This is a genomic window from Collinsella aerofaciens, from assembly GCF_040910245.1.
In the GTDB taxonomy this organism is placed as follows: Bacteria; Actinomycetota; Coriobacteriia; order Coriobacteriales; family Coriobacteriaceae; genus Collinsella.
Genome location: NZ_JBDGAY010000003.1, coordinates 1 through 51,187, shown reverse-complemented (window position 1 = coordinate 51,187; position 51,187 = coordinate 1). Strand labels below are relative to the sequence as shown.

Annotated in this window: 43 protein-coding genes, 1 pseudogene and 1 riboswitch; of the genes and pseudogenes, 9 read left to right on the top strand and 35 right to left on the bottom strand. The window is 61.2% G+C overall.

Features of this window, described 5'->3' with window-relative positions; translation table 11 throughout:
• Positions 1-367: 367 nt before the first annotated feature.
• From AB5Z20_RS01875 to AB5Z20_RS01820, 12 genes are all read right to left on the bottom strand, one after another.
• Entirely contained in the window at positions 368-1,609 is a 1,242-nt protein-coding gene (locus AB5Z20_RS01875; RefSeq protein ID WP_270226834.1) for an aminotransferase class III-fold pyridoxal phosphate-dependent enzyme, read from the bottom strand.
• Positions 1,610-1,719: 110 nt separating this feature from the next.
• Complete coding sequence (gene argB, locus AB5Z20_RS01870) at positions 1,720-2,700, bottom strand: acetylglutamate kinase (RefSeq protein ID WP_368149318.1); 981 nt, start codon at positions 2,698-2,700, stop codon at positions 1,720-1,722.
• An 81-nt stretch (positions 2,701-2,781) separates the two neighbouring features.
• Complete coding sequence (gene argJ / locus AB5Z20_RS01865) at positions 2,782-4,047, bottom strand: bifunctional glutamate N-acetyltransferase/amino-acid acetyltransferase ArgJ (protein ID WP_368145079.1); 1,266 nt, start codon at positions 4,045-4,047, stop codon at positions 2,782-2,784.
• Between the two features lie 134 nt (positions 4,048-4,181).
• The gene (gene argC, locus AB5Z20_RS01860; protein ID WP_368156080.1) at positions 4,182-5,252 is read right to left on the bottom strand and encodes an N-acetyl-gamma-glutamyl-phosphate reductase; all 1,071 of its coding nucleotides are present in this window, start codon (positions 5,250-5,252) and stop codon (positions 4,182-4,184) included.
• Positions 5,253-5,613: 361 nt separating this feature from the next.
• Positions 5,614-5,928, bottom strand: coding sequence for a pyridoxamine 5'-phosphate oxidase family protein (locus AB5Z20_RS01855; protein WP_368156079.1), 315 nt, complete (start codon positions 5,926-5,928; stop codon positions 5,614-5,616).
• Positions 5,929-5,982: 54 nt separating this feature from the next.
• Positions 5,983-6,429: a pyridoxamine 5'-phosphate oxidase family protein gene (locus AB5Z20_RS01850; protein WP_368156078.1), complete on the bottom strand. Its 447-nt coding sequence runs from the start codon at positions 6,427-6,429 to the stop codon at positions 5,983-5,985.
• Positions 6,430-6,459: 30 nt separating this feature from the next.
• Complete coding sequence (locus tag AB5Z20_RS01845; protein WP_368156077.1) at positions 6,460-7,260, bottom strand: energy-coupling factor transporter transmembrane protein EcfT; 801 nt, start codon at positions 7,258-7,260, stop codon at positions 6,460-6,462.
• Complete coding sequence (locus tag AB5Z20_RS01840) at positions 7,260-9,164, bottom strand: energy-coupling factor transporter ATPase (protein WP_006234940.1); 1,905 nt, start codon at positions 9,162-9,164, stop codon at positions 7,260-7,262. Before AB5Z20_RS01840 ends, AB5Z20_RS01845 begins: the two co-directional genes overlap by 1 nt.
• Positions 9,161-9,751 (bottom strand): ECF transporter S component, encoded by a 591-nt coding sequence (locus tag AB5Z20_RS01835; protein WP_040358991.1) that lies wholly within the window; start codon positions 9,749-9,751, stop codon positions 9,161-9,163. The genes AB5Z20_RS01840 and AB5Z20_RS01835 overlap by 4 nt, the downstream gene beginning before the upstream one ends.
• Positions 9,752-9,756: 5 nt before the next feature.
• A riboswitch (FMN riboswitch) is annotated at positions 9,757-9,949 on the bottom strand.
• A 367-nt stretch (positions 9,950-10,316) separates the two neighbouring features.
• On the bottom strand, positions 10,317-11,954 hold the full coding sequence (gene groL / locus AB5Z20_RS01830; protein WP_006234938.1) for a chaperonin GroEL: 1,638 nt from the start codon (positions 11,952-11,954) through the stop codon (positions 10,317-10,319).
• A 96-nt stretch (positions 11,955-12,050) separates the two neighbouring features.
• Complete coding sequence (gene groES, locus AB5Z20_RS01825) at positions 12,051-12,344, bottom strand: co-chaperone GroES (RefSeq protein ID WP_040358989.1); 294 nt, start codon at positions 12,342-12,344, stop codon at positions 12,051-12,053.
• A gap of 907 nt (positions 12,345-13,251) precedes the next feature.
• Entirely contained in the window at positions 13,252-14,889 is a 1,638-nt protein-coding gene (locus AB5Z20_RS01820; protein ID WP_368156076.1) for an amidohydrolase, read from the bottom strand.
• Between the two features lie 168 nt (positions 14,890-15,057).
• Between AB5Z20_RS01820 and AB5Z20_RS01815 the strand changes: the two genes are divergently transcribed.
• Entirely contained in the window at positions 15,058-16,521 is a 1,464-nt protein-coding gene (locus AB5Z20_RS01815) for a M20 family metallopeptidase (RefSeq protein ID WP_138113177.1), read from the top strand.
• A gap of 106 nt (positions 16,522-16,627) precedes the next feature.
• Here AB5Z20_RS01815 and AB5Z20_RS01810 read toward each other — a convergent pair whose 3' ends face one another.
• From AB5Z20_RS01810 to AB5Z20_RS01750, 13 genes are all read right to left on the bottom strand, one after another.
• Complete coding sequence (locus tag AB5Z20_RS01810; protein WP_368149284.1) at positions 16,628-17,104, bottom strand: DUF2752 domain-containing protein; 477 nt, start codon at positions 17,102-17,104, stop codon at positions 16,628-16,630.
• 13 nt (positions 17,105-17,117) lie between these two features.
• Positions 17,118-17,816, bottom strand: a complete 699-nt coding sequence (locus AB5Z20_RS01805) for a DUF4234 domain-containing protein (RefSeq protein ID WP_368149286.1) — start codon at positions 17,814-17,816, stop codon at positions 17,118-17,120.
• A gap of 195 nt (positions 17,817-18,011) precedes the next feature.
• Positions 18,012-19,388 carry a zinc-ribbon domain-containing protein gene (locus tag AB5Z20_RS01800; protein ID WP_368149287.1) on the bottom strand — a complete coding sequence of 459 codons (1,377 nt, stop codon included), beginning with the start codon at positions 19,386-19,388 and terminating at the stop codon, positions 18,012-18,014.
• Between the two features lie 149 nt (positions 19,389-19,537).
• Positions 19,538-20,560, bottom strand: coding sequence for a YitT family protein (locus tag AB5Z20_RS01795; RefSeq protein ID WP_368149288.1), 1,023 nt, complete (start codon positions 20,558-20,560; stop codon positions 19,538-19,540).
• A gap of 205 nt (positions 20,561-20,765) precedes the next feature.
• Entirely contained in the window at positions 20,766-21,293 is a 528-nt protein-coding gene (locus AB5Z20_RS01790) for an Asp23/Gls24 family envelope stress response protein (RefSeq protein WP_368149289.1), read from the bottom strand.
• Between the two features lie 44 nt (positions 21,294-21,337).
• Positions 21,338-21,715, bottom strand: coding sequence for a DUF2273 domain-containing protein (locus AB5Z20_RS01785; protein ID WP_368149290.1), 378 nt, complete (start codon positions 21,713-21,715; stop codon positions 21,338-21,340).
• Positions 21,708-22,253: a hypothetical protein gene (locus AB5Z20_RS01780; RefSeq protein WP_368149292.1), complete on the bottom strand. Its 546-nt coding sequence runs from the start codon at positions 22,251-22,253 to the stop codon at positions 21,708-21,710. Before AB5Z20_RS01780 ends, AB5Z20_RS01785 begins: the two co-directional genes overlap by 8 nt.
• A gap of 165 nt (positions 22,254-22,418) precedes the next feature.
• A complete protein-coding gene (locus AB5Z20_RS01775; RefSeq protein ID WP_368149294.1) occupies positions 22,419-23,225 on the bottom strand; it encodes a YebC/PmpR family DNA-binding transcriptional regulator in 807 nt (268 codons plus the stop codon).
• A 165-nt stretch (positions 23,226-23,390) separates the two neighbouring features.
• The gene (locus tag AB5Z20_RS01770) at positions 23,391-25,574 is read right to left on the bottom strand and encodes a DUF6020 family protein (protein ID WP_368149295.1); all 2,184 of its coding nucleotides are present in this window, start codon (positions 25,572-25,574) and stop codon (positions 23,391-23,393) included.
• 80 nt (positions 25,575-25,654) lie between these two features.
• A complete protein-coding gene (gene lgt / locus AB5Z20_RS01765; protein WP_346964179.1) occupies positions 25,655-26,476 on the bottom strand; it encodes a prolipoprotein diacylglyceryl transferase in 822 nt (273 codons plus the stop codon).
• A 108-nt stretch (positions 26,477-26,584) separates the two neighbouring features.
• The gene (locus tag AB5Z20_RS01760) at positions 26,585-26,863 is read right to left on the bottom strand and encodes a NifU family protein (RefSeq protein ID WP_035137589.1); all 279 of its coding nucleotides are present in this window, start codon (positions 26,861-26,863) and stop codon (positions 26,585-26,587) included.
• Between the two features lie 171 nt (positions 26,864-27,034).
• Positions 27,035-27,559 (bottom strand): deoxycytidylate deaminase, encoded by a 525-nt coding sequence (locus tag AB5Z20_RS01755; RefSeq protein WP_089572276.1) that lies wholly within the window; start codon positions 27,557-27,559, stop codon positions 27,035-27,037.
• 83 nt (positions 27,560-27,642) lie between these two features.
• On the bottom strand, positions 27,643-28,494 hold the full coding sequence (locus AB5Z20_RS01750; protein ID WP_368149297.1) for a type III pantothenate kinase: 852 nt from the start codon (positions 28,492-28,494) through the stop codon (positions 27,643-27,645).
• A gap of 192 nt (positions 28,495-28,686) precedes the next feature.
• On the opposite strand from AB5Z20_RS01750, the gene AB5Z20_RS01745 reads away from it, so the two are divergent.
• Entirely contained in the window at positions 28,687-30,390 is a 1,704-nt protein-coding gene (locus AB5Z20_RS01745) for an OPT/YSL family transporter (RefSeq protein WP_349115250.1), read from the top strand.
• 214 nt (positions 30,391-30,604) lie between these two features.
• Entirely contained in the window at positions 30,605-31,744 is a 1,140-nt protein-coding gene (locus tag AB5Z20_RS01740; protein ID WP_368145096.1) for a DUF389 domain-containing protein, read from the top strand.
• Between the two features lie 14 nt (positions 31,745-31,758).
• Here AB5Z20_RS01740 and AB5Z20_RS01735 read toward each other — a convergent pair.
• The 10 genes and pseudogenes from AB5Z20_RS01735 to AB5Z20_RS01690 all read right to left on the bottom strand — a co-directional run.
• Positions 31,759-32,220, bottom strand: a pseudogene (locus AB5Z20_RS01735) (aryl-sulfate sulfotransferase); the annotation flags it as partial.
• 96 nt (positions 32,221-32,316) lie between these two features.
• A complete protein-coding gene (locus tag AB5Z20_RS01730; RefSeq protein WP_368156075.1) occupies positions 32,317-33,276 on the bottom strand; it encodes a 3-hydroxyacyl-CoA dehydrogenase in 960 nt (319 codons plus the stop codon).
• Positions 33,277-33,693: 417 nt separating this feature from the next.
• Complete coding sequence (locus AB5Z20_RS01725) at positions 33,694-38,484, bottom strand: acyl-CoA dehydratase activase-related protein (RefSeq protein WP_368156074.1); 4,791 nt, start codon at positions 38,482-38,484, stop codon at positions 33,694-33,696.
• An 11-nt stretch (positions 38,485-38,495) separates the two neighbouring features.
• Complete coding sequence (locus AB5Z20_RS01720; RefSeq protein ID WP_368156073.1) at positions 38,496-39,206, bottom strand: TetR/AcrR family transcriptional regulator C-terminal domain-containing protein; 711 nt, start codon at positions 39,204-39,206, stop codon at positions 38,496-38,498.
• Between the two features lie 275 nt (positions 39,207-39,481).
• Positions 39,482-39,607: a hypothetical protein gene (locus AB5Z20_RS01715; protein WP_022094649.1), complete on the bottom strand. Its 126-nt coding sequence runs from the start codon at positions 39,605-39,607 to the stop codon at positions 39,482-39,484.
• Between the two features lie 155 nt (positions 39,608-39,762).
• Entirely contained in the window at positions 39,763-40,620 is an 858-nt protein-coding gene (locus tag AB5Z20_RS01710) for an HAD family hydrolase (protein WP_349074667.1), read from the bottom strand.
• Positions 40,621-40,707: 87 nt separating this feature from the next.
• Positions 40,708-41,046, bottom strand: coding sequence for a P-II family nitrogen regulator (locus AB5Z20_RS01705; RefSeq protein ID WP_089572298.1), 339 nt, complete (start codon positions 41,044-41,046; stop codon positions 40,708-40,710).
• 146 nt (positions 41,047-41,192) lie between these two features.
• Positions 41,193-42,470 (bottom strand): ammonium transporter, encoded by a 1,278-nt coding sequence (locus AB5Z20_RS01700; RefSeq protein WP_368156072.1) that lies wholly within the window; start codon positions 42,468-42,470, stop codon positions 41,193-41,195.
• 198 nt (positions 42,471-42,668) lie between these two features.
• Positions 42,669-43,688 (bottom strand): putative ABC transporter permease, encoded by a 1,020-nt coding sequence (locus AB5Z20_RS01695; protein WP_368156071.1) that lies wholly within the window; start codon positions 43,686-43,688, stop codon positions 42,669-42,671.
• A 3-nt stretch (positions 43,689-43,691) separates the two neighbouring features.
• Positions 43,692-44,228: an HD domain-containing protein gene (locus AB5Z20_RS01690; protein ID WP_368156070.1), complete on the bottom strand. Its 537-nt coding sequence runs from the start codon at positions 44,226-44,228 to the stop codon at positions 43,692-43,694.
• A 227-nt stretch (positions 44,229-44,455) separates the two neighbouring features.
• Between AB5Z20_RS01690 and AB5Z20_RS01685 the strand changes: the two genes are divergently transcribed.
• The 6 genes from AB5Z20_RS01685 (at position 44,456) to AB5Z20_RS01660 (ending at position 51,013) form a co-directional block, all read left to right on the top strand.
• Positions 44,456-46,237, top strand: a complete 1,782-nt coding sequence (locus tag AB5Z20_RS01685) for a 1-deoxy-D-xylulose-5-phosphate synthase (protein WP_368156069.1) — start codon at positions 44,456-44,458, stop codon at positions 46,235-46,237.
• Between the two features lie 455 nt (positions 46,238-46,692).
• Complete coding sequence (locus tag AB5Z20_RS01680) at positions 46,693-47,688, top strand: glutamate ABC transporter substrate-binding protein (protein WP_368156068.1); 996 nt, start codon at positions 46,693-46,695, stop codon at positions 47,686-47,688.
• Positions 47,689-47,826: 138 nt separating this feature from the next.
• A complete protein-coding gene (locus tag AB5Z20_RS01675) occupies positions 47,827-48,486 on the top strand; it encodes an amino acid ABC transporter permease (RefSeq protein WP_368156067.1) in 660 nt (219 codons plus the stop codon).
• A complete protein-coding gene (locus tag AB5Z20_RS01670; protein WP_368156066.1) occupies positions 48,483-49,316 on the top strand; it encodes an amino acid ABC transporter permease in 834 nt (277 codons plus the stop codon). Before AB5Z20_RS01675 ends, AB5Z20_RS01670 begins: the two co-directional genes overlap by 4 nt.
• Before the next feature lie 36 nt (positions 49,317-49,352).
• Positions 49,353-50,117: an amino acid ABC transporter ATP-binding protein gene (locus AB5Z20_RS01665; RefSeq protein ID WP_368156065.1), complete on the top strand. Its 765-nt coding sequence runs from the start codon at positions 49,353-49,355 to the stop codon at positions 50,115-50,117.
• Positions 50,118-50,203: 86 nt separating this feature from the next.
• Positions 50,204-51,013, top strand: a complete 810-nt coding sequence (locus AB5Z20_RS01660) for a gamma-glutamyl-gamma-aminobutyrate hydrolase family protein (RefSeq protein WP_368156064.1) — start codon at positions 50,204-50,206, stop codon at positions 51,011-51,013.
• Positions 51,014-51,187: the final 174 nt, after the last annotated feature.

Sequence of the window (51,187 nt, the reverse complement as noted above, 5' to 3'; positions counted from 1 at the left end):
TCGAACCCGCCAGCACGTCTGCCACAAAGGCCGTGGCCAAAAAATGGCAAAAATGAGTACTGCTACTTTGTTTGCAACATATAATAAGATAGTATTTGCCTAAGTTACGCAACATGTGTCCATTATAAGGACTAACAGTTGGATTAAAATCGTGTATTCATCGCCATTTCGTCTTGCTATCTAGCCTTATTAGTCCAAAATTGCTGCTACCAAATCGGTAACAGTACTCATATTTGATGTTTTTTGACCAGCAGGTCTCCCCCGCCTTAGCAAATCTAAGACAAAACGGGGTCCAGACCGCTGAATCGTGCCGCATAAGGCACGTCCGCAGTCCGGAACCCGGTCCAAATTGAGCTATTGCGTTGTGTTAGGCCAAAACGTCCGACAAAATCTCGATCAGGCTGTCCACGTCGGCTTCCTCGCAGACAAGCGGCGGCAGGAAACGCAGTGTATGAGCTCCGGTCGCGTTAATCACGGCACCGGCCTCCAGCGCCCGGGCAACAATGTCATGCGCATCGCCCGCAGCGTCATCCAGATCGCAGCCGAGCATCAGGCCACGTCCACGCACCTCGGTAACGTGCGGCAGCTTGGCGAGCTCTGCCTCCATATAGGCGCCAACCTTGGCGGCATGCTCGGCATAATCGCCGCGCACAAGCGCGGAGAGTGTCGCGGCACATGCCGCGATGGCCAAGCAGCTACCGCCGAAGGTCGAACCATGATCGCCGGGCTTAAACACGTCGGCGATCTCCTTCTTTGCCACCACGGCGCCCATGGGGACGCCGTCGGCGATGCCCTTGGCAAGACTCATGATGTCAGGCTCCACGCCATAGGTCTGGAATGCAAACGGCTTGCCGGAGCGGAAGATGCCACACTGGACCTCGTCGGCGATAAGAACGGCGCCCACCTCGTGCGCCAAGTCGCGCGCAGCCGCCATAAACTCCTCGGTCATGGGATGCACGCCGCTCTCGCCCTGGATCGGCTCGAGCATCACGGCGCAAATCTCGCTTCCGAGCTGCTTAAAGATTGCGCGCAGTTCATCGACATCGTTGGGCGTGCAGGCCACAAAGCCGCCCGGCAGCGGACGAAAACTGTCCTGCAGCCAATCCTGCATGGTCGCCGCAATGGTCTCGAGCGTACGACCGTGGAAACCGCCGCGCATGCACACGATGGTGTTGCCACCGTTGCCGGCACGCTTGGCGTACAGGCGCGCGAGCTTCATCGAGCCCTCGTTGGCCTCGGCACCGGAGTTGGCAAAGAACGTCTCCCACACCTGCTCGCCCGCAGCCGGAACGCCAAGCGCCGCCGCCGTAGTCTCGTCGCCGGCGGCAATCGCGTCGGCAAGCACGCACGCGCCATCCACATCGTCGTTAGCGAGCTTGGACAGTAGCGCCGCGACCTGGCCACGCTGCTCGATGTAGAAATAGTTGGAGACATGCAAGAGCTTTTTGGTCTGCGTCTCGAGCGCCGACAGCACTGCCGCATTGCCGTGGCCTAGGCTGCATACGCCAATACCTGCAAGAAAATCGAGATACTCACGGCCATCGTCACCGATGAGCTTCATACCGTGACCCTCGACAAATTCGACCGGAGAGCGACCAAAGGTGTGCATAACATAATGGGATTCGAGTGATTGTTGAGCTGCAAGTGACATGGGATACCTTTCGTTAAGCGCCAGGAAGCGCAAACTGTAAGCGTAATGGCGTGGCGATTTAAAACCGACTAGACCGTTTGAAGCTTCTCGACCTCGTCGAGGTTCTCGGTCAGGCGCGCCGCAAACGTCGAAAGCGGGTGCGGATGCGTATCGAACTCGTAAGCCGTCTCGGTGGAGTGGATCACGGTACCGACGCCAGCATCGGTCAGCAGCTCCAGCAGCAGCGAGTGCGGCGTCGTGCCGTTGATGATGTGGGCTCGGAACACGCCAGCGGTAAGCGCATCGACGGCGGCGCGAAGCTTGGGGATCATGCCCTTGTCGACCTCGCCGCCGTAGAGCATCTCATTGACCTCGTCGAGCGTCAGGTTGGAGATGAGCGAATCCTTATTGCTAAAGTCCTTGTACAGGCCGTCGACATCGGTCAAAAAAATCGCTTTGTGCGCGTGAAGCGCCGCCGCAACGGCACCGGCGGCGGTATCGGCGTTGATGTTGAAGAAGCCACCGTCCTCCCCCGCCGCGACCGTGGCGATAACGGGAATGTACTCGCTATCGAGCAAACGCTCGATATAGTCGGTGTTGACGTGCGTGACCTTGCCTACGCGGCCGAGCTCTGGGTCGAGTGGCTCGGCGATAAGGGTACCGGCGTCGCTGCCGGACACGCCCACGGCAAGGTTGCCGTGGTGGTTGAGTGCCGCGACCAGCTCCTGATTGACCTTGCCGCCCAGTACCTCGCGCACGATGTCCATGGTGGCAGCCGTAGTCACGCGCTGGCCGTTCTTAAACTCGACGAGGATATCGTAGTGGCTGAGCGCCTCGTTGATGGCCTTGCCGCCACCGTGCACGATAACAGGGCGCATGCCGATAATCTTGAGCAGGACGATATCGCTCATCACGTCACGACGCAGCTGCTCGTCGACCATGGCGGCACCGCCGTACTTGATAACGACCGTCTTACCGGTCAGGTTCTTAATCCACGGCAGCGCCTCGAACAGCAGCTGCGCGGTAACTTCGTTGGATTCGCTCGAGCGACAATCGCGTGCGAACTTCATAGTCAGCCTCGTCTTTCGTGTAGCTATTGCGCCGTCCCTCGTTGCCCGCGATTGCAGCGGGGCGCACGGCACATCGGGAGTCTAGGAACGGTAGTCGCCGTTAATGGAGATGTACTCGTGCGTGAGGTCGCAAGTCCACACGGTGGTCGCCGCGTCCCCTGCGCCCAGGTCTGCCGAGATCACAATCTCGGGCGCCTCAAAACGTCGCAGGGCTTCGTCCTCATCGAAGGGGACCGTCAGGCCATCGCGACAGACGGGCATACCCATCATGTCGATGGACACATCTTCTTGGTTAAACTGCACGCCGCACTTGCCGAGCGCCATGGCAACGCGGCCCCAGTTGCAGTCGTGGCCGGCGATGCAGGTCTTGACGAGCGGCGAGTTGGCAACAGCACGGGCGGCGATATCGGCCTCCTCGTCGTTCGCGGCGCCGGTGACATTAACCGTCACGAGCTTGGATGCGCCCTCGCCATCTGCGGCGATGTTGCGCGCCAGGCTCTCGCACACCTCATGCACGGCAAAGGCCAACTCGTCAAAGGCATCGGAGCCCTCGACAATAGGCTCGGCATTTGCGGCAGCGCCGGAAGCGAGCATGATGCAGGTGTCGTTGGTCGAAGTATCGGAGTCGACCGTTACCTTGTTGAAGGTCTGCTTGACGGTGGAGAGTAACAGGGCGTGAAGCGCCGCCGGCTCGACGGGGGCATCGGTAGTGATGACTGCGATCATGGTGGCCATGTTGGGCATGATCATACCCGAGCCTTTGCACATACCGCCCACCGTATAGGCATTACCTGCGTGCCCCGCGGCCTCGCTGCGGTAACACACGGCATACTCCTTGGAATGCGTGTCGGTCGTCATGATAGCGCGAGCGGCATCGGCGCCGCCGTGGGCGGAGAGCGCCTCGTAGGCGGCAGGAACGGCGGTCTCAAACGTGTCGATCGGCAGAATCTGACCAATTACGCCCGTGGAGGCGACCAGAATCTGCTGGGGCTCGCAGCCGATGACCTGCGAGGCGATGTTGCAGGTCTCGCGCGCGCAGGCAAGACCGGTTTCACCCGTGGCGGCGTTGGCGTTGCCAGAGTTGATAGAAACACCGGCGATGATGCCATAGCCCTTGTCGGCGCCGCCCAGGTTGGCACGGCTCACCTGCACGGGCGCCGCACAAAAGCGGTTAGTCGTAAACACGCCGGCCCCGGGACAGGGTTTATCGGGCACGACGAGCGCGTAATCCAGGCGCTCGGGATTCTTGCGGAACCCGGCATGGATGCCCGCCGCCTTAAAGCCGGCTGCCGCCGTTACGCCGCCCTCTACGGCATGAATCTTGATATCGAACTGCTCAGCATTCATCGTCTTTATGACTCCTTATGTCAAACAAAAAATGGGCATCGGTTGGTGCGCCATGCCAGCCACAATCATGAGACCAGCTTAAGAGTGGCGCCCCACTCGATGCCCGATTACCAAATCGCTAACAATCGAATGTGCTACACCGGGCACGCCACTGTGGGCAAGCCTCGTCGCTCGTCAAAACCAAAGACGATGTTGGCGCACTGGACCGCCTGGCCTGCTGCACCCTTGCACAGATTGTCGATGGCGCCCGTGGCCACCAGAACGCCCGCGCGCTCGTTGAGCGCGAGGCCGATCTGGGCGGCGTTGGTGCCGACGACCGAAGCCGTCTTGGGCTGCTGACCGGCATCGAGTACGCGCACGAAGGTGCGACCGGCGTAGAACTGCTTGTAATGGTCGACAACGTCCTCAAGGGTCAAGGCATCGATAGCCCGCGGCGTAAGCGGCATCGTCACCGTAGAGAGCAGACCGCGCTTGAGCGGTGCCAGGTGCGGGGTAAAGACGACACGATCGGTTAGGCCCAAGATCTGCTCGATTTCGGGCGTGTGACGATGCTTGCCCACGCCATAGGCCTCCAGGTTTTCGTCCGCGCTGCAAAAATGCGTACGGGCGTTGCAGGACTTACCGGCACCCGTTACACCGCTGATAGCGTCAACGATCACGGGGCCGCTCTGGGCAACCCAGCCGGCGCGCACGGCAGGCGCGGCGGCAAGGCTCGTTGCAGTGGGATAGCAACCGGCGCAGGCGACCAGTACGGGCTTGCCGTCGGCGTGGTCGGATGCAGCGGTCTCCAAATCCTGGGAGAACAGCTCGGGCAGACCAAAGGCGCGGCTCTTGAGTAGCTCGGGGCTCGTGTGCTCGGCGGCATACCAGGCCTCAAAGGTGGCCGGATCGCTCAGGCGATAGTCGGCCGAGAGGTCAATGCAGGAAACTCCCGCGGCAAGCAGGGCGGGCACCCGTGCCATGGCAGCCGTGTGCGGCACGGCCAAAAAGACCGCATCGCAGTTCTTGAGCTCGGGGGCGTCATGCGTCGTGAAGACAAGATCGCTTACGCCGGTGAAGCTCGGGTACACCGCAGACAACGGCTGGCCGGCATCGGCGTTGGACGTGATGACAACAAGTTCAAACTCGGGATGGCCGAGCACGAGGCGAATGAGCTCGGCGCCGGCATATCCAGCCGCACCGACGATTCCAACCTTTAAAGACATATCAGACTCCTTGCCCGCACAGTTATGCACCAATACGTATCTCGCAGCCGTCGTTATGAAGTGGGTTGAAACTTTATCACCAAAAGATGCATATATACGCAAATCTTTTACATATTCATGCATTGAAACAGTCCCGACACATTCACTCGAAGGAATTGACAAATGAATACGGGCCCCATATTGCTCAGCGCACCTTACGGTGACGTTGCAATGTGGGGCCCGCTACATGCGAGAATTTGAATTGTCGAAGCTTGCTGAGAGACTCGTTTAGAGCTCGACCGGCACCCATTCGTCATGGTTGCAGATGAAAGTCTCCGGCTCCTCGACGCTAAAGAAGACGAGCGTGGGGTCGTTGGGCCCCTCATAATGCTCGCCCAAGCGCTCCAGGTGCTTCCAGCCTGCCTCGCATATCGGAAGCGGCCTGGTCATCCAGACCCGCGCGCCCGCGCAAGATGAGCCAGCCATGGCCCGGCCACCAACTCGTGGCCTCAAAGCGTTGATTTTGCAGCAGCTCTTGCCACACGTCTTTGGTGCGCGCCGTTACAAACCACAGCTTGCCGTCCTGGATCTGCGCAAACGAAAACGGACGCACATGCGGCTGTCCGTCAACGCTCGTCGCCAAATACCATGCCGGTACCGACGTCAGATACTCCAACACCGTATTCAATCCGTCCATGTGTCCCCCTGTCACTAGTCTTTTTGGGTCGGGGCTGTTTTAGCTACCCTATGGTTAAAGCTCCAGGCGCTCTTCGCTGCCGTCGATATCACAGAAGCGGGCGGCGATATTGCGCACCGAGAAGAACGCAAGGCGACCGTCGTTGGCGCTCTCGTGATCTTCGCCGATGCCCACCATGTGCTTAAAGCCGGCTTGGCGCACCCGGTCACTCACGACCGCGTCGTCCTCGAGCGCGGCCTCGCCAGTTAATACGATCCAGCACTCCCCCGGTTTCCAACCCGAAACCTCAAACTTGGGGTTCGCGCTAAACTCGGCCCACACATCCTTATCGCGCGAGGTGCAAAACCACAGCTTGCCATCATCGACCATGGCAAACGAGAACGGCCTCACGCGCGGCTGATGTCCGTCCGTCACGTCGATCGTGGCGAGATACCACGCCGGAATACGCCTAAGATACGAACAGGCGCGCTCGAGCTGCGCCGTGCGGTCGTTATCGGTCATAGGGACCCCTTTCCTGCGCTCGAATCGCGCCTAAACAAGTTGAAGATTGATGACGATGACGCAGATGAGCAGCAACGCCGTCACCACCGCCGCCAGCGCATCGCCGCGGCCAAATGCAAGCGCATGCAGACGTGTGCGGCCCTGCTCGCCATGATAGCAACGGGCATCCATGGCGGCAGACAGCGTTTCGGCATGACGGAACACGCCCGTGAACAGCGGAATCGCCACACTGCCGAGCATACGCACGCCGCCGAGCGGGCCTCCCGTCACGCGCGCACCGCGGCTCGCCTGTGCATCGGCCGTCTGCTTCATCTCGGTGGCAAACTGCGGCATAAAGCGCAGCGCGATACCCATGATCATGCCGAGCTCGTGCGCAGGAAGTCCCACACGCGCAAACGGCGCGAGCAGGCGCTCAAAGCCCGCGGTGAGATCGAGCGTGGGCGTGGTGAGCGTAATAGCGCTCATGCCGGCCATCATCAAGGTCAGGCGGCACGCCATAAAGGCGGCGGAATGCAGCGAGCCCTCGCTTATCTGCAAAAAGCCGAGCTGCCACAGAATGCGCCCGCTCTGGTCGGAAAACAGGTCGAGCATCGCGACCACCGCGACGATCGCCAGCAGCGGCGCCATCGATGACAGGACGCGACGAGCCGGCACCCGGGACACGGCATAGATCAGGACAACGAAGATTGCGACCGGGACTAGTCCGCGGAAGCTGCTGACCGTGAGCGTCGTGATCAGAAACACAAAGCCCAAGAGCAACTTGGTTCGCGGGTCCAGGCGATGAATTGCACTATCGCCGGGATAGTAGCTGCCAAACGAAAACGCCTCCATTAGCAGCCCTCCTCTCGCGCGACCGTCTTGGATTTAGCAATGTCCGCGACGTTAGAAGGACCGTCCGAGCGACCGATAAGCAGGTCCACCAGTTCGTCTGCCAGCGACTCAACCGTATAGAGGCCGTCAAAGCGCAGCGGCACGCCTGCCTTCGCAAGCGCCAGCGCCATGCGCTGGGCAGCGGGAACACCCAAGCCGATCGACTTGAGCTCATCGGCATACGCAAAAACCTGAGCGGGCGTACCCTCGGCAAACACCGTGCCCTCGTTCATCACGACAATACGGTCGCAGCAATTGGCAAGGTCATCCATACTGTGTGAAACCATGACGACGGTCAGGCCCTCGTCATGAAGATGGCCGATGAGCTCCAGGAAATCCCTGCGGGCTGCCGGATCGAGCCCCGCCATGGGCTCATCGAGTACCAGGACCTCGGGCTCCATGGCAAGCACGCCAGCAAACGCCACGCGCCGCTGCTGCCCGCCCGAGAGCTCAAAGGGACTCTTGTCGCCCACCGTGGCCAGGTCGAGGCCCACGCGCGCGAGCGATGACTCAACGCGGTGGGCAACCTCGGCCTGCGACAAGCCAAGGTTATGCGGACCAAATGCCACGTCCTGTGCCACGGTCTCGGCAAACAGCTGACGCTCTGGATACTGAAACACCACGCCGACCTTTGCCTTAACCGCGGCGGCATCTTTCTTGTTTACCAGGTCGAGCCCCAACGCGTAAACGGAACCCTCCTGGGGACGAATCAGTCCGTTGAGATGCTGAACCAGTGTCGACTTACCCGAACCGGTATGGCCCGCAAGGCCCAGGAACTCGCCACGACGCACCGTCAGCGATACATTGCGCAACGCCCAGGGGCTGCTAGGGTCGTTGCCCCAGAGGGCCTGTTTGTTCGATGCACCCTCGGCAGCTGAGCGCTTGTGCCAACGGCGACGCTCGCGGGCGCTCAGCGAATAGCCATACGAAAGGTGCGAAATCTCGATGACGGGCTCCAGCGCGTCTGCGCCATCGATTGCAGAGGAAACGTTGTCGGGAATACGAGGATCGGATGCGAAAGGCCGCCCGGCGATGCCTGTCCTACTCCGCTCGGTATAAGCCTGCGCTATATCGGCGACCATATCCGCCTCGCGCACCTGCGCGCAAATGGGCACGCCCTTCGCGCGAAGCGCCCTGCCAAGACAACACGATGCCGGCATATCCAGATTCAGCCGCGCGAGTTCGTCCGCCCGCGTCAAGATCTCCTCGGGCGTGCCCAACATGGCAACGCGCCCCGCCCGAAACACCGCGACTCGATCGGCCTCAGCGGCCTCTTCCATAAAGTGCGTAATCATCACGATGGTCATGCCGCGTTCGTGCAGCGCGTGACAGGCCTTCATAAGGCCCTTGCGCCCGCGCGGGTCGAGCATCGAGGAAGCCTCGTCCAAAATGAGCACGCGCGGCTCCATGGCGAGCACGCCGGCAAGCGCCACGCGCTGCTTTTGTCCGCCCGAGAGAGCGTGGGTCTCGTGGCGCTCAAAGCCCACCAGACCCACGGCCTTCAGCGCCTCGCGCACGCGCTGCGCGATCTGGGCCGATTCGACCCCTAAGTTCTCGGGACCAAACGCAACATCGTCCTCGACAAGCGTTGCCACCAGCTGATCGTCGGGATTCTGGAACACCATGCCAGCAGTCGAGCGAATGTCGTAGACCAGCTCGGGATCGGACGCGTCCATGCCGTTGACGCACACCGTTCCCGCATCGGGCTGCAGCAGCGCGTTCAGGTGCTTGGCAAACGTCGACTTGCCCGACCCGTTTCCGCCGAGGATGCAGAAAAACTCGCCATCTTCGATGTTCAGATCGATGCCATCGAGCGCCGGTGCAACACCGTCATAGCTAAAGGAAACGCCCCGACACTCAATCATGCGCGACCTTTGACCTGGTCCTTCTTGGGCGTGATGAGATTAGAGACCGCCTTGTACACTGCAAGCGTCAATACCGAGTTAAGCACGGTCTTGATAAGGTTGAACGGCAGAACAGCAGGAAGCATGAGTGGCAAAATCACATCGGCCGAGCCATACCAGAACCAAACGCCGATGGTCAGGTTTGCGACCATAGACAACGCCGTAGCGGCAATAACGCCCAGCGCCAGGCCAATCACGGCGCCCTTATAGGTATGCATCTTCTGGTAGACGATAGCCGCAGGCAGAATATAGCCCAGCGTGGCAACCAAGTTCATAAGCGCACCGACCCAATCGCCCGTGGTAAGCGCATGGATAACGATCGCCATAGCGGCAACAGCGGTGCCGGCACCAGGGCCATACGCAAATCCACACACCATCGCCGGCACCAGCGACGGGTCATACGTCAAAAACGGCGCCGAGGGGAGGATGGGCAGCTGCACATACATAAACAGTGCTCCCAAGGCGCACATCAACGCCATGGTAACGAGCTGTTTGGTGCTCCACCTATTCGTGTTCTCAAAATGGATATGCTGCGACTGTTCAGACATAAGATCACCTGCCTCTTTCATCCGGACTCTAACCGTTGGTACTGGGATCTCACCAGTTCAGCCGGCATGCGAACCAACGCACACACGGGTCGCGGACTCATCGGCTCGGCCGCAGGCACGTTTCCTGCGCCACGGTACCCCTTTGGCACCGCCCGATTTACCGCCAGTGGGGAATTTCACCCCGCCCTGAAACAGCAATTGCAAGTGTAGCACGGGCAGGCTTTCGCGCAAGTATGCCAAGGGTAATTTATGGTGGGGATCAGTTGCCGCAACAACCACGTTCTCCGTTCGCTCCAAAGTAGCGCGCCTTTCGCGCAAAGCGCGAAACAGCGAAAGGGACACGTATCCCCATCAACCACATTCTCCGCCCACGCCGACCTCAAGGCCGTAAACGCAGGGGATCCGGGGGCGTGACGGGGTTTCTCTCCGGAACATTCCGCAGGACGCAAAGAGGCTCCGCAGCGCGAAGCGCGATGCGGAGCCTCTTTGCATGTCCGAGGACGTTCCGGAGAGAAACCCCGTCACGCCCCCGGATTCCCGGTGGGAGTTCTAGACCTTGTCGGCCTTAGTACATACCGCCGCCCTGCTGACCAGCGGTAGCAGCAGCGATAGCATCCTCAAGCTGAGTGTTCTTGGGCACATCGGAGACGGTGGCCTCGGTGATGAGAATCAGGCTGGCGACAGAAGCAGCGTTCTGCAGGGTGACGCGGCTGACCTTGACGGGGTCGAGGACGCCCATCTCAATCATGTCGCCCCACTCGCCGTTGGCAGAGTTGAGACCCTGGCCGGCGGGCAGCTCGGCAACCTTGTCGACCACGACAGCGCCCTCAAAGCCAGCGTTCTTGGCGATGGTAGCGACCGGAGCGGTCAGAGCCTTCTTGACGATATCGACGCCAATCTTCTCCTCGGGGTCGTCGATCTCAACAGCGTCGAGCGCAGGAGCAGCGTCCATGAAGGCGACGCCGCCGCCGGCGACAATGCCCTCCTCGACAGCAGCACGGGTGGCCTGCAGGGCGTCCTCGACGCGGTGCTTGATTTCCTTGAGCTCGGACTCGGTAGCAGCGCCGACCTTGATGACGGCAACGCCACCGGAGAGCTTGGCCAGGCGCTCCTGGAGCTTCTCGCGGTCGAAGTCAGAGGTGGTGTTCTCCATCTCGCCCTTGATCTGAGCGATGCGGGCGTCGATGGCCTCCTTGGAGCCAGCGCCGCCGACGACGACGGTGTTGTCCTTGGAGATGGTGACGGACTTAGCGGTACCGAGCATATCGGCGGTGATGTCAGCGACCTTCACGCCCAGCTCGTCCAGAGCGGCCTGGCCACCGGTGAGGACGGCGATGTCCTCGAGGATGCGCTTGCGGCGATCGCCGTAACCCGGAGCCTTGACGGCGCAGACGTTGAGAGCGCCACGGATCTTGTTGAGGACCAGGGTCGGCAGAGCCTCGCCGTCGATGTCCTCAGCGATGATGAGCAGGCCACGGCCGGCGCGCTGGACAGCCTCGAGAACAGGCATGATGTCCTGGACGCTGGAGATCTTCTGGTCGGTGATGAGGATGTACGGATCCTTCATCACGGCCTCCATGCGGTCGTTGTCCGTGACGAAGTAAGCGGAGACATAGCCCTTGTCGAACTGCATGCCCTCGACAGTGTCGATGGTAATGTCGAACGTCTGGGAATCCTCGACGGTGATGACGCCGTCCTTGCCCACGACCTCCATGGCCTCGGCGATCTTCTCGCCAACCTCGGGGTCACCAGCGGAGATGGTGCCGACGGAAGCGATCTGCTCCTTGGTCTCGACCGGCTTGGCCTGCTTCTTCATCTCGGCGACGGCGGCGTTGACGGCCTTGTCGATGCCGCGACGGATGGCCAGCGGGTTGGCGCCAGCGGCGACGTTGCGCAGACCGTCGTTGACGATAGCCTGAGCGAGCAGGGTTGCGGTGGTGGTGCCGTCACCCACGGTGTCGTTGGTCTTGGTGGCGACCTCCTTCACCAGCTGAGCGCCCATGTTCTCGATGTTGTCCTCGAGCTCGATCTCCTTAGCGACGGAAACGCCGTCGTTGGTGATGGTCGGGGCACCGAACGTGCGCTGCAGAGCGACGTAACGGCCCTTGGGGCCCATGGTGACGGTAACGGCATCGGCCAGAGTGTTGACGCCCTTTGCGAGCTTGGCGCGGGCATCGGTGTTGAACGTAATGTTCTTTGCCATGGTAGGTAATCCTCCAAAAGAAATGTGACTCGCGTCGCCGCTTCCGAGTCCTATGCGGCAGGCGCGTTCAAAGACGAATCAGAGATTCTGACGAGGCTAGGCCTCGACGACGGCGTAGATGTCGTCGGCGCGCATCAGCAGATACTTCTCGCCGTCGACCTTGACCTCGTTGCCACCAAACTTACCGTAGATGACAACGTCGCCGACCTGAACGTCCATGGGGATGCGCTCGCCCTTGTCGTTGACCTTACCGGCGCCAACGGCAACGATGGTGCCGCGCTGCGGCTTCTCCTGAGCGTTGCTGGCGATGTACAGGCCAGAAGCGGTCTTCTGCTCGGCCTCGTCGGGCTTGACCAGGACGCGATCTGCAAGCGGCTTCAAAGACGACATGCTTGTTTCCTCCTTTTTGGGCCGCGCGGTCATGCCGCGCGGGTTAACCCTTTTTGTTTGCGTACGCGTTGAATGGTACCCACGAATGGCGGGTTATACAACACGGAGTCAAAAAATCTTATTTTTTGGCACTTAGATTTTCTGAATGCCGGGGGATAACTTGTGCGCGGCTCCCGGGGCGGACCGGAGGGCATGAAGTTTGCTGCTCTACAGTCCTGCGCAAGACGGAAAGCACATTAAGTGCTTTCCTTTGCGTGCGGAACTCGCGACAAACTTCATGCCCTCCGGTCCGCCCCGGGAGCCAGGTTGACTAACTCGGGCCCGGCATTCAGAAAAGTCAGTGCAGCAAAATGGCGATGCGGATGTCGGCATGGGCATGGTTTCGCCACGCGCACGGGTCCCCCAGGGAGCACCGTGCATTTTTGGGAGTATTCAGCAGACCAGGACGGCTGCATACGCACTGGACATTCCTTATTGGTCCCAAGGACGCCTTCAGCGGGCGATTTTGGTCGGTGGGCAGACCCCGTTGGGACAAATGGGCATACTTCGCGCCGTACCAGACCACAAAATGTCATCGAGCTCCGCGATGCTACCCGACTGCAGCGGCGCCGGCGGGGCTTGCGTTGCTGAATACTCCGTTTTTTGCACGGCCCAGGCGGGGGTACATCAGGACCAGAAAGAACATCCCAGCCTTTTTATGCAATCTGCAATGGAAAGTATGCAAAACACCAAGAGACGGCATTGCTGATGTCCAAATTAAATGCGCGGGGCAGCAGCGCCCCCACCCCACGCTCAAATCAAGCAGAGCAGGGACGCTCATAGCGGGTCCCCACCGATATACAAACGCGGCTCGAGCGCCATCCCAAAATAGGCTGTCCGAGCCGCGTTTAACGGTACGGCATGATTATTAGCGCTCGTAAATCAAGTTGCCTGCCAGGTAGGTGGCCTGAACTTTGGTGTCCTGGAGCTCTTGAGGGTCAACGGTGAGCGGGTTTTGGTCCAGGACTACCAGGTCGGCGTATTTGCCGGGCTCCAGGCTGCCGAGGTTTCGCTCGTCGCCTGCGGCGTAGGCGCTGCCCAGGGTGTAGTTGCGCAGAGCTGTAGCCGCGTCGATGCGCTCGCTGGGGAGCCAGCCGCCCTCGGGCCAGTGGCTGCGGGGGTCTTGGCGCGTGATGGCCGTGTAGATCACGTTCATGCTGGTAACGGCCGTGATGGGGCTGTCGGTACCAAAAGCTTGGCGGATGCCGCGCTGCTTATAGGTCGCAAACGGCCACATGATGCGGCTGCGTTCCAGGCCCAGGTCGCGCTCCGGGCCACCCGGGTCGAGCGTGATGTGGCAAGGCTGGCTCGAGGCAATGACGTTGAGCTTGCGCAGACGATCGATGTCCTGAGGCAGCAGATTCTCCAAATGCTCAAGCGTATTATGACCGTGCTGGGGCAGGCCGTAGAGCTCTGCCGCCTCCTCAAAGATATCGAGTGCGGCATGGATGGCACCGTCGCCGATAACGTGGATGCGCACGGTGTGGCCGCGCTCGGCTGCCGCCAGAACCAACTTGCGCATGCGCTCGACAGGAACCGTCAGGCGCCCCTGGTCACCCGGGAAGCGCGGGTTAGTATAGGGCTCAGTGAGGTATGCGGTATGCTCGCTCGACACGCCGTCGAAGAACTGTTTAAATCCTGGCGCCGAGAGCAGCGCGTTGTTTGCGTAGCGGGTCTGGAGTTCTTCCAAGCGCGATTGGTCATCCAGCAGCGTGGGAAACAGATGGGCGCGGATGCCCAGCTTGCCGGCGGCCTGCAGCCTGTCGTAAACATCGTCGCGAATAAAGTCGCAGCCCGGCATGGGCATGAGCGACATATCGCAGATTGAGGTGATGCCTTGCTCGGCCATACGCTTCATCTGGTCGCCGTAAGCGCTCGCGATGCGGTCCTCGCCCAGCCATTCCAGGCAGCGCGGCAGCAGCTGCATAGCAGCTGCCTCGTGGGCAATACCCGTAAGCTCACCGTTTGAGTCTTTGTCGTAACTGCCACCCGCCGGAGGCTCGCTGTCACGCGTCACGCCGAGGGCTTCGAGTGCGCGGCTGTTGAGCCACAGCGTATGCCCATCGCCCGAATACATAACACAGGGGCGACCGGGGAAGGCGGCGTCGAGGGAGGCCTTGGTAGGATGCTCGGGCGGATCCCAGCGGTAATCGCGCCAGCCCTGGGTCACGACCCAGGCGTCGTCGGGCAGGCCCTGGGAAAACTCGAGCGCATGCTGCACCAGTGCCGCCTCGGACGTGCCCATATCCATGAGCATATACGGCGAGGAACCGACCGAGGTATGGAAGAAGTGCAGATGAGCGTCATGGAAACCGGGGCAGACAAACTGCTCGCCGTAATCGACCACCGGCGTGGCGGCAGGTGCGGCGGCAATCACGTCATCGGGCGCGCCGACAGCGACGATGCGATCGCCCGCGATGGCGATCGCCAACTCGCGGGCGGTATCGATGCCGTCTTGCGCGGTAAAGACGTTCTTGGAGCGAATAATCCGATCGATATGTCGCATGGGCATCCCCATCTCTGGCAGGTAATTCAACACCCCCGAGTGTACTCCCCCGCCCTTGTAACAAAACCCCAAGCGGCAAACGGCAACTTTACCAGCCCTAGCGGCAGGTGGCATACTGGAGAAAGCCTGTACGATTTTGCGATCAACCCAGCAAGGAGCAAATCGACCATGACGAAGACCAAGGCACAGCAAATTATGGCGGCAACCGAGGTTCGCGCGGCAGACGACGTCACCGCGGCCATCCAGGATATCGCCGCCGAGTTTGAACCCTACATCATCAAGCAGCGCCGGCACTTCCATAAGCACCCGGAGTTGAGCCTTGCCGAGGAGCGCACGACTTCCGACATCGCCAACCAGCTCGACGCCATGAATATCCCCTACGAGCGTCCGCTCAAGACGGGCCTGGTGGCGACGCTTCGCGGCACCGCGCCGGATGCCTACCGCGAGGACGGCACGCCGCGCCGCCGCATCCTGCTGCGCGCCGATATCGACGCCCTGCCCGTCACTGAGCAGACCGGCGAGGAGTTCGCCAGCGTCAATGAGGGCTGCATGCACGCCTGCGGTCACGACTGCCATATCGCCATGATGCTCGGCACGTTGCAGATTCTGCGCCACATGACCGATGACATCCACGGCGAGATTCGCATCGTATTCCAGCCCAGCGAGGAAAACGGCCAGGGCGCCAAACTCATGATTGGCACGGGTGTGCTCGACGGCGTCGATGGCGCCTACGCCGCGCACATCTGGAGCGAGGTCGACGCCGGTACCGTAAGCTGCGAGCCCGGCCCACGCATGGCAAACACCGACTGGTTCCGCATCGACGTCCGCGGCACCTCGTGCCATGGCGCCATGCCCCAGCGCGGCCACGACGCCGTTATGGTTGCGGCAGAGATCGTCAACGCCCTGCAGACCATCGTCTCGCGCGAGATTAGCCCCTACGAACCCGCCGTCATCACCGTCGGCGAGCTGCACGGCGGCACCGCGCGCAACGTTATCGCCGGCACGGCGTACCTCGCCGGCACGGTGCGCACCTATGGCGACAAAACGCATGAGGAGATGCCCGAGCTTATGCGCCGCATCGTGGAGCACACCGCAGCAGCGCTAGGCGCCGAGGCCGAACTCACCGACTACACCATCGCCAACTACAAGGTCGAAAACGATGCCGCCTCGAGCGAGCGCTGCCGCCAAGCTGTGCTCAAGTGCCTGGGCCCCGCAGGCGAGGGCCATTACCGCGGCACGCTTTCGGGCGAGGACTTCTCGGAGTACCTGCGTCGCGTGCCAGGTGTGCTCGCCTTTGTCGGCGCGCGCAATCCCCAGATCGGCGCCACCTATGCCCAGCACTCCTGCTTCTATAAGATCGACGAGAGCGTGCTCGCCAAGGGCTCCATGGTAGCCGCTCAGTATGCCATCGACTTTTTGGCCGAGCCCACGCAAGAAGAGCTCGACGGCCCCACGATCGCCGCGGTTGCCGAGACCAATCCCGACCTGGCAGCCAAGCTGCGCTCTGCCAAGGCAACGGCCGCCGAGGCCCGCGACGCCATGCACGATGCCCGTACCGCCCGCCATGCCGCAATCAAGGGCATCCACGATGCGCGGGCTGCCGCTCGCCACGAGGAGAAGCATGGCGAGTAGCCGTCACGCCCACCCATAACAACCTGGCTAGAGCAAAGCGAGGGCGAACGTTATCTCAACGTTCGCCCCCGCTTATATGTCGACCGTTTTTCTAGCGCGTCCTCCGTCACGACAGGTAAGAGCGAAGGATGGTGAGCCAGCGTGGGGATTCGAGGTGGATGATGTCGTCGGGGACTCCGGCAGGAGCATGGCCGCCAAAGAGCAGGCCGGCATCTGCCGGATTGATGAGGCGCACGATCCATACGGCGACGACCAGCACGCACAACACGGTGACCGCAATGTCGATACCACGCTTTAGCTTGCTCGATGCCACCTCCTCGCGCACGAACGCGAGCACAAACGCAATCGGCACCACCCAAAACAGCGGATGGTAGGCAAAGGCCGCCGCAAAATCGAGGCGCAGCGCCGCCAGCCACGCCCTCGTCATGCCGCATCCCGGACAAGGAATGCCCGTCATCAATCGAAAAATGCAGCCAATGTCGAGCAGATAGAGCGCGAGCCAGGCGACAAAGAGCGCCCCGATGCAAGAAAGGGCGCGGCGAAGGAGCTCCGCCGCGCCCTTATGTCCCTGAGTGTTACTCACGATGCCTTAATCGTTAGGCACGCGCGCCAAGACGGGTGTTGTACACCGTTGCCAGAGCGTTGGTGTTCTTGATGATGATGTTCATGGCAAAGATGAGGCCAAGACCGCACAGCAGCACGCCGATAATCTGCCACATAAGAACGGTGGTACCGTTCTCCTGGAACATCAGGCCGTAGCGAGGAGCATTGGCCTGTAGGCGGTTGCCAATCTTGTAATACCAGTAGTACGCATAGAAACCGCAGGTCACGAACGACAGCAGGATGAATGCTGCCAGACCCGGTGTGAAATCGCCGTCATCCTGGCACATGACATTGATGTCGCGGGCGAGGCAATAGAGGAAGTAATACGAATAGATGCCGCAGGTCACGATGGAAAGCAGGAGCCAACCGATCAGGCTACGATCGTTCTTAACAGGTCCATAGCCCATCGGGGCGGCAGCAGGCTGCTGGGCGTACTGACCGGCGTACTGCTGCTGGCCGGCGTACTGCTGCTGCCCGGTGTACTGCTGCTGAGGCTGGGGCGCAGGCTGAATAGCCTGGGCCGGAGCGGGCTGGGGTTGAGGCGCGGGCTGCGGAGCAGGCTGGGGCTGAGGTGCAGGCTGCGGCGCGGGCTGCGGAGCAGGAGCAGCGGAAGCGGCACCGACGGCAGAACCGCAGACGGGGCAGAATTTGGCATCATCCGAAATGGGAGAACCACAAGTGGGACAGAACACAAGCTTCTCCTTTTCCTAAGGCGTTGCACGCCTTCAAACCTTACATGACTATGTTCTCAACAATAGCCGCGACGTTGTTGCGCAACATTGACCAATTTCCGAGAAATTTTGCTGCAATCGTTTTCCCGGGCATTTTCTTGCTTTCGCAGTAGAAAAAGGCACCCCGGGCTCAGTTGCCCAGGGCGCCTCGACCGACTATTCGGTTTGATTGTTTTCGGCAGCAGGATTATCGCCCGGCTCATCCGCCGGCGTGGCAACGGCATTCCAATCGGGTTCCGCAGGCGTCGCCTCGGGCGCCGGTACGGGTTCAGGGGCAGGTGCCGGAGCAGGTGCAGGCGCGGGTGCCGGGGCAGGGGCAGGCGCAGGTGCCGGGGCAGGCGCAGGTGCCGGGGCAGGCGCAGGGGCAGCACCAGTGGCGGCCGTGGGATTGAACCCCGCAGGAGCAGGCTTCTTCTCACCCGGGAGCACAAACGTCAGGACATCGTCGGCATCCTCATCGGCCCACTCGCTGGCATGACGTGCCGCCCAATAGCCAACGGCGCGATACTTGAGCATCTTGCCAAACACAGTCAGGAACACCGTGACAAAGGCAATGATCATCAAGAACAGAATGAGCGTGATGCCGCCGCCCTCGATGATTGCCTCAAGACCCGTGGGGCGATAGTAATAGCTATACATACCAAACGTAGCAATGGCGCCGAAGATGGCGGTGAAGATCCACGTGATGATGTGCGACACGATGCCCGTCAAAAACTCGGGGAGAATCGATGCGCAGAACAACTTGCCCAGGTTGGCCTTATAGGACTTCCAAACCTTCTCAAGCGAGAACGCGCTCTCCACGCGCCCGACGACGGCAAAGTGCATCACGGCAGCATCACCAAACATCTTAAAGAAGATGCCCAGTACCACCGACACGATCATGGCAAAGACGAGCAGGCCCATCGAGCCGAAGAGTGCGGCCTCGAGACCGCTCGAACCGGAGTAATAGTACGAGCCGACGGCACCGATCACGACGCTCTCGATAGCCGAGAACACCACGCCAATCACCGGAATAATGGCCACGAACTCGAGCACACCGGTAATGACAGACGAGAAAATGCCCAATCCAAACGAGGTCGAGCGCAGCAGCGGACGCTCCATGCCGTTATCATCCTTGAGCGACAGGTCACGACCCCACTCGATGGCAAAGCCCGCGCCGCACACGCTTGCCACGTACGCGAGCAAAAAGCCAATGGCCGCTGCGATACCGCCGATAACGGGGATAAACAGCACCAGCACCGAGACAACACAGATCAGCGCCGGCAAAAAGGCGATTTGGCATACGCGAACCAAGGCGCCGGGAACCTTAAGCATGTCGTTGAAGGCCTGAGCCATACAACCCTTGGGCGCGTTCATAGCCGGCTGGGGCGCAACGAACGGCTGCGGCTGCGGCTGGGCAAACGGCTGACCCTGCGGCTGAGGTTGAGCTTGCGGAGCGGGACCGGCGGCCTTAACCTCGGTATTAGGGGCACCGCACACGCCGCAGAACTTGTCGTTATCGCCCATGGGGGCGCCACACTGCGAACAGAACATCGAAATCATCCCTTCGTATCTAGAGCGAATCACCTGGATCGCAAACGATGTCTTTGGCATCATTATCGCCCAATGTGGGGACAAATACCGCAAGATGACCGATTTGCAACGTAGCCGGTTTATTCAATGATTCGAAGGGTACGACCGGGCTAGTTCGTGCCGCGGAAGCCCTTGCCGACGATTTCGGAGCTATCGACGATGGTGATGAAGGCGCCAGGGTCAATCTCGCGGGCATAGCGGCGCAGTTGCACTGCCTCGCGACGGCTCAGCACGCTCATGATCACCGTGACGCACTTGCCCGAGAAAGCGCCGTAGCCACGGCTGATCGTTGCCGTGCGGTTGAGATGCTTGACGATAAACTCCTCGACTTTAAGGGGCTCGGAGCAAATGATCGTGCAGACCTTACGAAGGTGAATGCTCTCGATAGCCTTGTCGACCACAAGCGTCTTGGCAAACAGACCGAGCACGCAGTACAGACCGACGCGCGGGCCATACAGGAAAGCCGCGATGGTCACGATGCCGATATCGACCAGCAACAGGGCACGGCCGATCTCAAGCGTCGTGCGGCGTTTGAGAATCATGGCAAGGATGTCGGTGCCGCCCGTCGAGGCGCCAATGTCAAAGACAATGGCACTGCCCAGCGCCGGCAAGATGACGGCAAAACACAGGTCGAGCCACATATCGCCCGTCATCGAAACATCCGTCGGAATGAAGAGCTCAAACAGCGAGACGTAGGCCGAAAGCGCAAACGAGGCAAAGACACTCCAAAGGATTGCCTTGCGCTCCAAAAAGATAAAACCCAGGATGACCAGGACCGCGTTGATAATCCACATAAAGACGCCGACGGGCAGAGTCGGGAACAGCGTGGAAAGAATGACCGACACGCCCGAGGTGCCGCCGAAGGCAAAGTGATTGGGGGTTTTAAAGGCCACGATGGCAAAGGCCGTGAGGACCAGGCCCAGATTGAGCTCGGCAAAAAAGCGCGGAAAGCCTGGTTCCTGGCTGCGCTTGCGGCCGGCGCGCTCGCCACGTTCGATATCCTCGCGACCGACAACGCGCTCCATCGGCACCACCGGAGGACGATGCATCTCCTCGGCGGCACGCGACGCCGCCTCTGCCGCAGCGGCTTCAATCGCCCATGCCTTGCTTTCGGTCTCGTGTTCGTCGGCCATTACGGCAACCCCTCGTTAACAATTTGGAAACAATGCGCCCATTAGGGTAACGCGGAACGCGAAGATTGCAACCCTTAGTTAGACGAGCGGTATGCCTGCATCGGGGGCATATAGAAAACGGTCGACCGCACTTTTGCTTGCGCGGTCGACCGTTTAGCGTTTTCGCAGGTAAAACCTGCCAAAATAAACATCCCTTTTTGGTAGGTTACTCGTGCTGGCTGGTGCGGTGCTCGTACTCCTCGGGGGTGATGACATCCTCGATGCGCAGGTTGACGCCTGCCACCTCAAGGCCGGTCATCGCGGCCAGACGCTCGGTGACGCGCGCCTTAACGTCGTCAAAGATCGCAGGCGCATAGGCGCCGTACTCGATGATGACCGAGATGTTGACGACCACGCGGTTGTCATCGGTGACCTCAACCGTCACGCCCTTGGTCAGGTTCTCGGCACCAAACTGCTCCTGCACAAAGTGCATGAGGTTACCCTTCATGCCCAGGACGTGCGGAACCTCGCGGGTGGCCATGGCAACGATCTTCTCGATCACGCCGTTGGAATAGGTCAGCGAGTCCTCGGACTCGTCCGTTTCCTCGTCGTCCATCTCCTCGTTGTCCTCGTCCGCATCGGACTCGGCCTCGACGAGCGCCTCGTCCTCGAGCGTCACGTCCCCGGCATCGGCGACGGCCTCATTCGCCTCGAGCTCGGTATCGGCCACATCGACCTTCGTGTTAAAAGCCATGGTTCCTCCTTATGCCTGCCGCGGATGCGACAGTCGAATACGTATTAGCGGCCGCTAAACAGGCGGCCGAAGAAGTTGACGATACCGTTCTCCCCGTCGCGAATCTGGCCGATCACGGCGCCGATCAGCACAAAGAATGCGATGACGAGCGTGTCCCACAGGCCCAACGTAAGTACCAGCACAGCGAGGATAAAGCCTGCCACGGCGCCGAGCGTAGTGTTGGGATGGCGCACGGCATAGCTCCAGATAGCAGCGCCCGTACCTTTGATGAGACCCATGGCCTCGTCGAAGTCGTTGGCGGCGCTGTCGTGCTGCTCGCCGGCCTCGGGCTTGGCGTCGGCGGACTCGCCTGCCGGCGTAGCGTTCTGGTCGATCGTCAGGCGCGGCGTGCGGGCGGTCTTGTCTTGGTTGGTATCACTCACCGGAAACCTCCACGGTCTGGACGGTAGTCTTGGACGGCAAAAAACGGACGCGCGCGGTCGTGCCCGGCGTGCCGAGCATGGTGTCGCAGGCCTTCTCGATGCGCTGCTGCATCGCGGCTGCAAGGGAGGCCACGTCCCGGTCGTCGAGCGCGATGGCTTCGACCTTAAAACGAACGCGCGACTCGTCGGAGCCTTGAACGCGCGCCTCGATATGCTCAACCATCACGCGATCATCGCACTCTGCCGCGGCACGGGCGCACGAGGAAAGCGCTGCGAGCGTGACCTCGATATTGCGCTCCCCCGCCGGATGCACGCAGGACGGCTCGCGACGCGCGAACATCAGGCGGAAAAAACCGATGAGCACGCCAAGCGCCACGATAGCGGCGCACACCGTAACGACGACGCGAGGCATGGTGTCACGCAACAGCAGCATAAAGCGATACGTATACGGTCCCCAGAACTGGCAGACAAGCGTACCCAGCGCCACGATGGAGGCGGCAAGATACACGATCGCTAGGGCTCGTTTGAGTACGCGCACGCGCGCTCCCTTCAGGTTTCGGTCCACAGAATGCAAAACGATTCGCATCATTATAAAAGAGCCGGGTCCGGTGCCATACGCACGCGGATCCGGCTCATCTATTCCACGAGGCTTGCATGCTCGCTTCATTATGCCCAGATATGCACGGCTTAACCCGTGCAGGCGCTACTCCTCCTCGAGGGCAGCGATGACCTCGTCGGTCATGTCCATGGTGCTGTAGACGTCCTGGACGTCGTCGAGCTCCTCGAGACGGTCGATAAGGCGCTGGACCTTCTTGGCGTCGGCGCCGGAGACCTCGGTCGGGGTAGTCGGGACCATGGTGGTCTCGGAACCCTTGACCTGGACGCCCTGCTCCTCGAGCGCCTTGGAGACAGCCATGACCTCGTTGGCAGTAGTCCAGACGATCCACTCCTCGCCGGCGTCCTCGTAGTCCTCGCCACCGGCCTCGGCGATGGCCATCATGAACTCATCCTCGTCACCGGCAGGACCGTTGGCGATCATGGTCTCCTTCTTGGCGTTCTCGTCCAGGATCTCCTTGGCGACGACGATCTGGCCCTTGCGCTCAAACTGGAAGGCGACGGAGCCCGAGGTGCCCAGGTTACCACCAGCGTGGGAGAAGGCGGAACGGACATCAGCGGCGGTACGGTTGCGGTTGTCGGTCAGGCAGTCAACGTACACGGCGACACCGGCGGGACCGTAGCCCTCGTACACGATGTTCTCGTAGACAGCGGCGTCGGCACCCGAACCGAAGGCCTTGTCGATAGCGGACTTGATCTTGTCCTTGGGCATGGACTGAGCCTTGGCCTTGGCAACAGCAGCAGCGAGGCTGGCGTTGTTCTCAGGCAGCGGGTCGCCGCCGAGACGGGCAGCAACGGTGATGTTGCGGCTCAGCTTGGAGAAGAGGGCGGAACGCTTGGCGTCCTGCGCGCCCTTACGATGCTTGGTTGTGGCCCACTTAGAGTGTCCGGACATACGTGTCTCCTATCGGTTTCGACCTAAAGCCCAGCGCAGATGCTCGGGCAATATAAACAAACGTCGTTATGATATACCTACTGGCCTGCGAGATAAACCCCAAAATGAAGGCGTCGTGATGATGCCACCCTTTGGTGCAAAGCAACCTGACCCCAATGCACCAAATTAGGACCAGAGGAGGTCGCTGCGGGTGATGGTGGCGCCGATGGCAAAGGGCATGCAGGCGATGACCGGATACAGGTAGCGCATGTAGGTCGAGCCGTTGCAGGGACCGATCAGGCACACGGCGAGCACGCCCAGCAGCGGCACCCAAATGGCCAGCCCGCGCCACGAATGACGACGTAGCAGATAGACCACCACGGCGATCATGATCCACACATAGGTGGCCGAGCTCATGGTGAGCGAGATAAACGGGATGCGTTGTACTGCCACGCGATACAGGTTGATCAGGTGGTCGCACCAGCGCACGACCTTGCTATCGACCGGATGGAAGTCAAAGTACTTGAGGTTATCGGGCTTCGCCATAATCTCGGCACTGCGCGCCGTGCTGTAGACCCACGCATCGCGGGCGCTCGGATAAAAGTAGCCGTAGTAGTTATTGATGAGCGCCGAGATATAGCACTCGGGATCCTTTTTGAACATCTGGGCCCACACCTCAAAATAAGCCTTGATGTCCTCCTGCGAGGCGTACTCGTTAAAGCAATTTTTGACGGCGTCCGACTTATCCGGGTTGTAACGGCGCCCCAGATTCTCGTACTTGAGCACACGGTCGATCACGGCACGCTCTTCGTCGGTCACCAAGCCGTCGCAAGGAGCCTCCACGATGGTGCCGTCCTCCTTAACCGTGGGGTTGACGCCCGAGTTGAGGCCGTCGTGCTTTTGGACAAAACGAGCCGTCTGCTGGAACGGAATCGAGAGGATTTCGCGCTTGGAACCAGGCGTGATGTCGTGTGCCGGCATAAAGACCTTGGTGAAGTACATATTAGAGGCAAGGCAGAGCGCAAGCACCGCAAGAACTCCCACCCAGCGGAAACGCGGGGTGGCGCCCGAAGGCGCAGCACCAGCCTGCTTGGCTGCACGACGAGCCACATGCACGTCCCATGCGCAAAGCGCCGCCGCGATTACGCATGCCGCCAGGGGAAACACCAGGCCGCCGTTACGCAGAAACGTGGAGCCCATGGCGCCCAGAGCAAGCAGCAGCCAGTCGTGGCGCGCAAAGAGCACGGGGGCTTTCTCGCCCGTTCGCTCGACATTGGCATCACGACGGGGCAAGCCACATGCCACGAGCTTGACGGTCTGTACCAGCAGCACCAAGAACGCGTCGGCAAAGAGCACGTCTTTGGTGAGCAACGCCGCGTAGTTAGAGAACATCGGCATAAACACAAAGAACAGCAAGATCACGCCGCGGACCGGCAGGCTCACGCCCAGCTTGCGCAGCGACGAGATGGAATAGGCCATGCAGGCGGCCGTAATGACGAACTGAGCGCAGGTGTAGATGGCAAGACCTGCGTTGGCGCTGTTGAACAGTGAAAGCCCCAGCTGGACGCACGAACCGATGATAGCCGTGTGCACCACGGGATGATGTCCGTTGAGCAACACATTGGGATTGAGCAGACGCAGGTAGTCACTCGTGCCGTTGGGGTAGTTGAACCACTGGCGAATCTGCGCACCCGTATCTCCCATAAAAAGGCCGGGCAGCGAAGCGATGAGCGTGGGCGCCCAGGCGACCATAAGCACCAGGAAGGGCCCGGCAAAGGGATGGACCGAGAGCACGGCGTGAGCCACACGCCATACGCGGCCAAAGTGCGCTTCGGAAAACGGAATGCGCCGAGAGCTCAACCAATCTAGACACTCAAAAGCCAGGTAGAAAGCAACGACCGCCAAGAGCATCCAGCCCGCACCGCCTATCCAGGCACAGATAATGCGGGCCTTGTCGCCGAGCACGATCTCGGCCGAATCGGTGAGGTCGTAGCTGCGGCCAAACACCATGCAGACGGCAAAGAACAGCGACGGAAGGATCACCGAGGGACGCCAAGCGTCGCCGCGGCCAAAGAATACGTAGCGAAACGGCAGCGTGAGCAGGCAGGCAAGCGCAAGCAGCATGACCGCGTCGGTATGGCCGGCAAACGAGAGGAGCACCTCGTAGCACACGTACAGCATGCCCGAGGCTTTGGGGTCAATCGCCAAGACCGCGTTGCTCGACACCGGGGCGGGATCGATGGAAAACGCCGTGGTCGCCAACAGCGCGAGCAAAAATGCGATGAGGGTCTGCTTGGCGGGATAGCGCTTAAACCAGACGATGCGGGCAGCGTCGCGCGCAGCCGTTGTGGAGAGGTCGGAATCCTTCACAGTCCGAAAGCCTTTCTAGAAACCTATCAAACTCGGCAAGACCACCACAAAGGTGCCTGTCCCCTTTGTGGTGGCCTTGGTTAGGCGTCGAGGTAGATGCGCTGGGGGCGATTGCGGTGTCGGGCGAAGATGATGAGCGCCAGACCGGCGATCACGAGCGGCAAACTCAGCAGCTGGCCCATGGTGATGACGCCGCCCAACAGATAACCCAGCTGGGCATCGGGCACGCGCACGAACTCAACGAGAAAGCGGACGATGCCGTACCCCATCACGAACACGCCCATAAACGTACCCTGGGGCAGTAGCGGCTTTTTGCGGCTGAGCACCTGCAAAATACAGAAGAGTACAACGCCCTCAAGAAACGCCTCGTAGAGCTGGGAGGGATGGCGCGGCATATCGCCCGCAGTGCCGCCAAAGACCACGCCCCAGGGCAGATCGGTCGGCTTACCCCACAGCTCGCCGTTGACGAAATTGGCGCAACGTCCCAGGCACAGCGCCAGCGGAGCACCGATCACAGCAAGGTCGGCGATGGTCCAGGCGTCGAGCTTATACATGCGGCACACGATGATGCCGCCCAAGATGCCGCCCACCAGGCCACCGTGGAAGCTCATGCCTCCCTCGTTGGTGGCAAAGATCTCGAGCGGGTGGGCCAAATAGTAGCCATCACCGTAAAAGACGACGTAAAACAGGCGTGCGCCGATAATAAGGCCAAAGACCGCGCCGACCACGACGCTCGTCAGGTCATCAATCGTAATGTCGAAGCCCCAACGACGTTGCGTGCGGTACATAACGACCGCCGTGAGCAGAGCGCCGACCACGTAGGCCAGACCGTACCAGTAGATGGTGATGGGGCCCGCCGAGATCGCGACGGGATCAAGCATATGGTAGAGGTCGTTGAGCATATCGATCCCCTGCTCCCTACATACAAATGCGGCCGCGGGCCTTGCGCTCGCAGCCGCATATTTGGACGTAACGTCTATGCGGAGCGTACCGTCCGCAGCTTTCGCATCTTAGAACGGCGCGTACTCGTCGTACAGGTCCTCGGCCTCGCCGGAAGCATTGACCTGCTCGACGCGGGTAACGCCGGGCACGTGCTCCTTCAGGATGCGCTCGATACCCATGGAAAGGGTCAGCGAGCTCATGGGACAGCCGGCGCAAGCGCCCTGCAGTTCCAGCTTAACGACGCCCTCGTCGTCGACGCCCACATACTCCATATCGCCGCCGTCGGCCTGCAGGTTGGGGCGAATCTCTTCAAGAACCTTCTTAAGCAGCTCTTCGTTAACAGCCACAGGGGCTCCTTTCTCACAATAACGCGGGCACGCCCGCGGACAGAAGCTATGTTACTACAGCCATGTACCCGCTCACGAGCCGTCCATGCGCGCAGACGCGACTTTCACGAGTAGTCAATTTGGGACGGGGCTCTTTGAGCTGCGTTCGTCGCCAGATAGCGACAACGCATATTACTGCTGAGCTTGTCCCCCGGTACCAATCTGGACATCGACGATGACCTGGCGGTAGCTGATGCCGCAGGAGTCGAGAATGCGGCGGCTGATACGGCCGTCATCGGTGTCGGCATACTTATTGTCCAGGTAGACGACCTCGCCCACACCCACCTGTGCCAGGATCTTGGCGCAGTCGTGGCACGGGAACAGCGTGACGTAGACCGTGGAACCCTCAAGGTCTTTGAGCGAGCCGCGATAGTTGAGCACGGCGTTGGCCTCGGCATGGACTACGTAGTTATGCTTGTCCTGCAGCGGGTCATCGCTCGTGCCCCACGGGAAAAAGTCGTCGTTGAGCGCCGAGGGCGTACCGTTGTAGCCCACCGAAAGGATGCGGTGGTTGGTGCTGGCGATGCACGCGCCCACCTGCGTGTTGGGGTCCTTACTGCGGCGCTGCGCGGCGATGGCCACGCTCATAAAGAACTCATCCCAGCTAATAACGTCGCGGCGCTTGCCCGACGCGGTTTGATGAAGATCGTCCGACATGGCAGACACCTCCGAAATCGCAATAGTTTGACCCATTGTAGCAGGTGGAAGGTGGAGACGTTTTTGTCCCATTGCCCCCATCGCTACGCGCGGCGGGGCTTTTGGTTGATGTGGTAGAGCTCGGCGAGGCCCCGCAGCGTCAGCGCATCGTCGACCGTCAGGCTATGGCCGACCAGCGCCGCAAGCGCCTCGGCATCGTCGCCGGTAATGACGATGGGCACATCGCCCTCCCCCGCGGCCTTGGTCGCACGCATCTCGGCGAGCACCATGTCGAGCATGCCGTCGATGCGTGCCACCTCGCCCAGAACCACGCCCGAGCGCATGGCCTCACGCGTGTTACGGCCGATGACGTGTGTCGGCGCCGAGGGCTCAACTTGAGGCAGGCGCGCCGCAGCGGCCGAGAGCGAACGGGCGCCGAGCGCCAGCCCCGGCGCGATAACGCCGCCGACAAAGGTGCCGTGTGCGTCGATGACCTCGATATTGGTCGTCGTGCCCAGGTCGATCACAATGCACGGCGAGCCGTAGACGGCGCGGGCAGCCACGGCGTCGGCGATGCGGTCGGGACCGATCTCGGCCGGGTCATCGTAGTGCACGGGCATGCCGGTCTTAAGTCCCGGCCCCACCGTGAGCACGCGCCCCGTGCAGGTACGGGAAAGTGCCGCCTTCCACGGGCGCTCGAGCGCCGGGACCACGCAGCTCAGCACAGCAGCCGTGGACACAAGCGCGCCCGGCATGCCTGCATCGGCTGCCAGTGCGCCCATAACCTGCACAAGTCGCATGCGCGCTTCGTCGGCCGTGATGCTCGACGGCGTCGTGATCTCGCACGTCGCAAGCGGGCATTCCTGTGCCGCGGCCGAATCCTCGGCAAACAGGCCAAAGCGAATGAACGTGTTGCCCACGTCGACCGTCAATATGTATGCGCACCCATTAAGCATCGTCGGCGCTCCTTTCGTCTGCCCAGCAGTATATCGCCTACCTAAACCAGTCATCCCAAAATGACTAGCTTGCGGCTATACTGGTGCGCGGTCGTTTGCGAGCTCACGCGGCGGCCCTTGGTAACCCGACTTCCCGCGCCGTATCCGTAACGGCGCTCCCGGGGGAAGCGGATATACGCAAAGGAGTTTTATATGAGCAATCCCTCGAACCGCGCTTCGATGCGCGGGCAACTCACGCTGCGCGGCGTCGTCATCGGCGTCCTTGGCTGCGTGATCATCACGGCAAGCTCGGCCTACACCGCCCTCAAGATGGGCGCCCTCCCCTGGCCGATCATTTTCGCTGCCGTCATTTCGCTGTTCTTCCTGAAGCTCATGGGCAACGCCAGCCTCAACGAGGCCAACGTCACCCACACCATCATGTCCGCAGGCGCCATGGTCGCTGGCGGTCTGGCGTTTACCATCCCGGGCGCCTGGATGCTGGGCTATGCCGACCAGATCAGTTGGCTCGACATGTTTATCGTGGCACTCGCCGGCACTATCCTAGGCCTGCTGGCCACGGCACTCATCCACCGTCACTTTATCGTGGACGCCGCGCTTGAGTTCCCCACCGGCAACGCCGCAGCTCAGACCCTGCGCGCGACCGAGGCCGGCGGCAAGACCGGCAAGCAGCTCTTTGGCTCCATGGCCATCGCCGGCATCTACAGCGTGCTGCGCGACGCTCTGGGCATTGTGCCCAGCATGCTGTGCACGCTCAATATCCCCGGCGTGACCTTTGCCATCTACAACTCGCCCATGTTGCTGTCCATCGGCTTTTTGGTGGGCTTCGCCCCCGTCGCGTTCTGGTTTGCCGGCGCGCTGCTGGGCAATTTTGGCATCATCGTCGGCGGCACCGCTGCCGGTCTGTTTGACGTTATGACCGCACAGGGCATCGTCAAGTCCCTGGGTATGGGCCTCATGATGGGCTTTGGCGTCGCCGTCGTCCTCAAGGACATCCTTCCGCAGGTCGCCGGTATCGTCCGCGGCCTCGCCGCCGACAGCTCCACCGACACCGACGAGCAGTCGCTCATCTCGGGCTCCCTTAAACTCGACGCCGGTATCATCGGCCTGGGCGCTGCCGCCATCGCCGTGATCATCGCCATCGTGCTCGACCTTGGCCCCGTTCCGGCCGTCATCGTCACGCTGTTCACCTTTGTCACCACCATCATGAGCGCGCAGAGCTGCGGCCAGACGGGCATCGACCCCATGGAGATCTTCGGCCTCATCGTCATGCTCATCGTTGCCGCCTTCGCGCAGCTCGCTCAGGTCAAGCTGTTCTTTATCGCCGGCATCGTGGCCGTGGCGTGCGGCCTTGCGGGCGACGTCATGAACGACTTTAAGGCCGGCGCCGTGCTGGGCACCAACCCGCGCGCGCAGTGGGTCGGCCAGGCCATTGGCGGCATCGTGGGCGCCCTGGTCGCCGCCGCCGTCATGGTCGCGCTCGTCACCGCCTATGGTCCGGACGCCTTTGGCCCCGACAAGAGTTTTGTGGCCGCACAGGCAAGCGTGGTCGCCACCATGGTCTCGGGCATCCCGAGCGTGCCGTGGTTTGCGGGCGGCTTTATCGCCGGCATCGTCATGTACTGGCTCGGCATTCCGGCCATGATGATCGGCCTGGGCGTGTACCTGCCGTTCTACATGTCGCTCACGGCCTTCCTGGGCTCCTGCGTCAAGCTCGCCTACGACAAGTGGGCAGCCCACCGCGATGCCAACGCCGGTCTTTCGGACGAGGAGAAGACCGCCAAGGATGCCGCCTTCCAGGAGCAGGGCCTGGTTGTCGCCAGCGGCCTGCTCGGTGGCGAGTCCATCGTCGGCGTTATCCTGGCGTTTGTCTCTGTTGGCCTGAGCCTGCTGGGCTAAACCAAACAACAACGCACCCGTGCAGAGCGCGGGGTCGGAGACCATCCGGCCCCGCGCTTTTTGTATCTGCCGAAACCCTCGGCAGTACTTGTATGTGGCGTGTCTTCCTTTGCCTGCTCGCCTAAGTTCCATGTCAAGATGACCGCCCCGCCCGTCACGGTGTAGAGTACATGCTGCGAACGCACCCGCGTTCCTACGGCAATACGAGGTGGACATGGAACTCGATAAACAACAGCTCAAGCGACTGCGCGAGCGCCATCATCGGCGCCATGGCATCCGCCCCGCCCACAGCGAGGCCATGGAGAACGCAAGCCGCTTTCTAAAGCGGGCATTCAACATTCGCGAGGGACGCGCGCCCTATCACGTGATTCGCAAGCGCTTTGTAAACGGGGCGCGCCTGACTGGCTCACACTTATGCATCTTGATCATTGCCATGTTGATCGCGAGCATCGGCCTCGATATCGACTCGGATATCGCCATTGTAGGCGCCATGCTCATCTGCCCGCTCATGGGCTCGGTCCTTGCCATGGCATACGGCATCGCCACGCTCGACCGCGAGATCACCCTTGAGGCCGTCGCCGGCCTCGCGCTGCAGATGGTCTTTTGCCTGGTCACGTCCACGTTGTACTTTAAGCTCTCGCCCCTTGGCACCACCACGGCCGCCATCATCGACAATTCGACACCGACTGTGTGGGACCTTGCCGTCGCGCTCGCGGGCGGCTTTGCGGGTGGCCTGGGCAACTCGCGCGACCAGGAACCCGCCACGCTCATCGCCGGGGTGGCTGTGGCGACCGCGCTCATGCCGCCCCTGTGCGCGGCGGGCTATGGCATCGCCATCGCAAGCGGGTCACTGTTTCTCTCGGCGCTTTACGAGTTTGGCATCAACGTGGTCTTTATCGCACTCGCGGCCGAAGCCGTTCTGCTTCTTTTGCGCGTGCCGCTCAAGCGCGACCTCAACGGCGACGGTATTGTGACTGCCGAGGAAAATGCCGAGGTCGACGAGCTATCGCGCAAGGTGCGCCGCCGCATCATCGTGGGCACGGTAATCTTTGCCATCCCCTGCATCGTTATGACGGCGGGTTCCATTGGCTCGGCGCAGGCCGGCGTGCAGGACGGCTACGGCGTCACCGAAACCACGCGCGAGCTTGCGGCGGTGCTGCCAGGCTTTAAGGACTACACCGTCGCCGTCGAGACCTCGGCCACCGAAGGCGACGAGGAGGGCATCGTCGAGCGCGAGGTTGTCGCCCATGTGACGACAAGCGAGGCGCTCGGGGCACGCGACCGCCACGTCGCCCGCAAGCTCATCGACCTCAATGTGCCCGAGCTCGATCGCGTGGAATTTGACGTGAAGTGATGCAGAGCGCGGCCCTACAGGTCGTACTTGTACACGCGATAGATGTACTTCTCGGCTTCCATCTCGTAGGTGGCGATGGGTAGACCGTAGCGGTCGTACTCGGTAAAGGTCTTGGCCTGGCCCGATGCCACGAGCATGCTATTTGAATCGCCAACGTGCTGCGCACTGCTCACATAGCCCGAAAACGGCACGGCGATCTGGTCTTCGAGCTCGTAGGTGCGCGCCGTCTCGTCCACCGTAAAGATGCGCCCAAACGAATGCGTGCCCTTGTTGTAGTCGGTCACCACCGCGGCGCCCAGCTGGCCCCAGTCGAACTTGGGATAGCTTTCGGCCGCACCAAAGTTGTTGTCGTACAGCAGCACCTGGTAGCGACTGGTCGTTGCCGTATCGGAACTCGGCAGATACGTCACGCTGTGCTGGCCCGCGTTGAGCGAAAAATCGCCCTGGGCCTGCAGTAACTTGTCCTCAAAGCCCGAGCCGGCCCATTGCCACTCCTTTCTATTTCTGGATCCATCTTCTCACTGCTGGCGACCAAAAATGATCCGTTTTCCTCCGTCCCCGAGGAATCATTGTTAGTACTTGAAGAAGCCCTCGCCCGAACTTTCGCCCAGCTTACCTTCGTCGAGCATCTGCTTGAGGACGGATGCCATGGCCTTAAAGTTGTAGGGCATCATCATCTTTTTGAGCAACGGGCTCACCAGGCCCGGCACCTTCTGGTACTGCATAACGATGTTGTAAGCCGTCTGGATACCAACCGTATCGAATACGCGGAACGGACCTTTGGGTGCGCCGGTGCCACGCGTCCATGCGAGGTCGATGCTCTTGGGATCGCTCACGCCCGAGACATACAGGTCGAGGCCCGAAAGCAGCCATGGCACCAGCATGGAATTGAGCAGGTAGCCGTTCTTTTCCTTGTTGACGGGCAGGGCAAGCATGCGAATGTCGTTAGCGAAGTCGACGAGCTCGTCGAAGTAGCGCTTGTCGGTTTGGTCCTGCGCCATGACCTCGGTCATGTTGTTCTTCCAGATGGAGTTGGCAAAGTGCAGCGACAGGTACTTCTCGGGGCGGCCGGTGTACTTGGCAAAGGTGCTCGGCAGCAGCGTAGAGGAGTTCGTTACGACGACGGTCTTTTGCGGGAGAACCGGGGCAAGCTTCTTGTAGAAGTCGATCTTTGCCTGGGTGTCCTCGGCCATGGACTCGATGACCAGGTCGGCGTCGGCCACTGCCTTGGCAAGATCGAGCTCCAGCTTGAGCGTGGAGTAGGCACGCTCGACGGCGGCGAGTGCCGCCTCCTTGTCGAAGGGCTTGCCGCTATCGGCGATACCGGCGCACCACTCGCCCGTGCCGTCCGCCATGCCCTCGATAGCAGCGATGTACTCCTCGCGCACATGATCGATCTTGGGCTGGGTACGGCCGATGCTGCCCTCGCTGCGCAGCCAAATCGTTACATCAAAGCCGCAGTAGGCTGCCTGAAAGGCAATCTGGCTTCCCAGCACGCCGCCGCCGGCAACGCAAACGGTCTTGTAGCTCATAAGAACAGTCCTCTCTTACGTAATTCCATAGATGTGTATTTATTCAACCGTAAGGAGGACGCGCGCTGGGGGTGGGTTCTATAAACGGACGGTAATTTGCGGCGAACGGCTACACCTGTTCATTAACTCTCGATTTTGAGGGCATTTTTTGGCGCTGCTGAACCGCTGTTTTCGGAAGTGCGGGGAAAAATCGGGTTTCGCCGACCAGACCGGCTTTTTTTACAACAAAACCGCAGGTCGCGAGAGTCTAAAAAGGCGGTGTGCTCAGGAGGTTCGCGTTTTTCCCCGCACTTCCGAAATTCGAGTGCACAGAAGGCTGCAACAAAACGATTTACGCAACATATGTCCAAGCAAAAACGGGTGGTAGCCGGTACGGCCACCACCCGTTTGTCTCATATCCAGCCCATAGCAGGCCAGTTACTTCTTAATGCCGCGTCCCAGGCGCTCAGCGACCGACGCCACGGCACTCTCGTCGACCGAGCCGCAGCTCACGCAGCCATCGTGGGCACGCATCTGGCCGGTGACCTCGTCCATCGCGAGCGGCGCCACCTTCTCGAGCTTAAAGCCCTTACCGGCGCGCATGTTTTCCTTGGCCACGCTGATCATGAGCTTAATGCGGTTGAGCTGGTTGACCTCGGACGCGCCGGGGTCGTAGTCCACTGCGACGATGTTGCTCTCGGGGTGCTGACGGCGCAGTTCCTTGATCACGGCCTTACCCACCACGTGGTTGGGCAGGCACGCGAAGGGCTGCGTGCAGATAATGTTGGGTGCACCATGGTCAATCAGGTCGAGCATCTCGGCCGTGAGCAGCCAGCCTTCGCCCATGTTGTTGCACACCGAGAGCACCGTGCGAGCCTTGTCCGCCATGGTGCCGATGCGCTCGGGTGCCTCAAAGCGGCGGGACTTTTCGAGCATCTCCTCCACCGGCGTACGCATCCAGTCCACCAGCTTGATGAGCGCCTGCATACCAGCGCGCGTGGTAGCAGAGCTTCCCAGCTCGTCCTTCTGTAGCTCGGCGTTGCTCATGGAGTACAGGAAGAAGTCGAGCAGACCCGGCACCACAGCCTCGCAGCCCTCGCGCTCAATGACATCGACCACGTGGTTGTTGGCCGTGGGATGGAACTTGACCAGGATCTCGCCAACCACGCCCACGCGCGGCTTGGTACCCTCGCCCACAAGCGGCATGGTGTCGAACGCGCGGATGGCCTCGCGGCACAACTTGGTGTAGTTGTGCCTGTTGAACTTAGGCGCCAGCTTGCGGGCGCGCGCCATGTACTCCTCGTAGAGTGCGTTGGCGGCACCGGGCGTGGCCTCGTACGGGCGGCAACGATAGAGCATCTGCATCATGACGTCACCAAAGAGCACTGCGTAGACTGCCTGCTTAAGCAGTGCCGGCGTAATCTTAAAGCCGGGGTTGTCCTCACCGAGCGCCACGGCCGAAAGCGAGATCACCGGGATCTCGGGGTGGCCGCTCTCGCGCAGGGCCTTGCGGATGAGTGCGATGTAGTTGGTGGCACGGCAGCCGCCGCCGGTCTGGCTGATAACCACGGCCGTCTTGGACAGGTCGTACCGACCGCTCTCGATGGCCTCCATAATCTGGCCCGTCACCAGGATCGACGGGTAGCAAATGTCGTTGTTCACGTAGCGCAGGCCGGCCTCGACGGCGTCGTGATCGGTCGAGGGCAGCAGCTCCAAGTTGTAGCCAGCACCGCGGAACACCTCTTTGACCAGGTCAAAGTGGATCGGCGCCATCTGCGGGCACAGGATGGTGTAGCCCTCCTCGCGCATCTGCTCGGTAAAGGGCACCTTGGGCCACGCGGTCGATGCGCTCTCACGCTGCGCCTCGAACGTGTACTTGCGGCTCGCGAACGCGGGGGCGTCCGTGGAGGGCGCCACCGGCGCGGCATCGCCCTGCTCGTAGGCCTCGCCCGCGGCCGTGGCCTCGGCCAAGCGCTCGGCCTCCTGGTCCTTGAGCGCTGCCATGAGCGAGCGGATGCGGATGCGCGCGGCACCCAGGTTAGACACCTCGTCGATCTTAAGCACGGTGTAGATCTTGCCGCTGGCTTCCAGAATCTCCTGCACCTGATCGGTGGTCAGAGCGTCCAGGCCGCAGCCGAAGGAATTGAGCTGGATCAGGTCCAGGTCGTTGCGCATCGTCACAAAACGGGCGACGGCGTACAGGCGGCTGTGGTACATCCACTGGTCGACGACGCGAATCGGACGCTCGGGCTTTACCAGATGCGCAAGCGAATCCTCGGTAAAGACCGCAAAGCCAAAGCTCGAGATAAGTTCGGGCAGGGCGTGGTTGATCTCGGGGTCGTTATGGTAGGGACGACCGGCGAGCACGATGCCGTGACCGCCATGGTCCTCGACCCACTTAAGAGCCTCCTCGCCCATGGTCTGGATATCCTCGTGGAAACGCGCATCGGCCTCAAAAGCAGCGTTGACGGCGGCATCGACCTCGGAGCGCGTGATCTTGGGACCGCGCACGCGACCGCGACCGGCTTGCGCATCGGCCACACGGTCGACGGCGAGCACCTGGTACAGACGGCGCTTAAGCTCGGTCTTATCGTGATACGGCACAAACGGATACAGGAACTCGATGTTCTGTTCGCGAATCTCGTCGATGTTGAGCGCCAGCGCTGTGGGGTAGCTCATGACGATGGGGCAGTTGTAACAGTTGCCAGCCGTCGGATCCTCCTTGCGCTCCCAGCGCACGCACGGCATCCAGATGAAGTCGACATCGCGGTCGATGAGGTTCATCACATGGCCGTGGCTCATCTTTGCCGGGTAGCACACGCTCTCGGACGGCATGGACTCGATGCCCGCCTGGTAGGTCTTTTTGCTCGACTGGTCGGACAGCTGCACGCTAAAGCCCAGGCGCGTAAAGAACGCGTGCCAGAAGGGGTAGTTCTCGTACATGTTGAGTGCGCGCGGGATACCCACGGTGCCGCGCGGGGCCTCGTCGGGACTCAGGATCTCGCGGTTAAAGAGCAGCTCGTTTTTCTTTTTGAAAAGGTTGGGGGCCTCAGTCTTCTGCTTTTTGTGGCCGGCGCCCTTCTCGCAGCGGTTGCCGGTAATGAAGCGCCTACCGCCGCCAAAGTCGTTGACGGTAAGCTGGCAGTTGTTGGAGCAGCGACCGCAGCGGACATGCTTTTGCGTCACGGTGAGGTGCGCGATGTCCTCGGCAGAAAGGATGGTCGAAGTGCCGTCGGCGCCGGCACGATCGCGGGCGAGCAGGGCCGCACCGTAGGCGCCCATGCAGCCGGCGATGTCGGGACGTACGGCATGAACGCCGGTGAGCTGCTCAAACGCACGCAGCGTAGCATCGGACATAAAGGTGCCGCCCTGGACGATCACCTGGCTGCCGATCTCCTTGGGGTCGCGCAGCTTAATGACCTTGAACAGGGCGTTCTTGATGACGGAATAGGACAGGCCGGCCGCGATGTCGCCCACCGTGGCGCCTTCCTTTTGCGCCTGCTTGACGCGCGAGTTCATAAAGACCGTGCAGCGGCTGCCCAGGTCGACGGGAGCCTTAGCATGGATGGCGGCATCGGCGAACGCGCGCACGTCCATGTTCATAGACACGGCGAAACTCTCGATAAAGCTGCCGCAGCCCGACGAGCAAGCCTCGTTGAGCATGATGTGCTCGATGACGCCGTCCTTGACGCGCAGACACTTCATGTCCTGGCCGCCAATGTCCAGGATAAACTCGACGCCGGGCAGGAATGCCTTGGCGCCGCGCAGGTGCGCGACGGTCTCGATCTCGCCGGAATCGGCCTTGAGGGCCTCGATGAGCAGTGCCTCGCCGTAGCCCGTGGTGGTCACGTGGCCGATGGTACAGCCCGCAGGGATGTGGTTGTAGAAATCGGCCATGATGACCTTGGCCGTGCCCAGGATGTCGCCGTTGTTGTTGCCGTACCAGGTGTGCAGCAGCTGGCCGTCCTCGCCCACGAGCGCGGCCTTCATGGTGGTGGAACCGGCGTCGATGCCGATGAACACACGGCCGGTGTAGCCGTCGAGCTTGCCCTTGGGGACGACCTCGGTGTCGTGGCGACCCTTGAACTCGGCAAAGTCCTCGTCGGTGGCAAAGAGCGGGTCCAGGCGCTCGACCTCAGCACCCTGCGTGTCGCCCAAGCTGTCGATAGCCTCGATGAGCTGCGGGAACGTGCTGAGCTTGTTGGACTCGTGCGCCATGGCGGCGCCGCTCGCCACAAACAGGTGGGCGTTTTGGGGCACAATGCGGTGCTCCTCGTCCAGGTTGAGCGTGAGATAGAAGCGGTGGCGCAGCTCGGAGAGATACTGCAGCGGGCCGCCCAGGAAGGCGACGTTGCCGCGAATGGGACGGCCGCACGCCAGACCCGAGATGGTCTGGGTCACGACGGCCTGGAAGATGGAGGCGGCCACGTCCTCGGGACGGGCGCCCTCGTTGAGCAGCGGCTGGACGTCGGTCTTGGCAAAGACGCCGCAGCGGCTGGCGATGGGATAGATGGTGGTGGCGTTGGCCGCGAGCTCGTTGAGGCCGCTCGCGTCGGTGTGCAGCAGGGTTGCCATCTGGTCGATGAACGCGCCCGTACCGCCGGCGCAGGTACCGTTCATGCGCTGCTCGATGCCGTTATCGAAGTAGATGATCTTGGCGTCCTCGCCGCCCAGCTCGATGGCGACGTCGGTGGCCGGGATGAGGGTCTCGACGGCGCGTTTGCTGGCGATGACCTCCTGGACAAACTCCAGCTCGAGCCACTGGGACAGCAGCAAACCGCCCGAGCCGGTAATGGCGCAGGTCATTTGGGCCGTCGGCAGCACGGTCGCAGCACCCTCGAACAGGTCACGGGCGCAAGCGCGGACATCGGTGTGATGGCGCTGGTACTTGGCGTACACGATCTGGTTGTCGTCGTTGAGCACGGCAAGCTTAACGGTAGTGGAGCCCACGTCGATGCCCAGGTGCAGGTTGCCGTGGGCGTTGTCGGGGTTGAAGATCGCGCCTTCGGGGGCGTGGGCGGCGGTGGCGACTGCGGGCTCGGTAGCGGCGGACGTGGCTGCGTCGGCGGCAAGCGTCTCCCCCGCCGCATTCTTGGCCTCGGCAACCGCCTCAGCAACTTTCTCGGCAGCCGCGGTCGCGGCCTTCTGCGCGGCGTCCACCACGGCGGGTGCGGCCTCGCGCGCAGCAGCGACCATGCGGTCCTTGATGCCCTCGACGAGTTTGCTCATTGTCTCTCCTCTTAGTTGTTGGACTCGATGGTTGCGGCGGTGTCGGCCGTGTCCTCGAGCTGCAGGTTCAATAGCTTCATGCCGTATTCCGGCACGTTGATATCGATGGGTTGGCCATACAGGTCACCAGGGCGCACAAAAGCGAGCACCGTCATAATGCGCGCCATGGCCTCGGGCGATTCGGTGAGCCCACGCTCAAACCAGCGCTGAATCATGCCGACCTCGGCACTCACGACGTAGGTGACGTAGTAGTCAAAGAACGTGCCCAGCGCCAGGCCCAAAATGCCCGTCTGCGCACGCGGCACCACAGCCTCACGCGCGGTGTCGATGATCTTTTTAATAAAGGCGGGGTCGCCGCTCGGGCCCAGCAAGGCCCCGATAAGGTCGCGATTAGCCGCAAGATAGCGAAGCAGCTCAACCGAACCGGGTGCCGGCTCGAGCTCGTCGATGTTGCGGTAAAGATCAGGTAATTGAGCTGCGGTGATAAGCTCCACCCGCTCGCGAATCTCGGCAAGCAGGCCGTTCTCGATCTGGCTGATAAAGTCGGGGATATCGCGGTAGTGCGAATAGAACGTGCGGCGCGTAAGGCCGGCACGCTCGGTGAGCGACGCGACATTAATGCGCGAAAGGTCGCCGCTTTCGGCAAGCTCGCTGGCAAGTGCCTGGCGAAGGGCACGCTGCGAGCGAAGGGACCGGCGATCACATTTCTCGAGCTGGGACAAGCGTCCTCCTTGTTACTCAGCCTGTGCGCTATTGCACAGTGCGAGTATTATTGCACACCGTGTGCATCAACACGTAAAGGCAATATTTGGGTTGTGACAAAGGGACGGTCCCTTTGCCACATTCAGCGGCCGCCTAGGTTGTGCCAGTTGTGCCTGGCTTTTGAAGCGGCATTACCAATTGTCCAAAATGTCATTCGTGGGTAGAATAGTGTCGACGGCAGCCCAAGTTGTAGCTAGCTGGGCAGCGCCGTTGTTTGCATTAGGGGGTCAACGCCTTAGCGGCGGCGACCCCTTCTGTTGCGCTTCGAACGCTGCTTGAGTGCCTCGGAAAGGCCGACAAGCGCCGTGAAGAACGAGACCAAAGCAGTCAGAAGCCTCACGAAATCAATCAAATCGGTCATGGGCATCACCTCCCATCAGATGGAGGGCGCTGCCCGGCACATGGAACTGCCGCCAACGATACCGATTCTATCAAAACTTAGTTATATATACGAATATATGTTCGCATGCCAAAGGTGCAGGGTTCTCGTGAAAAAGGGGCTGTCCCTTTGTCACATTATTCGATGACGGTGCGGGAATTTTGCTTGTGCATGGTGGCGAGCATGTGTTTGGGGACGGCGTGGACCATGCAGCTGCCGATGGTCGCGCTCGCGGCGGCCTTGGCGGCATCGCTTGCGTTTTTGGTCGCGTAGCTGTGGCGGAAGCGTTTGAGCATGGCAATGTCGTTGCCGCCGTCGCCGTAGACCGCGACCTCGTCCTCGGCAATACCGTAGTAGCCCGCCAGCCACGCCACGCTCTCGCCCTTGTTGCACGCCACGTCCGTGATCTCGAACATCACCGGATCGAACGGCGCGTTGACCACACGGTCCGATCGCTCAGCCAAATATGCCTTAAGGTCGCGCTCCAGCTCGGGCGAGGTCACGCGGCAGTTGATTTTGCACACGTCATGACGCAGGATGTCACCGATCGACTGGTCGAAATACTGTTCCTCGTGATACCCGCCACGTGCACGCATGCCGCGCATCACGATGCGCTTGATAGGACTGTCCTTTTTAAAGCCCGCCTGGTGCATCTCGAACGAACCGCTCGAGAACATGCCGTCGGGCGTGGAGCAGTCGAAGCAAATGTCCGGGAACGCTTTGAGCAGCTCCTCGGTAACCTGCGGGTCGATGGTCCAGGTCTTGAGCACCTCACCATGGCTGTCGCGCACGATGGATCCGTTGGAGCAGCAGGCGTCGAGTGCCAGACCTGTGAAGCCATGCTCGCCGATCGGCAGCGTCGAGCGTCCGGTCGCGGGAACCACATGCAGCCCGGCTTCGGTCAGCTCGCGAATGGCGCGGCGGATGGTTCCGTCGGCCTCGTGTAGGGCATTCAGCAGCGTTCCGTCTAAGTCACTCGCAAACATCTTGATCATGGGCATGCCTCTCCTTCGTCTGCACGATATTGTAGACGAGAACGGGCGCGCCCCGAGAGAGGCGCGCCCGTCAGGCGAAAGATTGTCCTACACCGCGGCGGGGCCGTGTTCGCCGGTACGGATGCGGATGACTTCCTCGACCGGCTCGACCCAGATCTTGCCATCGCCGACGGCTCCGGTGCGTGCGGCGTTGCAGATAATCTCGACAATGCCGTCGACATGCTCGTCGGCGCAAATAAGGGTGAACTGTACCTTAGGGATCGTGTTGACAAGCAACTCGTTGCCGCGCACGTATTCCTTCCAGCCATGCTGTGCGCCGCAACCCTGCACCTGGTTGATAGTCATACCGCGAACATCAGCAGCAAACAGCGCGTCTTTAAGAACCTCAAGCTTTTCCTGGCGCACGATAGCCGTGATCTTTTTCATAATGAATTCCTCTCAATAATCAACGTATCCCTTTACATGAGACGCGGGTTTCCCAGGTGCCGCAGATTGGGTTGAAAGAGGAGCGCCGCGTACTTTTGTACGCAAGCGACGGTTTGAAACCCAAGGTGCGGTGCCTGGGGAAGCCGCTAGTCAAGTCCCGAGAAGGAGGGATATGCGCTCTCGCCGTGCTGACTCGCATCCAGGCCCAGCGCCTCGTCGGCCTCGTCCACGCGCAGGCTGCCGTGGAACAGCGCCTTGACCACCGCGGCGATCACCAAATCGAGCACCAGCACAATAGCGACCGTCACCACAATGCCCAAGATCTGAGAGATGAGCAGCGACACGTCGCCCGTGTAGAACAGACCGCCCTTACCGGTCCACGAAAGCTCCGGCACACAGAACAGACCCGTGAGCACGCCGCCCAAAATTCCGCCGATACCGTGGCAACCAAACGCATCGAGTGCATCGTCGTAGCCAAACTTGGTCTTAAGATGGCTGATAGCCAGATAGCAGACGGGCGATACGATCAGACCCATGACCAGCGCTGCCCACGGCTCGACAAAGCCCGCACCCGGCGTGACCACCACAAGGCCCGCAACCAGACCGGTGCTGGCGCCCACCAGCGTGGGGCGGCCGGTATGCACGCGCTCGACGGCAAGCCACGAGACCATGCCCGCCGCGCTGGCCGTCACGGTGTTGAGGATGGCGAGTGCCGCAGCGGCGTCGGCCTTAAACTCGCTGCCGCCGTTAAAGCCAAACCAGCCAAACCAAAGCAGGCCGGCGCCCAGCGCCACAAACGGCACGTTATGCGGACGGTAGCTCACCATGCCAAAGCCACGACGACGGCTGAGCATTAAGCAGAGAATCAGGCCCGTGAGACCGGACGAAATGTGCACCACGTCGCCGCCGGCAAAGTCGAGCGCGCCGATCATGTCACCGATAAAGGAGCCCTCGCCGCCCCAGACCATGTGGGCGAGCGGCGCATAGACCACGAGCAGCCAAATGCCCAGGAAGGCCGTCATGGCACCAAACTTAACGCGACCTGCCAGGCTACCCGTGACGATAGCAGCAGTGATCATGGCAAACGCCATCTGGAAGGCGATGTTGATAATCTCCGGGTAGACGGCGCCGTCCGACGCGGTGCCCTCGGCCGCCTGCAGCATCTGGTTGAGTACCGGCAGGCACAGCAGCTGGTCAAGGCCTCCAATAAACGGGCTGGAACCGTCGCCGCCGTAGGCCAGCGACCAGCCGGCAACAACCCACAGCACACCAACCAGGCCAATGGCGCCAAAGCACATAAGCATGGTGTTGATGACATTTTTTCGCCTGGACAGGCCGCCATAGAAAAACGCCAGACCCGGTGTCATTAAAAACACGAGCATGGTGCAGATGAGCATAAACGTTGTCGATCCCGTATCGTACATTCGCTCCCCCTTGATCGCATGAACGTTGTCGGCGCCCATAATGCGGCCGAGAGGCAACTGGTGTAGACCAGATACGGCGTTGTTAAACGCTGCGTTGTCGAATGGAAATGCTGCCGCAATCTTGGAAACGGCGCGGCAACGGGCGCGAAACGAACGGGAAATACGCGAGCAAGGAAGCCGTGAGCGTGCCCGTCCCGGCTAGCGGCGGAACAGCTCGCGGGCTCGGTCGCGGAGGTCGGTAGCCCGAATGACACCTTCGTAGCGATTGATGCGCAGACGCGGGAAGGCGTTAAAGAAGCGTAGGTCGCGGCGGCTGAGTGACACGCTCGGCACCGGGCGGCTCATGCGCTTGCCGGCAATGCGACGACTGAGCGACGGACGCGGCATGCTCGGCGCGGCATCGGCCACGCGGCGGGCGGCAAGCGCCAGGCCGCGAGCACCATCCGCGATAAACGTCGGCATCGAAGCCTTCTCGCACAGGGCATCGAGCGCGGCGTCACCCAGCTCGGCCAGCCACGCGTTAACGGCACGGCTACGGATGTGCGTCTGTGCCACCGAATCAATCGTCGATTCGGGAATGCGCTCGAGCATTGAGTCCGAGGCATCGGCAAGCGACTCGTTGATGCGGTCGGCAAGGTCGGCTCGGACGCGCTCCAGCTGATCGGACAGACGCCGCCAGCTCGCCAACGAGCACGCCGCGTCGACCATCATCGCGACCGCGACGATAAAGGCGGACAGCCGCACAATCAGCACCGGCAGATGGCCAAGCAGTCCCAGCAATGCCGGCTCCACTAAACGACAAATGCACAACGCACCCAGGCCAAACGCGCAGGCCCAGTACAGGCAGATACGTCCGTGCAGGTTAAACGGCAAGTGCGAGTAATCCCAAAAGCGAGCGCCCGTTGTTTTTTCCAACAGCACGCCTACGCTGTACTCGATTACGCTGCATACAAGCGCCGCGGCGACAAACTGGCTCGAGGCATCCGGAATCCCGCGCAGCAAAAGCCAGCAGGCAATGCCGCCCGCGCCATAGATGGGGCAGCACGGCCCCAGCAAAAAGCCACTGTTGGCAAATCGTCCGTGATTGAGCATGGCACATACTGTCGACTCCCATGCCCAGCCGCAAAACCCGTAAAAGGCAAACGAGAGCACCAGTGCCGAGAGTGGGCAGGCGGCAAGCGTCGCGCCGCCAAACGCCATATCAATCGCGGTTTCCACCGTCTACCCTCTCCTCTTTTCGCTCGATGCTTTACTCACGCTATCGTCCGTCTCGTCCTTGCGCGGCAGACGGCCGGCGACTGTCTCGCGCAGAGCACACCATTTATCTGCCAGGCATACAATCCATGCCTCACGACACGTCGGCGGCACCGGCACCAGCGGAAACATATGCCGCACGATAATGTTCCGCTCGCGCGACGTCAGCTCAAAATCTTCCTCCGCACGTGCTAGGGCAAAAAACGGGTGGCGAAAGCCATGCAGCCGATGGCTTGGGTCGGGATCGTGCCAGTCATAGAGAAAGTAATCGTGCAGCAGGGCCCCGCGCAGCAACGAGGCGCGGTCGACCGAGACACCGACGCGGCCCAGGCGCTCGGCAAAGGACAGGCTCGCCCGCGCCACCGAGGTCACATGTGCATAGACCGTCACGTCGCCATGCTGGATAAACTCGCGCGTCAGGTCCAAGCGGCCCGCCTGGGCGAGCTGGCGGGCGGCATCGTCGACCTCGTGCGCGACTGTCTCGGCACGAACGGCATCGGACATGCTGCCTCCTTCCAGCGGCTCACGGCGGCAAGCCACGGCCTGCACGTATTGAAAAAATCATCATCGAATGTATCAGTATGGCATCGGACAAAACGTTTTGCCCCACCAGTTGTCGAATTACCGCGCCGCCGTCACATATCAAACGCCAAAATGTGCGAGACTGTCTTGTGCAATTGTGTCGGCCGAGGGAGCGCCGGCGCTCGATTCGCATGGAGTAACCCACAACGATGCTGCTTACGCAAACGACAACGCCCGAGGACGTCAAGGCTCTCGACCGCGCCGAGCTTCCGCTGCTCTGCGGCGAGATTCGCCACGCCATCCTCGAAAGCTCCGCCGCTGTCGGCGGACACGTTGCCCCCAACCTAGGCGTCGTTGAGCTCACGGTCGCGCTCCATCGCGTGTTTAACTCCCCCATCGACAAGATTGTCTTTGACGTTTCGCACCAGACCTACGCCCACAAGGCGCTGACCGGGCGCGCGTATACCTATATCGATCCGGAGCGTTATGGTGAGGCTTCTGGCTTTGCCAATCCCGACGAGTCTGGGCATGACCTGTTTGCCATGGGGCATACCTCGACCTCGGTGAGTTTGGGCTGCGGCCTTGCCCACGCGCGCGACCTGGCGGGTGACACGTATAACGTCATTACTGTTATTGGCGACGGCTCGCTTTCGGGTGGCCTGGCGTTTGAGGGCTTCAACAATGCCGCCGAACTCGATAGCAACCTGATCATCATCGTCAATGATAACGACCAGTCCATTGCCGAGAACCACGGTGGTCTCTATCGCAATCTGGCCGAGCTGCGCGCCAGCAACGGCACCTGTGAGCGTAACGTTTTCCGCGCGATGGGGCTCGACTACCGCTACCTGGACGCCGGTAACGATGTGTTGACCCTCGTCGACGCGCTGCAGGAGCTGCGCAATATCGATCACCCCATCGTGCTCCACGTCTCGACCGCCAAGGGCAAGGGCTTTGAGCCAGCCCAAAACGACCCCGAGCGCTGGCATCACGTAGGCCCCTTTGACATGGCGACCGGCCGCAAGCTCTGCCCGGGCCATCCGAGCGAGCCTGCGCCGCGCACCTATGCCGACATTACGGGCGAGGCGCTCAGCGCCGCCATCGAGCGCGATCCGCAGGTCGTGGGCATCACGGCCGCCACGCCCTACATCATGGGCTTTACACCCGAGCTTCGCGCTGCCGCCGGCAAGCAGTTTGTCGACGTGGGCATTGCCGAGGAGCACGCCGTGACCTTTGCCACCGCGCTTGCGCGCTCGGGCGCCAAGCCAGTCTTTGGTGTGTACGGCACGTTTTTGCAGCGCGCCTACGACGAGCTGTGGCACGACCTGTGCCTCAACGATGCCCCCGCAACCATCTTGGTGTTTGGCGCGTCGATCTTTGGCACCACATCCGAGACGCACCTCTCGTTCTTCGATATTTCCATGCTGGGCGGTCTTCCCAACATGCACTACCTAGCGCCGGCCTGCATGGAGGAATATCTGTCCATGCTGAGCTGGTCGCTCGACCATCGCGAGCATCCTGTGGCGATCCGTGTACCGGGCATCGGCCTGGTAAGCCGCCCCGATTTGGCGCCCGCTGAGGACACCGACTACAGCGCCGTTCGCTACAACGTGGTGCGTCAGGGCCGCGACGTTGCCGTGCTCGCGCTTGGCGATTTCTTTGAGCTGGGCGAGCGCGTGGCAAACCGCTTGGCTGCCGAGTACGGCATCGAGACCACGCTCGTCAACCCGCGCTTCGCAACCGAGCTCGACCGCGAGTTCCTCGACAGCCTTGCCGCCGAGCATCGCGTCGTCGTCACCCTCGAGGACGGCATCTTGGACGGCGGCTGGGGCGAGCGCGTGGCATGTTATCTGGCATGCACGCAGTTGCGCACGCGCACCTTCGGCATCGCCAAGGGCTTCCCCGACCGCTACGACCCCAACGAACTGCTCGCGCAGAACGGCATGACGGTCGAGAACATGGCCGCCGAAGCCGTAAGGCTACTCAACGAGTAAGAAAACCTCCGCAAGGGAAGCACCCCTGCGGAGGTTTTTATTTTCGCGACGCGATTATCTCAATCTGTAACATCTAGGGCCCGAATTCCCGTCTAACTGTTACAGATCTAGACAAGACGTCTTAGTCCCTGACCTTTGTCTCAATCTGTAACAGATAGAGACCTTTTGGCCGTCCAGATGTTACAGATTGAGACATTCGAATCCCCCTGAAGAGAAAATCTCGATCTGTAACAGTTACTCGGCAAAAATGGCTGCGGATGTTACAGATCGAGACAAAGCAACAAGGCATGCCGCCGCATCGGCCAAAACCACCACGAAGGTGCCTGTCCCTTTGTGGTAGGTAGAATTACCCATAAGGCAAGTATGTTTCTGAGTTATTTCGTGTTGACCCTTCCGAGCGCAATAGGGTATAACTCTACTCAACCACTAGGATTTTTTGAGAAAGGTGTTCTCCTATGAGCAAGAACCTCTCCCAGCAGGTCGTTCTCGACCGCCGCGGCTTCGTCGCCGCCACCTTCGCAACCGTCGCCGGCCTTGGTCTTGCTGGCTGCTCCGACACCAGCGCCGAGGCCGACAAGGGTTCCGCCGCCGGCTCTTCCAAGAGCTCCGAGGATACCGAGGTTTCCGCCACGCTCGATGCCAAGGCATTCGACAAGCTCGTCAACGACGGCCCCAAGGCCGATGACGATGCCATCGCCGCCAGCACCTGGGCCACGGCCGTCAAGGACGCCGGCGTCTTTAAGATTGGCGGCGTTCAGACCTCCACGCTCTTCTCCCTCCTCAACGAGAAAGACGGTCAGACCCGCGGCTTCGACGCCGGTATCGCACAGCTCCTGTCCAACTACATTCTGGGCGAGAACAAGGTCGAGATCACCCAGGTGACCTCGGACACGCGCGAGTCCGTCCTGCAGAACGGCCAGGTCGACGCCGTCTTTGCCACCTACACCATCACTGACGAGCGCAAGAAGCTCGTCTCCTTTGCCGGTCCCTACTACTACACCCAGCAGGCTATCCTAGTGCTCGCCGACAACGACGACATCAAGAGCGTCGACGACCTGGTCGATAAGAACGTCGCCGTCCAGTCCGGCTCCAACGGCCCCGCCATCCTGGAGGAGTTTGTCCCCAAGGCCAGCCAGCAGGAGTTCAAGACCGACGAGGAGGCCCGCCAGGCACTCCAGCAGGGCCGTGTTGACGCCTACGTCATCGATAACAACATGCAGCAGAGCGCCCTGGTCCGCGAGCCCGGCAAGTACAAGATCGCCGGCAAGCCCTTCGGCAGCAAGGAGCCCTATGGCATCGGTCTGCCGCTCGATTCCGACGGCGTCGCCTTTGTCAACGACTTCCTCAAGAAGATCGAAGACGATGGTACCTGGACCGAGCTGTGGCAGATCTGCATCGGCGACCGTACGGGCGACACCAACGTTCCCGAGCTGCCCGAGATCGGCGCCTAGGCAGCAAGCCTGGTAACGGCCGCAACGAAACCATACGGAAACGCATGATGCGCTTTATTGCGGTAAACTGTTTCCTCACTGAGTTGTCGGGGCTTCCGTACACACGGGAGCCCCTTTCCTTATCGGCGGGAGGTCCGCATGAGTCTCTCCGAACTCTGGTCGCTCTATGGCCAGAACTATATCGACGCGCTGTTAGCGACCTGGGGCATGACGCTTGAGTCGTTTGCCATCGCCATGGTGCTGGCCGTCGCCGTCACCGTGATGCGTGTGTCGCCGCTCAAGCCGCTGCGCATCTTTGGCGACCTGTATGTCCAGGTCTTCCGTAACATCCCCGGCATCGCGCTGCTTATCATCGTCGTCTACGCGCTGCCGCCGCTCAAGGTCGTTCTGCCCTACCGCACCTGCGTTATCGTCGCTACGGTGCTCTTGGGTTCTGCCTTTGGTTCCGAGAACTTTATGAGTGGCATCAACACCGTCGGCGTCGGCCAGGTGGAAGCCGCCCGCTCGCTGGGCATGAGCTTTAACCGCATCCTCGCCAAGATCGTGATTCCGCAAGCGCTGCGCTCGAGCGTGCTGCCCATGACCAACCTCTTTATCGCCGTCATGCTCACCACTGCGCTCGGCAGCCAGGTGCCGCTTAAGCCGCAAGAGCTCACCGGCGTGGTGAGCTATATCAACACGCGCTCGCTCGGTGGCGTCGCCGCGTTCTTTATCTCGGCGCTCGGCTACCTGGGCACGGCCTTTGTGGTGAGCCACATTGGCAACTACATCGATAAGAAGGTGAGGATCCTCCGATGAGCAAGCACTCCTCCCCTGAGCTTACCATGCGCGATGCGCTCTACGAGGCTCCCGGCCCCAAGATGCGCGCCAAGATTCGCATCGGCACCGCCATCTCGCTTATTGCCGTCGCTGCGCTCATCGTCCTCGTGTTGCAGCGCTTTTATGTGACCGGCCAGCTTTCGGTCCACTATTGGTATTTCTTTACGCACCTCACCACCTGGAAGTTCTTGCTTGCCGGCTTTGAGGGCACCGTTAAAGTCGCACTCACCGCTGGCGCAATCGCGCTGGTGCTGGGCTTAGCCCTTATGCTCGGCCGCACGAGCGATATTAAGCCGCTGCAGCTGGTCTGCCGCGTACTCACCGATTTCTTCCGCGGCGTGCCGAGCCTGCTGTTCATCTACTTCTTCTTTTTGGTGCTGCCCCAGTACAAGATCGCGCTGCCGTCGTTTTGGATGCTCACGCTTCCCGTCGCGCTCGCTGCGGCCGGCGTACTTGCCGAGATCTTCCGCGCCGGCGTCAACGCCGTGCCGCGCGGCCAGGTCGAAGCCGCCCAGGCGCTCGGTCTCTCCAAGGCTAAAATCACCTTTAAAATCGTATTGCCGCAGGCTATTCGATTTATCATTCCGTCGTTGATTTCGCAGCTTGTGATCGTGGTCAAGGACACCACCGTCGCCTATGTGGTGAGCTACCCCGACCTCATGCAAAATGCCCGCGTGCTCATTACCAACTACGATGCACTCGTATCGGTCTACCTGGTAATCGCGGTCATCTACATCCTCATCAACGTCGCGATCAACAAGGCTGCCGTCTACGTTTCGCACAAGACCGGTGCGACCATCATCCGCTAACGCTTTACCATTTCGAGTCATAAGGAGCCGAGCACCATGGCACAGAGCACCTCTTCCACCGGCAATCAGCCGCTGATCGAGCTCAAACACGTCGATAAGCACTATGGCGACCTGCACGTTCTCAACGACATCAATCTGTCGGTCGACCGCGGCGAAGTCGTCGTGGTGATTGGCCCCTCGGGTTCGGGCAAGTCGACCATGTGCCGCACCATCAACCGCTTGGAGACCATCGACTCGGGCGAGATCCTCATCGAGGGCGAGCCCCTGCCGCAGGAAGGCAAGGATCTTGCCCGCATGCGCGCCGAACTGGGCATGGTGTTTCAGCAGTTCAACCTGTTCGCACATATGACCGTACTGCAGAACGTCATGCTGGGACCGGTCGACGTGCTGGGCGTCTCCAAGGACGAGGCCCGTGAGCGCGCCATGGACCTGCTGGGCCGCGTGGGCGTTGCCGAGCAGGCCGATAAGGTGCCCGCACAGCTCTCGGGTGGCCAGCAGCAGCGCGTGGCCATCGCCCGCTCGCTTGCCATGCAACCCAAGGCAATGCTTTTTGACGAGCCCACGAGCGCCCTTGACCCCGAGATGATCAACGAGGTGCTCGAGGTCATGGTGCGCTTGGCGCAGCAAGGTATGACGATGATCGTCATCACCCACGAGATGAACTTTGCCCGCCGCGTGGCCGATCGCGTCGTCTTTATGGCCGACGGCCAGATCGTGGAAACCGGCACGCCCGACGAGTTCTTCAGCCACCCCCAGACCAAGCGCGCCCAGGACTTCCTCAACTCCATCAAGGGCCACTAACCCAATTGCCACGCGGGCAAATTCATCGCCAGCGTTTGCCCCGCGCACCCCTGTGCCATGTCCACCCGGATTCGAAAGCAACACCTATGATCGGAACCCGTACTTCCTCGTCCTATACCCCGCACGTCGACGTCGCCCCCGCCGACCGTCCGCTCATCCTCGTCGCGCCGCGTTGGGAAGATGCAAAGCCGTTTTTAAGCGAGACGCTCTCCCCCAACGAGGAAATCGCAAGCGTCTTTGTCGATGCCATCCTTGCCGCCGGCGGCCTGCCGCTGCAGATGTCCATCACCGAGGACATTGAGGTTATCCGTCATTACGTCGATTTCGCCGACGGCATCGCCATTCCCGGCGGCCCCGATGTCAATCCCAAGCGCTGGGGCGATGATCGACCCTACGACCCCACCCTCTGCTGCGAGATCCGCGATAGCTTTGAGTTTAAGCTGGTCGGCGAAGTGCTTCGCGCCAAAAAGCCGCTCTTTACCACGTGCCGCGGCACACAGCTGCTCAACGTCGCTACCGGCGGCACCCTGTGCATGGACGTGCCAAGCCTGGGCGCTCGCGAGGGCCGCACGCAGTGGCGCCACACCCACGCGCTCAACGACCCCGTGCATCCCGTCGAGGTCGTGCCGGGTTCGCTGTTGGAGCGCGCGGTTGGCGGGCACAGGCTGATCCAGACCAACTCCGCACACCACTGCTGCGTCGATCGTCTGGGTAAAAGCACGCGCTTGGTCGCCAAGGCAACCGACGGCGTTCCCGAGTGCATCGAGGTCGAAGGTCAGCCGTTCTGTCTAGGCGTGCAATGGCACCCCGAGTACACGTGGAAGACGCTCGAGACCGACTTTAACCTGTGGAAGTCGTTTGTCGAGGCAGCGGCAAAGGTCAAGCAGGCACGCTAGCTCGCAAATCACACAGGCTTAAACCTTCCATGCCAGGGGGGGCGGACACCAGCCACGGTGCCCGCCCATTACAGTCTGAAATAGGCTATCGATAAAATTCGATGGCGAGCATTCGGCGCATTGCCTACGATACGGGCAAGCCCCGAGGGGCCGCCGATCGGGCGCCTCCGGATG

Bases quoted from the DNA above. Each gene is read 5' to 3' on its own strand.
- AB5Z20_RS01875 (WP_270226834.1), bottom strand. From the start codon at position 1,609: ATGCACACCTTTGGTCGCTCTCCGGTCGAATTTGTCGAGGGTCACGGT.
- argB (WP_368149318.1), bottom strand. From the start codon at position 2,700: ATGAAGTTCGCACGCGATTGTCGCTCGAGCGAATCCAACGAAGTTACC.
- argJ (WP_368145079.1), bottom strand. From the start codon at position 4,047: ATGAATGCTGAGCAGTTCGATATCAAGATTCATGCCGTAGAGGGCGGC.
- argC (WP_368156080.1), bottom strand. From the start codon at position 5,252: ATGTCTTTAAAGGTTGGAATCGTCGGTGCGGCTGGATATGCCGGCGCC.
- AB5Z20_RS01855 (WP_368156079.1), bottom strand. From the start codon at position 5,928: ATGGACGGATTGAATACGGTGTTGGAGTATCTGACGTCGGTACCGGCA.
- AB5Z20_RS01850 (WP_368156078.1), bottom strand. From the start codon at position 6,429: ATGACCGATAACGACCGCACGGCGCAGCTCGAGCGCGCCTGTTCGTAT.
- AB5Z20_RS01845 (WP_368156077.1), bottom strand. From the start codon at position 7,260: ATGGAGGCGTTTTCGTTTGGCAGCTACTATCCCGGCGATAGTGCAATT.
- AB5Z20_RS01840 (WP_006234940.1), bottom strand. From the start codon at position 9,164: ATGATTGAGTGTCGGGGCGTTTCCTTTAGCTATGACGGTGTTGCACCG.
- AB5Z20_RS01835 (WP_040358991.1), bottom strand. From the start codon at position 9,751: ATGTCTGAACAGTCGCAGCATATCCATTTTGAGAACACGAATAGGTGG.
- groL (WP_006234938.1), bottom strand. From the start codon at position 11,954: ATGGCAAAGAACATTACGTTCAACACCGATGCCCGCGCCAAGCTCGCA.
- groES (WP_040358989.1), bottom strand. From the start codon at position 12,344: ATGTCGTCTTTGAAGCCGCTTGCAGATCGCGTCCTGGTCAAGCCCGAC.
- AB5Z20_RS01820 (WP_368156076.1), bottom strand. From the start codon at position 14,889: ATGCGACATATCGATCGGATTATTCGCTCCAAGAACGTCTTTACCGCG.
- AB5Z20_RS01815 (WP_138113177.1), top strand. From the start codon at position 15,058: ATGACGAAGACCAAGGCACAGCAAATTATGGCGGCAACCGAGGTTCGC.
- AB5Z20_RS01800 (WP_368149287.1), bottom strand. From the start codon at position 19,388: ATGTTCTGTTCGCAGTGTGGCGCCCCCATGGGCGATAACGACAAGTTC.
- AB5Z20_RS01795 (WP_368149288.1), bottom strand. From the start codon at position 20,560: ATGGCCGACGAACACGAGACCGAAAGCAAGGCATGGGCGATTGAAGCC.
- AB5Z20_RS01790 (WP_368149289.1), bottom strand. From the start codon at position 21,293: ATGGCTTTTAACACGAAGGTCGATGTGGCCGATACCGAGCTCGAGGCG.
- AB5Z20_RS01775 (WP_368149294.1), bottom strand. From the start codon at position 23,225: ATGTCCGGACACTCTAAGTGGGCCACAACCAAGCATCGTAAGGGCGCG.
- lgt (WP_346964179.1), bottom strand. From the start codon at position 26,476: ATGCTCAACGACCTCTACCATATGCTTGATCCCGTCGCGATCTCGGCG.
- AB5Z20_RS01755 (WP_089572276.1), bottom strand. From the start codon at position 27,559: ATGTCGGACGATCTTCATCAAACCGCGTCGGGCAAGCGCCGCGACGTT.
- AB5Z20_RS01750 (WP_368149297.1), bottom strand. From the start codon at position 28,494: ATGCTTAATGGGTGCGCATACATATTGACGGTCGACGTGGGCAACACG.
- AB5Z20_RS01745 (WP_349115250.1), top strand. From the start codon at position 28,687: ATGAGCAATCCCTCGAACCGCGCTTCGATGCGCGGGCAACTCACGCTG.
- AB5Z20_RS01740 (WP_368145096.1), top strand. From the start codon at position 30,605: ATGGAACTCGATAAACAACAGCTCAAGCGACTGCGCGAGCGCCATCAT.
- AB5Z20_RS01730 (WP_368156075.1), bottom strand. From the start codon at position 33,276: ATGAGCTACAAGACCGTTTGCGTTGCCGGCGGCGGCGTGCTGGGAAGC.
- AB5Z20_RS01725 (WP_368156074.1), bottom strand. From the start codon at position 38,484: ATGAGCAAACTCGTCGAGGGCATCAAGGACCGCATGGTCGCTGCTGCG.
- AB5Z20_RS01715 (WP_022094649.1), bottom strand. From the start codon at position 39,607: ATGACCGATTTGATTGATTTCGTGAGGCTTCTGACTGCTTTGGTCTCG.
- AB5Z20_RS01710 (WP_349074667.1), bottom strand. From the start codon at position 40,620: ATGATCAAGATGTTTGCGAGTGACTTAGACGGAACGCTGCTGAATGCC.
- AB5Z20_RS01705 (WP_089572298.1), bottom strand. From the start codon at position 41,046: ATGAAAAAGATCACGGCTATCGTGCGCCAGGAAAAGCTTGAGGTTCTT.
- AB5Z20_RS01700 (WP_368156072.1), bottom strand. From the start codon at position 42,470: ATGTACGATACGGGATCGACAACGTTTATGCTCATCTGCACCATGCTC.
- AB5Z20_RS01690 (WP_368156070.1), bottom strand. From the start codon at position 44,228: ATGTCCGATGCCGTTCGTGCCGAGACAGTCGCGCACGAGGTCGACGAT.
- AB5Z20_RS01685 (WP_368156069.1), top strand. From the start codon at position 44,456: ATGCTGCTTACGCAAACGACAACGCCCGAGGACGTCAAGGCTCTCGAC.
- AB5Z20_RS01680 (WP_368156068.1), top strand. From the start codon at position 46,693: ATGAGCAAGAACCTCTCCCAGCAGGTCGTTCTCGACCGCCGCGGCTTC.
- AB5Z20_RS01675 (WP_368156067.1), top strand. From the start codon at position 47,827: ATGAGTCTCTCCGAACTCTGGTCGCTCTATGGCCAGAACTATATCGAC.
- AB5Z20_RS01670 (WP_368156066.1), top strand. From the start codon at position 48,483: ATGAGCAAGCACTCCTCCCCTGAGCTTACCATGCGCGATGCGCTCTAC.
- AB5Z20_RS01665 (WP_368156065.1), top strand. From the start codon at position 49,353: ATGGCACAGAGCACCTCTTCCACCGGCAATCAGCCGCTGATCGAGCTC.
- AB5Z20_RS01660 (WP_368156064.1), top strand. From the start codon at position 50,204: ATGATCGGAACCCGTACTTCCTCGTCCTATACCCCGCACGTCGACGTC.